Annotated in this window: 56 protein-coding genes (2 of these 56 cut by a window edge); 3 read left to right on the forward strand and 53 right to left on the reverse strand. The window is 29.5% G+C overall.

Going from position 1 to position 57,671, the window contains the following annotated elements; translation table 11 throughout:
- The 19 genes from Q3304_RS03250 to Q3304_RS03340 form a co-directional block, all read right to left on the reverse strand.
- Positions 1-444, reverse strand: partial view of a PTS glucitol/sorbitol transporter subunit IIC gene (locus tag Q3304_RS03250; RefSeq protein WP_054271025.1) — the 5' portion only. 102 nt of this gene lie to the left of the window's left edge; the window shows 444 of its 546 coding nt (coding positions 1-444); it begins with the start codon at positions 442-444; its stop codon lies beyond the left edge, outside the window.
- Between the two features lie 377 nt (positions 445-821).
- Positions 822-1,691, reverse strand: coding sequence for an effector binding domain-containing protein (locus Q3304_RS03255; RefSeq protein WP_407814165.1), 870 nt, complete (start codon positions 1,689-1,691; stop codon positions 822-824).
- Positions 1,692-1,938: 247 nt separating this feature from the next.
- Positions 1,939-2,790, reverse strand: a complete 852-nt coding sequence (locus Q3304_RS03260; protein ID WP_054271027.1) for an aldo/keto reductase — start codon at positions 2,788-2,790, stop codon at positions 1,939-1,941.
- Positions 2,791-2,827: 37 nt separating this feature from the next.
- Positions 2,828-3,946: a C45 family autoproteolytic acyltransferase/hydolase gene (locus Q3304_RS03265; protein ID WP_407814164.1), complete on the reverse strand. Its 1,119-nt coding sequence runs from the start codon at positions 3,944-3,946 to the stop codon at positions 2,828-2,830.
- A gap of 171 nt (positions 3,947-4,117) precedes the next feature.
- Positions 4,118-4,609, reverse strand: coding sequence for a flavodoxin (locus Q3304_RS03270; protein ID WP_407814163.1), 492 nt, complete (start codon positions 4,607-4,609; stop codon positions 4,118-4,120).
- 2 nt (positions 4,610-4,611) lie between these two features.
- Positions 4,612-5,163 (reverse strand): flavin reductase family protein, encoded by a 552-nt coding sequence (locus Q3304_RS03275; protein WP_223152819.1) that lies wholly within the window; start codon positions 5,161-5,163, stop codon positions 4,612-4,614.
- 66 nt (positions 5,164-5,229) lie between these two features.
- Positions 5,230-5,637, reverse strand: a complete 408-nt coding sequence (locus Q3304_RS03280; RefSeq protein ID WP_054277170.1) for a MerR family transcriptional regulator — start codon at positions 5,635-5,637, stop codon at positions 5,230-5,232.
- A 245-nt stretch (positions 5,638-5,882) separates the two neighbouring features.
- Positions 5,883-7,301, reverse strand: a complete 1,419-nt coding sequence (locus Q3304_RS03285; protein ID WP_054271032.1) for a YfcC family protein — start codon at positions 7,299-7,301, stop codon at positions 5,883-5,885.
- A 24-nt stretch (positions 7,302-7,325) separates the two neighbouring features.
- Positions 7,326-8,465 (reverse strand): M20 family metallopeptidase, encoded by a 1,140-nt coding sequence (locus Q3304_RS03290; protein WP_054271033.1) that lies wholly within the window; start codon positions 8,463-8,465, stop codon positions 7,326-7,328.
- A gap of 401 nt (positions 8,466-8,866) precedes the next feature.
- Positions 8,867-10,330: an alanine/glycine:cation symporter family protein gene (locus tag Q3304_RS03295; protein WP_407814162.1), complete on the reverse strand. Its 1,464-nt coding sequence runs from the start codon at positions 10,328-10,330 to the stop codon at positions 8,867-8,869.
- Between the two features lie 575 nt (positions 10,331-10,905).
- Entirely contained in the window at positions 10,906-12,168 is a 1,263-nt protein-coding gene (locus tag Q3304_RS03300; protein WP_054271035.1) for an MFS transporter, read from the reverse strand.
- Positions 12,169-12,191: 23 nt separating this feature from the next.
- Positions 12,192-13,400 carry a PLP-dependent aminotransferase family protein gene (locus tag Q3304_RS03305; RefSeq protein ID WP_407814161.1) on the reverse strand — a complete coding sequence of 403 codons (1,209 nt, stop codon included), beginning with the start codon at positions 13,398-13,400 and terminating at the stop codon, positions 12,192-12,194.
- Between the two features lie 29 nt (positions 13,401-13,429).
- A complete protein-coding gene (locus tag Q3304_RS03310) occupies positions 13,430-14,323 on the reverse strand; it encodes a bifunctional enoyl-CoA hydratase/phosphate acetyltransferase (protein WP_054271037.1) in 894 nt (297 codons plus the stop codon).
- Positions 14,324-14,340: 17 nt separating this feature from the next.
- Positions 14,341-15,399, reverse strand: a complete 1,059-nt coding sequence (gene buk, locus Q3304_RS03315) for a butyrate kinase (protein WP_407814160.1) — start codon at positions 15,397-15,399, stop codon at positions 14,341-14,343.
- A gap of 156 nt (positions 15,400-15,555) precedes the next feature.
- Positions 15,556-16,095 carry a 2-oxoacid:acceptor oxidoreductase family protein gene (locus Q3304_RS03320; protein WP_243192682.1) on the reverse strand — a complete coding sequence of 180 codons (540 nt, stop codon included), beginning with the start codon at positions 16,093-16,095 and terminating at the stop codon, positions 15,556-15,558.
- 12 nt (positions 16,096-16,107) lie between these two features.
- Entirely contained in the window at positions 16,108-16,827 is a 720-nt protein-coding gene (locus Q3304_RS03325) for a thiamine pyrophosphate-dependent enzyme (protein WP_054271040.1), read from the reverse strand.
- Positions 16,828-16,829: 2 nt separating this feature from the next.
- Positions 16,830-17,906, reverse strand: coding sequence for a 3-methyl-2-oxobutanoate dehydrogenase subunit VorB (vorB, locus tag Q3304_RS03330; RefSeq protein ID WP_054271041.1), 1,077 nt, complete (start codon positions 17,904-17,906; stop codon positions 16,830-16,832).
- Between the two features lie 29 nt (positions 17,907-17,935).
- Positions 17,936-18,133: a 4Fe-4S binding protein gene (locus tag Q3304_RS03335; protein WP_003416663.1), complete on the reverse strand. Its 198-nt coding sequence runs from the start codon at positions 18,131-18,133 to the stop codon at positions 17,936-17,938.
- Positions 18,134-18,418: 285 nt separating this feature from the next.
- On the reverse strand, positions 18,419-19,186 hold the full coding sequence (locus Q3304_RS03340) for an IclR family transcriptional regulator (RefSeq protein WP_054271042.1): 768 nt from the start codon (positions 19,184-19,186) through the stop codon (positions 18,419-18,421).
- A gap of 282 nt (positions 19,187-19,468) precedes the next feature.
- Here Q3304_RS03340 and Q3304_RS03345 point away from each other — a divergent pair, with 282 nt between their 5' ends.
- Positions 19,469-21,016 (forward strand): nitrite/sulfite reductase, encoded by a 1,548-nt coding sequence (locus tag Q3304_RS03345; RefSeq protein WP_407815409.1) that lies wholly within the window; start codon positions 19,469-19,471, stop codon positions 21,014-21,016.
- A gap of 72 nt (positions 21,017-21,088) precedes the next feature.
- On the opposite strand, the gene glyS is transcribed toward Q3304_RS03345, so the two are convergent.
- From glyS to prmA, 21 genes are all read right to left on the reverse strand, one after another.
- A complete protein-coding gene (gene glyS / locus Q3304_RS03350) occupies positions 21,089-23,155 on the reverse strand; it encodes a glycine--tRNA ligase subunit beta (RefSeq protein WP_407813768.1) in 2,067 nt (688 codons plus the stop codon).
- Positions 23,155-24,033: a glycine--tRNA ligase subunit alpha gene (gene glyQ / locus Q3304_RS03355; RefSeq protein WP_021385338.1), complete on the reverse strand. Its 879-nt coding sequence runs from the start codon at positions 24,031-24,033 to the stop codon at positions 23,155-23,157. Before glyQ ends, glyS begins: the two co-directional genes overlap by 1 nt.
- Positions 24,034-24,192: 159 nt before the next feature.
- Positions 24,193-24,792, reverse strand: a complete 600-nt coding sequence (locus Q3304_RS03360; RefSeq protein WP_021385335.1) for a DUF4342 domain-containing protein — start codon at positions 24,790-24,792, stop codon at positions 24,193-24,195.
- Complete coding sequence (recO, locus tag Q3304_RS03365; RefSeq protein ID WP_054271045.1) at positions 24,785-25,558, reverse strand: DNA repair protein RecO; 774 nt, start codon at positions 25,556-25,558, stop codon at positions 24,785-24,787. The genes Q3304_RS03360 and recO overlap by 8 nt, the downstream gene beginning before the upstream one ends.
- Positions 25,524-25,679 carry a YqzL family protein gene (locus tag Q3304_RS03370; RefSeq protein ID WP_003416649.1) on the reverse strand — a complete coding sequence of 52 codons (156 nt, stop codon included), beginning with the start codon at positions 25,677-25,679 and terminating at the stop codon, positions 25,524-25,526. Before Q3304_RS03370 ends, recO begins: the two co-directional genes overlap by 35 nt.
- A gap of 72 nt (positions 25,680-25,751) precedes the next feature.
- Positions 25,752-27,131: a magnesium transporter gene (mgtE, locus tag Q3304_RS03375; RefSeq protein WP_054271046.1), complete on the reverse strand. Its 1,380-nt coding sequence runs from the start codon at positions 27,129-27,131 to the stop codon at positions 25,752-25,754.
- An 11-nt stretch (positions 27,132-27,142) separates the two neighbouring features.
- Positions 27,143-28,036, reverse strand: a complete 894-nt coding sequence (gene era, locus Q3304_RS03380) for a GTPase Era (RefSeq protein WP_054271047.1) — start codon at positions 28,034-28,036, stop codon at positions 27,143-27,145.
- 56 nt (positions 28,037-28,092) lie between these two features.
- Positions 28,093-28,494: a cytidine deaminase gene (locus Q3304_RS03385; protein ID WP_054271048.1), complete on the reverse strand. Its 402-nt coding sequence runs from the start codon at positions 28,492-28,494 to the stop codon at positions 28,093-28,095.
- Between the two features lie 118 nt (positions 28,495-28,612).
- On the reverse strand, positions 28,613-29,332 hold the full coding sequence (locus Q3304_RS03390) for a diacylglycerol kinase (RefSeq protein ID WP_021385290.1): 720 nt from the start codon (positions 29,330-29,332) through the stop codon (positions 28,613-28,615).
- Between the two features lie 5 nt (positions 29,333-29,337).
- Positions 29,338-29,799: an rRNA maturation RNase YbeY gene (gene ybeY / locus Q3304_RS03395; RefSeq protein WP_021385287.1), complete on the reverse strand. Its 462-nt coding sequence runs from the start codon at positions 29,797-29,799 to the stop codon at positions 29,338-29,340.
- 56 nt (positions 29,800-29,855) lie between these two features.
- Entirely contained in the window at positions 29,856-30,872 is a 1,017-nt protein-coding gene (locus Q3304_RS03400) for a PhoH family protein (RefSeq protein WP_054271049.1), read from the reverse strand.
- A gap of 37 nt (positions 30,873-30,909) precedes the next feature.
- Complete coding sequence (gene yqfD, locus Q3304_RS03405; RefSeq protein WP_054271050.1) at positions 30,910-32,250, reverse strand: sporulation protein YqfD; 1,341 nt, start codon at positions 32,248-32,250, stop codon at positions 30,910-30,912.
- 12 nt (positions 32,251-32,262) lie between these two features.
- Positions 32,263-32,499: a YabP/YqfC family sporulation protein gene (locus tag Q3304_RS03410; protein WP_021385288.1), complete on the reverse strand. Its 237-nt coding sequence runs from the start codon at positions 32,497-32,499 to the stop codon at positions 32,263-32,265.
- Positions 32,500-32,714: 215 nt separating this feature from the next.
- Positions 32,715-33,278, reverse strand: coding sequence for a ribosome hibernation-promoting factor, HPF/YfiA family (gene hpf, locus Q3304_RS03415; RefSeq protein ID WP_054271051.1), 564 nt, complete (start codon positions 33,276-33,278; stop codon positions 32,715-32,717).
- 192 nt (positions 33,279-33,470) lie between these two features.
- Positions 33,471-33,968: a TspO/MBR family protein gene (locus Q3304_RS03420; RefSeq protein ID WP_054271052.1), complete on the reverse strand. Its 498-nt coding sequence runs from the start codon at positions 33,966-33,968 to the stop codon at positions 33,471-33,473.
- Between the two features lie 110 nt (positions 33,969-34,078).
- Entirely contained in the window at positions 34,079-34,522 is a 444-nt protein-coding gene (locus tag Q3304_RS03425) for a GatB/YqeY domain-containing protein (RefSeq protein WP_054271053.1), read from the reverse strand.
- 29 nt (positions 34,523-34,551) lie between these two features.
- The gene (rpsU, locus tag Q3304_RS03430; protein WP_003416618.1) at positions 34,552-34,731 is read right to left on the reverse strand and encodes a 30S ribosomal protein S21; all 180 of its coding nucleotides are present in this window, start codon (positions 34,729-34,731) and stop codon (positions 34,552-34,554) included.
- 162 nt (positions 34,732-34,893) lie between these two features.
- Complete coding sequence (locus Q3304_RS03435; RefSeq protein WP_054271054.1) at positions 34,894-35,244, reverse strand: histidine triad nucleotide-binding protein; 351 nt, start codon at positions 35,242-35,244, stop codon at positions 34,894-34,896.
- 42 nt (positions 35,245-35,286) lie between these two features.
- Positions 35,287-36,585 (reverse strand): tRNA (N(6)-L-threonylcarbamoyladenosine(37)-C(2))-methylthiotransferase MtaB, encoded by a 1,299-nt coding sequence (gene mtaB / locus Q3304_RS03440; RefSeq protein ID WP_054271055.1) that lies wholly within the window; start codon positions 36,583-36,585, stop codon positions 35,287-35,289.
- Position 36,586: 1 nt separating this feature from the next.
- The gene (locus Q3304_RS03445) at positions 36,587-37,345 is read right to left on the reverse strand and encodes an RsmE family RNA methyltransferase (protein ID WP_243192686.1); all 759 of its coding nucleotides are present in this window, start codon (positions 37,343-37,345) and stop codon (positions 36,587-36,589) included.
- An 18-nt stretch (positions 37,346-37,363) separates the two neighbouring features.
- A complete protein-coding gene (prmA, locus tag Q3304_RS03450; protein WP_054277181.1) occupies positions 37,364-38,311 on the reverse strand; it encodes a 50S ribosomal protein L11 methyltransferase in 948 nt (315 codons plus the stop codon).
- A gap of 362 nt (positions 38,312-38,673) precedes the next feature.
- Between prmA and Q3304_RS03455 the strand changes: the two genes are divergently transcribed.
- Both Q3304_RS03455 and Q3304_RS03460 read left to right on the forward strand, forming a co-directional pair.
- On the forward strand, positions 38,674-39,783 hold the full coding sequence (locus Q3304_RS03455) for a sn-glycerol-3-phosphate ABC transporter ATP-binding protein UgpC (protein WP_167640401.1): 1,110 nt from the start codon (positions 38,674-38,676) through the stop codon (positions 39,781-39,783).
- A gap of 29 nt (positions 39,784-39,812) precedes the next feature.
- Entirely contained in the window at positions 39,813-40,580 is a 768-nt protein-coding gene (locus Q3304_RS03460; protein ID WP_407813769.1) for a PucR family transcriptional regulator, read from the forward strand.
- A 186-nt stretch (positions 40,581-40,766) separates the two neighbouring features.
- Here Q3304_RS03460 and Q3304_RS03465 read toward each other — a convergent pair whose 3' ends face one another.
- From Q3304_RS03465 to gpr, 13 genes are all read right to left on the reverse strand, one after another.
- A complete protein-coding gene (locus Q3304_RS03465; protein WP_219673006.1) occupies positions 40,767-42,140 on the reverse strand; it encodes an MFS transporter in 1,374 nt (457 codons plus the stop codon).
- Positions 42,141-42,172: 32 nt separating this feature from the next.
- A complete protein-coding gene (locus Q3304_RS03470; protein ID WP_054271061.1) occupies positions 42,173-43,108 on the reverse strand; it encodes an ROK family protein in 936 nt (311 codons plus the stop codon).
- A gap of 814 nt (positions 43,109-43,922) precedes the next feature.
- Positions 43,923-45,077, reverse strand: coding sequence for a molecular chaperone DnaJ (gene dnaJ / locus Q3304_RS03475; RefSeq protein WP_054271063.1), 1,155 nt, complete (start codon positions 45,075-45,077; stop codon positions 43,923-43,925).
- A gap of 210 nt (positions 45,078-45,287) precedes the next feature.
- Positions 45,288-47,120 (reverse strand): molecular chaperone DnaK, encoded by a 1,833-nt coding sequence (gene dnaK / locus Q3304_RS03480; protein WP_054271064.1) that lies wholly within the window; start codon positions 47,118-47,120, stop codon positions 45,288-45,290.
- 90 nt (positions 47,121-47,210) lie between these two features.
- Entirely contained in the window at positions 47,211-47,831 is a 621-nt protein-coding gene (gene grpE / locus Q3304_RS03485; RefSeq protein WP_054277192.1) for a nucleotide exchange factor GrpE, read from the reverse strand.
- A 29-nt stretch (positions 47,832-47,860) separates the two neighbouring features.
- Positions 47,861-48,880: a heat-inducible transcriptional repressor HrcA gene (hrcA, locus tag Q3304_RS03490; RefSeq protein WP_004454754.1), complete on the reverse strand. Its 1,020-nt coding sequence runs from the start codon at positions 48,878-48,880 to the stop codon at positions 47,861-47,863.
- A gap of 102 nt (positions 48,881-48,982) precedes the next feature.
- Positions 48,983-50,158 (reverse strand): radical SAM family heme chaperone HemW, encoded by a 1,176-nt coding sequence (gene hemW, locus Q3304_RS03495; RefSeq protein ID WP_407813770.1) that lies wholly within the window; start codon positions 50,156-50,158, stop codon positions 48,983-48,985.
- A gap of 173 nt (positions 50,159-50,331) precedes the next feature.
- Positions 50,332-51,645 (reverse strand): APC family permease, encoded by a 1,314-nt coding sequence (locus Q3304_RS03500; protein WP_054271067.1) that lies wholly within the window; start codon positions 51,643-51,645, stop codon positions 50,332-50,334.
- Between the two features lie 236 nt (positions 51,646-51,881).
- A complete protein-coding gene (locus Q3304_RS03505) occupies positions 51,882-53,219 on the reverse strand; it encodes a CCA tRNA nucleotidyltransferase (RefSeq protein WP_407813771.1) in 1,338 nt (445 codons plus the stop codon).
- A 150-nt stretch (positions 53,220-53,369) separates the two neighbouring features.
- Entirely contained in the window at positions 53,370-55,175 is a 1,806-nt protein-coding gene (gene lepA / locus Q3304_RS03510; RefSeq protein WP_054271068.1) for a translation elongation factor 4, read from the reverse strand.
- 277 nt (positions 55,176-55,452) lie between these two features.
- Positions 55,453-55,704: a hypothetical protein gene (locus Q3304_RS03515; protein WP_054271075.1), complete on the reverse strand. Its 252-nt coding sequence runs from the start codon at positions 55,702-55,704 to the stop codon at positions 55,453-55,455.
- 29 nt (positions 55,705-55,733) lie between these two features.
- Positions 55,734-56,741 carry a stage II sporulation protein P gene (gene spoIIP / locus Q3304_RS03520; protein ID WP_407813772.1) on the reverse strand — a complete coding sequence of 336 codons (1,008 nt, stop codon included), beginning with the start codon at positions 56,739-56,741 and terminating at the stop codon, positions 55,734-55,736.
- A gap of 17 nt (positions 56,742-56,758) precedes the next feature.
- Positions 56,759-57,671, reverse strand: the 3' portion of a protein-coding gene (gene gpr / locus Q3304_RS03525) for a GPR endopeptidase (RefSeq protein WP_407813773.1). The gene runs 41 nt beyond the window's last position; 913 of the gene's 954 nt are visible here — the last part of the coding sequence; the start codon falls outside the window, past its right edge — the gene reads right to left on this strand; its stop codon occupies positions 56,759-56,761.

Raw genomic sequence — 57,671 nt, forward strand, 5'->3', positions numbered from 1 at the left:
CCATAATGCTAATGTAGTAGTTTCTTTACCTAAAGTAGTCAAACCAGCTGATATTCCTAACCATACAAAAAGTTCTCCTGCATTTGCATGTGGAAAAAGACCTGTAATTGGATGTACAAATGAAACTGCTGCATCATAAAATCCTGCTTTATGTTCTTCTTTTAAAAATCTACCAAATGTATAACACATAGGATTTCCTAAGAAAAACACTGATACTAATGGAAGTAAAATATATCTTGTAAAAGAATTCCTTCCAAGCTTAGAAGCCCAATTATTAACTCTTTCCTCACCAATTATTTTAATCAAAGAGTTAATAGCTACCATTAACACGATTAGCGTTGGAAGAGTTCCTGAAACAAGACCTACAAATTGTTCTCCTCCCTTCTGAAACAAACCAATAAACCACTCTGCACCTTTACTTAGACCTGTAATAACGTTTTCCATAAAATTATAACCTCCCTATAATATCTTTAAATTTTTAATTTTATTACTCGCTATTAATTTTACAAATTACTTCTTTTTTCTGTACTATATGCTATTATTATAAATGTTTTTTATATTAATATCATTTTAATATAATACTTTTGATAAATAAATACATCTTTTTTCAATTTTATGAAGGAAAAAATTGTACTAATTAGAATTTTCAGAAATATACAAATCTTATTTCGACTATATTTTAAATTCTTCTTAAAAATTTAAGAACTTATTTTCATTTATTTTATTATTAATACTATCTAAATCTTATAGAAATAAAAAAATAGATGCTTTATGATAAGCATCTATCCTTTAATTAAATTATTTTTTAGTTTTTTTATAGATTATTTTATAGGTATATAAATATCAATTTGTGAATCCATATTATCAGGACCTAAAAATCGTTCATCATATACTTCAAAATCCTCTCTTATATCAATTTCGTCTTTTGAACTCAAAAACCAAGTGCCCCATATATATTCATAAGTTTTATCTAAACTTTCCAAGCTACCAATATGAGTAAATACAGCATACTTTCCTCCTGTAATAGTTTTTGCAACAAATGAATTTGGAATATACTCATAACTGCTAACTTCAAACCCTATTATCTCATTAAATTCCATATTCTCACTAACTAGATGTATTTTAGATGTTGCATCACAAATTCCAAAAGCTCTCCTTGATGGTAAAGTATTTGGAACAATATGATGCACTTTCTTAAACTTTTCCCACAAATTAGGTAATGAGTTATTTTCTAGTATCACATTATCTCTTATACCAATTACCATTATTTCATCTATTTCTTTTATAACTGGTTTAATCGTTATATTCTCCATAAGATGCTTCATAAAATCTAATTCTAATTTTTTCTTTTTACCAACAAATACATCTATTCTATTTTTTCTATATTCCATAGGGCTAACTTTATATATAGACTTAAATGCTCTGCTAAATGCTTCTGAGGATTCAAAACCACTATCAATAGCTATATCTATTATCTTTTTTTCACTGTATAAAAGTTCTTTTGTGCTATTGACCAAACGTCTTTTTTTTATGTAGCTTCCTACACTTTCACCAAACATAGACTTGAATAAGCGTGTCAAATGATAATAAGAATATCCTGATTCTTTTGCCACATCATTTACAGTTATATTTTCTTTTAGATTATTCTCAATATATACTACAGCTTTTTCAAAATACTTTAAGTAATCCAATATGACACCTCCTCAAATCAGATATTCTTATAAATTGTAAATATACATATATATATTAATACTACTTTGTTAATATAATAAACAATTCAATACATTTCTATATACTCTTTATTTATTTTACAATTTTTAAATTGTTTATAAAGTTAAATAAAAAGGAACTAAACATTTGATTATTACTTAAAATAAAGTATCTATAGGATAGCATAATACTTACTCATACAAAATATCTTTTTCTCTCACGAAAATATTATTGTTCAAATCGTATTCCATGCAAACGATAGACTTCATTTAAATCAGAAATATCAAGAATAAGTCTATCTTCCAAATCCATATTAGAAATTTTCTTCATATCTACATTAGAAAGGTAAAAGTCATCAATATTATAATTTTCCTGTATCCTTTCTAAATGAACAGATTTTGGAATTGCTATGATACTACTCTGATTAAGCCATTTTAGAATAACTTGAGCAGGTGTCTTGCTATAAGATACCCCAATCTCTGTCAACATACTATTTTGAAAAATATTTTTTTGTCCTTCTGCAAATGGTGCCCATGCCATAGGCTTAATATCATAATTTTCCATAATATTGCGTAATTTTTTCTGCTGACAGAATGGATGCAATTCAATCTGATTGACTGATGGAATAACATCATGACTTAAAATCAAATCTACCAAACGATCAGATCGGAAATTGCATACACCTATTGATTTGATTTTTCCCATATGGTAAAGTTCCTCCATTGCCTTCCAGCTTCCATGGTAATCCCCATAAGGCATATGAATAAGATATAAATCTAAATAATCTATTTGTAAATTAGATAGTGTCTTTTCAAAAGATATTCTAGTTGTTTCGTAACCAGCATCCTGAATCCATACTTTAGAACAAATAAACACCTCTTCTCTTGGAATACCACTTTCACGAATTGCATCACCCACTGCTTTCTCATTTCCATAACAAGCTGCTGTATCAATTAGGCGATACCCTGTACGCAACGCATTTAAAACACTTTCTTTACATTCTTCATAATCAGTTATCTGAAATACACCAAAACCTAACAATGGTATTTCTAAATTATTATTCAATTTAATTTTCTTCATATTATTTGCCCTCTCTTTGGTATATTAAAGGTATTTTTTACTCAATCAATTCAAAAAAATCAGAAGGTGCTTTTTCAATATCTATATTTATTAACTGTGTTGTAGATTTAATATTGTCATTCAGATAGTATTTATTCCATATATTACTTTCTAATCCACCCCATAATATGTTAAACGTTCCTGTATTTAAGTCCATAACTATACTTTTTAAAGTTCCAAAAAAATCGTTGTAATAATTACAAGATAATCCATATGGATATTTTAAGGATAAGAAATTCATTAAATCCTTCTCACTAATTTTTTTAGAATTATCTATGTATTCTTTAATTAAATTATATCTATGAATAGAATTATTCATAGACTGTGGTTCTAATTTATGAAGTTTATTAATATGAATATGATTTGTAGAGTGAAGAAAATATTCTCTCTTATTTCCAAATTCATTTATTTTCTTTATCTCTTTTTTTCCATCTAGAGTTTCTACAAGTACCATATTTCCAGACTTATCTGCAAGTAATAGATTAATGTTATATGCAATAGGCATATCTTCTATATATCCTAATGCCTCCTCTACATCTTTGCAATTTTCTAATAAATATCTAATAACAGCCCAAAACTGTAAACCTACAATTTTAGGTTTTCTCATACCCTCTTGAGCTCCTACTGGATAACCACAAGATGTTTGACTTACACCCAAACCACATTCATTCATACCTTCAGTTCTTCCAAACTGCATTACTGTAGTTCCAATGTGTGCATATTTACCAACCACCTTAGTTTTACATAAAGCAAAATCTTCCATATGGTGTGAGAAATCAAAATTACGAGCAAAGAGAACATGCCCATTTTCAGTTAATTCTGGTGTTAAAGCAACTTGACTGCAACCTGGTCTAAGATAGGTCATAGTATAGTATAAAAGTTGACTACTATCTACTTGAATGGCATCAGCAAAACCTTGTAATTCTTCATTAAGTCCTGGGCAATATTTGTCAAATAACTCTACCATATAGTTTTCTTCTTCTTTAGTTACAACATTAGATTTATTAGTTTGTTCACATATCAACTCTGGTATATTTACAATTGATTTTCCTAACTCATATCCTATTTCATAGTTTGTGCCACATAATTCGTAAGTTCTTACTTTTAAAGTCTCCATATTATTTCCTCCTATATATCTCTTGTACTTGATTTTATCATTAGGGCTACAACCTTTCATGATATTTTTTGCTATAATAAGTTTGTAAATCTAAAAAATCTAATATGTACTAGATTTATATAGGATTATTTAAGTGCCTATTATATAAATTAAGTGTCCAAACTTAAAATATTACTTTTGTTCATGCATATTTATTCTTTTAAGCCATGAAATAATTTTTTCTTCTGCGCCATTTCCTCCATTTCCATAAATATCAAATATATCTAAAACTTTTGAATTAGGACATAATTTTTTTATGTCTTTATCAGCATGACCTTTTCCACCACCTCCATGAGTAATAAAAGGTATAATATTTTTTCCACTTAAATTATTCTGGTTAAGTAAAGTTGCTATAGGTGGTGCAATTGTACTCCACCAATTAGGTGTCCCTAAAAAAATAGTATCATAATCACTTAAATCATATGATATTTTTTTAATACTAGGCATAATCCCCTTCTGTATCTCTTGTTGAGCTTGTTTCACTAGTGCATTATAATCCTTTGTGTATGGTGTTTCTGTAAGTATCTCTTGTATATCAGCAAATGTATACTTTTGAATAATTTCTGCAATTCTTTTAGTGTTTGACGAACTTGAAAAGTATAATACAATATTTTTTTTACTCATATCTATTCCCCCTTATTTTTCAATGTCATACATTTAGCAACTGTATTTCCTGTTTTTAAATATGTATAACCAGGCATTTCAAATAAAATTGGTTTTAGTTTTTCATAATCAATTTTGTTTTCTTCATTTAAAATTTCTTCATCTGCATATGTATGGCTTATTTTTAATATAAAACTTTCAAATCCCTTTGTTTCATAAATATCATCCACATAACATTCCATGTTTAGTTTTGATTCTTTTATTAGTGGAGCTCCTTCATCACCTATTTCGTATTCAAATACTTTTGATTTATCAATTTTACTTCCACTTACACAACCAACATAATCTGCTTTTGACAACATAGACTCATCTACAACATTTACAGAGAGTACTTTACTTTCTCTAATTCCTTTATTTGTATAATGTGATTTTGCTAAACTTATCATAATATGGTCATGCCCAATAATACCTAAATGTCCTACTAACATCCAGTTAGGGCTTTCATCAATTACTACTCCAACAACTACCAATGGTGTAGGATATAATCCTATTATAGAACCTAAGTCCTTTTTCATATATAATTACCTCTTTTCTTTTATTTTCTTATATTGTATTCCCTTAACCAAACTTAAGGTCAAATATTATTTTTTATATTCGTGCTTTTCTTTCCATTCCTTAACCATTTTTTGTGTTACAGGGTCACATAGGTTATAGTAATTTTCAATTTTATACTCAACAACATCTAAACATTCTCGAAGTTTATTAATCTGTGTAGTCAAATCTTCTTTTACTTCTACCAATATTTCTCTACGTACTTCTTTTGTATCATCATCAGAACATGCAAGTCGTACATATTCAATAATAGCTTCTAAAGAAGCTCCTGCTTTCTTAAACTTCATAACAAACTCAATCCAGTGAATAGCACGTTCATCATAATCACGAATTCCAGACTTATTTTTAGGAATAGGTGGTATTAATCCTATCCTTTCATAATAACGTAAATTATCTACTGATATTCCAGTACGTTTTGAAGCTTCTTTAATTGTCATAAGCATCACACTCCTTATAAGTATCTTTTTTTAATATACAACCTTAAGTTAACTTCAAGTCAAGCCTTTTTTAAAACTTTTTTACAAATTGGAAAATTAAATTAAAAAGGTGAACTACACAGAGTTCACCTTTTGTTTTAGAAACTATATTTAAATGTAATTTGCTATATTATAAATAATTTAATTTAATACGTTTAATCATAATATATATTAGTTTAAAACTATATAAATATATTTTTAACTTTTTAAAAAGGACCTAAATTAATCTGCACTGCAATCATCAAAAATATAAACCCTAAAGCTAACTCCATAAGTATTATCTTTGATGCAAATTTAAACCATCTTGTATAAGGTACATGAGCAATAGATATTCCAGCCATAAGAACTCCAAGTGTTGGAACTATTCCATTTGCAAATCCATCACCCATTTGGTAAGCTAACACTGCAACCTGTCTAGGTATACCTATAACATCTGCAAGTGGAGCCATAAGGGGCATTGTTACCATAGCTTGACCAGTGCCTGAAGGTATAAAGAAATTGATTACAGACTGCATAATCATCATTACTCCACCGCTAAAAATTCTAGGAACATAATTCAACACCAATGACAATCCATGAACTATTGAATCTAAAATTACTCCCTGTTCTAATATAACTACTATACTAGATGCAAATCCTATCAAAATAGCTGGATAGACCATTTCTTGCATACCTTTCACGAATCCAGAAGCAATTTTATTTGGACTCATTCCATAGACTACTCCACATAAGATTCCTAAAGCAAAGAAATAAGCTGATAAGTCTGACATACTCAAAGAAAATTTTACAATCAATATCATCAAAGCAAGTATACCACCAAAGAATGTAACTAATACTCTTATATTTCCAGCAGACAATTTTTCTTTAATGGAAGACTTATCTAATTGCCAATGACTATAATCAATATCTGCTACTAAACTTTTGCTTGGGTCTTTTTTTATTTTTTTACAATAAAAAATTATGTATGTTGAAAGTAAAATCATGGTGCAAATCCAAAATATCCATCTAAACCACATTCCTGAAAAAAGTGGCAATCCAGAAATACCTTGCGCCAATCCTACAGTAAAAGGATTAATAGTAGCCGAACCATAACCCGATGCAAGCCCTAGAAGTAAAATACCTGCAGCAACTAAAGCATCATACCCTAAAGCAATACACAGAGTCATTAATATAGGCAAGAATGCAATACATTCTTCATACATACCTACCACTCCACCAGCTAAACCAAAAGTCAATACTAAGCAGGTAATTATAATCTCGCCTTTTTTGCTTCCTTGACTTTTAGAAATAACTCTTCCAATTAAAGCATCTAGTGAGCCAGTAGAATTTACTATACCAAATGCACCTCCAATAATAAGCACAAAGAAAACTGTTACAGAATTTTTCCCAAGCCCACTTGGTATAGCTCTAAATACATCCATTATACTGACTGGATGTTGTTCTCCATATTTAAAACTTCCTGCTTGCACAAGCATATTTCCAGTAGTTAAATCTTCAACTCTATTATATGTTCCAGAAGGAACAATATAGGTCATTATAGCTGCAAATATTATGAGACCTATCATCAAAACATATGCATCTGGGAATGATAATTTTCTCTTTTTGCCTTCAGTTTTATTAGTCATAGCAAAATCCCCTTTATCTAAAGTCTACTCTTCTTTCATCTTTTTAATTAAGTCTGGGTTTTCAAATAAACTAAAGCCTGTTAAAGCTAATATCTTTATACCATCAATCACTCTGTTTTTTGCATATGGATTCATAGAAGCTTTCAAAAATTCCTTTGTATGTAGCTCTTCACAATTTTCTGAGAATTTCATTAAAGGGTGTATACATGGTATCATTTGACTTAGATTTCCCATATCTGTTGAACCTAATAATACTTGTTCATCGTCATCATATATACCAAACTCCTCCATAATATTTGTAAAGATACCTGTTAAAACCTTGTTTGCATTTAAGCCTTGGCAAGTTGGCTCAAAATGGTAAAACTCAAGTTCACAGCCAGTAGCTATTGCAGCTCCTCTAGCACAATTTTTTACTTTTTCAACTACCTCATCAAAGTAGTCTTGCTCTTTTGCTCGTATTTCTAGTCTTACTTTTCCCATGTCAGGTATTACATTTGCAGCAGTTCCTGCTTCTAGTATGATACCATGTATTCTAGTTCCATCTACCAATTGTTGTCTCAATGCATTCACATTATTATATAATAATACTACTGCATCCAAAGCATTTATTCCATTATATGGCTTAGCTCCTGCATGAGATGCTTTTCCAGTAAATATGAAATCTAATCCCCCTATTGCTATAATTTCTGGCGTTACACATGTTTTTGAATTTGGATGTATCATCATTGCTGCATCATATCCATCAAATACTCCATGTTCTATTAAGTAAGGTTTTCCATCTCCAGTTTCTTCAGCTGGTGTCCCAATTATACTTACCTCTCCTTTGTAAGTATCTAGTATACTTGCAAGAGCTATTCCAGCTCCAACTCCCATGGAAGCTATCAAATGATGGCCACATGCATGACCATTGCCTGGAAGAGCATCGTATTCTGCTATAAATGCTATTCTTGGACCATCGCCATTTTTCTTAGTTGCTTTGAAAGCTGTTGCCATACCTGCCAAGTTTTCCTCAACCTCAAAACCTTCTTCTCTTAGAAATTCTGCTATTTTTTTAGCAGACTTGTATTCTTGTAAGGCAATCTCTGGCTCATCATATAAAGATTGACATAGACCTAAAATTTTTTCTTTCTTTAAATCCGCCACTTGTGTTATTTTTTCTTTCATATCAATCTTACCTCCCACTAAATTTATTTATTAATTCTTGTATCCTATTATAAACTTTGATTTACTATATTGAACTTATAATCTATCTGCAGTAACAATATTATTAGATTTCTTATAAAATTTAATGATAATGTTACTGTAAAATCTAATCACACAATGAATATCCAAATATCTTTCTATCTATTAAAATAAATAATCTTACTATATACTACTATTCAAAATAACAGTTTTAAATATAAATACTCTATATTTCAAATTCATAAAGTAATCTTCAATAATTTAAAGGTTTAAATAGATTTACTTTAAATTTCAGTTTTTCTCGCATACATAATATTAAGTTCATATTTAATTTTTATTATAAATAATTAAATAGAGCATGTATATGACTCTGCAAAATATCTTTAATTTAACTCATGTTTATTTTCTTTTATGTATTTATTTTCCCAAAATTCAGCATTTTTTATATCTAATTCTATAGGATTAAAAGTTCTATCGCTCCTTTTTACTCCCATCTTTTTCTGCCTTTGATAATCGTAATATGCTTTTATAGCTGGTTTTTTTAGTGTAAATATACCAACTAAGTTTATATATGTTAATACACCTATACATATATCACCAAGTGCCCAACTTGTAAGTGGTTCTATAAAGCAACACATTGCTGCACATATTATAAGCATAAATCTACAGACATTAATTATGTGCTTTTCATGTTTTTCTGCCTTAATTCTAGTCACTAAGTAAGATACGTTGGTCTCCATCATGTATGAGAAGGCTAATAATGTTGTAAATGTAAATAGTAGTAAAACTATTGCTATAAAAATATCACCTAATTGAGGATGTAATGTATTTATTGCACTCTGTACATATTGTGGACCTGGTTCTACACCTGGTAATGTTGTGTAAACATCTGTAACATTATACATTCCTGTTATTATAATCATAATACCTGTAGCCATACATATTAATAGTGTGTCTACATAAACAGAAAAAGCTTGGACTAATCCTTGTTTGGCTGGATGACTCACTTCTGCTGCTGCTGCACCATAAGTTCCAGAACCTTCTCCCGCTTCATTTGAGTATATACCTCTTTTTACTCCCCAAGATATTGCTGAACCTAACATCCCTCCAAAAACCGAACCAAATCCAAATGCAGATTTAAACATTGTCATAATAGCTCCTGGAACTAGATTTATATTTGCTATGATTATTACCAATGTCATAATAAGATATGCTCCACCCATTATAGGTACTACTTTCTCAGCAAATAAACCAATTCTTTTAATTCCTCCAAAAATTATTATACCTAGTGCAATAGAAGATGTAACTGCTATTGTCATTTTTGAAAATCCAAATGCTTGATTCATTGCTAGATATAGAGTATTTGATTGTGTGCCAGGCATAAAAAATGTATAACTTATGATTGCAACCACTGAAAATAAAATTGAACATTTTTTCCAACCAAGACCTTTTTCAAAGTAATATGGAGGACCTCCTCTGTACTGTCCATCATGCTCATCTTTATATATCTGAGCTAAAGTAGATTCTACAAATGCAGTTGCCGACCCTAATGTAGCCATTATGCACATCCACACTAATGCTCCTGGTCCTCCCATTGCTATCGCTACAGCTACACCAGCTATATTTCCAGTTCCTATCCTTCCTGCCATAGATGTAGCAAAACCTTGGAAAGAAGATATTCCAACATGAGAACTATCTCCTTCAAGCAAAAGAGTAAACATTTCTTTTACATCTTTTATTTGAAAAAATCTTAATTTCATTGAAAAATATAATCCTATACACAAACACATTGCAACTAATACAGGTGACCAAACAATTCCATTAATGGTGTTAACTAAATCGGTCACTTAACTCACCACCATTCATTTTATATTTATAGACAATAATTTAAATAGCTATGTTTCAACATTCTATATAATCTTCAACTAAATATATCTAAAAAATCTATCTTCTATTTATATTATTTTTAATCCAAAAACTATAAGTATCTATTTCTAAAACAAAGAATATTAATCGATATATAAACGTAAATTTATAAACTTTTTAACGATATGTATTTGACAAATAATCAAACAATATAAATTGGAATACATGTAATGAAAAGCCTGAAACTGTTACTATATAAATAGTACCATATACAATTATTAATATATAATTGAATAGTATATAGTTAGATTTTAAATTTTCGTATTTATTATGAGGTGTAAAATTGAGTACAATTACCACCTATTTTTGAAATTCTTTTAATTTAAATTAAATAGGTTTATGTAAATATATAAATAGATGATAATTGCTACTCAATTCCAGACCTTTAGGGGTAACTTTATACTAAAACCTAGAAAACTTGATAACATTTTGGTGTGTTGCACTTTAAATTTTAAGTATTGCTATAAAACTTAATAATTTGGTATTTTTACAATATTTATGCTTCTAACTTACTTTCTCTTTTCTTCTTAACTTTTAATATATATAAACAAGATAGTATACCAATTATTAGAATTGCTATCTGGAATATAAATGTATATGTGTAACCTTTATTACCATAAGTATCTATCCAGTGTCCTATTAATGCAAATTGGAATACATCTGGTGAAAATCCTAAAGCTGCAGCTATACCTATAGTAGTTGCTGAATATTTAACTGGAACTTTTACTTCATCTTGAACTGCATAGTATATACCTTTTCCCATGTAACCTAATATGCCTACTACAAATGTCAAAGCTATAAATATAGTCATTGGAGTAGATGCAGGTAATACTAGGAATAAAACTATTACTGCTATACCAAATACATATATTGGTAGTAGTACTTTTGTAGGTGATTTTACTTTATCTGCACAATATCCTCCAAATGGTGCTCCAAACAATTTTAGACCATGTTGTCTTATTATTGCTAATGCCCCAGACAATGCCACAGAACCTCCAAGTACTGATGTTATATATGGTGTAAAATAAGACATTGTAACTGTGAATGAATATACACAGAATATGCTTATTCCTACTAGCCAAGTGTTTGGTGATTTTAGTACTGTCATAAAATCACCAGCAGACATTTTTTCACTTGCTTCTTCTTCTTTGTCTTCTCTGATATCTACATCTTTAATTACAAACCATAATACTGGACACATTACTATTGATAATATTCCTAAAGATATCATTACCCATCTCATACCCAATACAGGAGTTGAAAAGCATGTATAAATATATAAGAATATTGCTCCCATTACTACGCCAGAAACTCCAACCATAGCTTCATTGAATCCATAAACTTTACCTTGATTATCTTTTCCTATAACTCTAAGTATTTTTACCATAGAAGGATAGTTCATAACTAATGATGTGATTGCACAACCTACCCAAGTTGCAACTGCAAACGGATAGTTCATGTTAAATGCAAATGCAAATGATACTAATCCATTAAGAAATATAGAACCTAAAATTATCTTTCTATAATCAAATCTATCTGCTAACCAACCCCCTATAGGAGCTCCAAATATATTCCCTAATCCATAAATCGTAAGTAGAAAACCTAGTTGAGTATTTGTACACTCTAATGCTTTTAAGATTGGATCATATAATGTATATTGGATAAATGGTATAATATAAACTAATTCCCAAGATATTGCTATAATAACAAGTTGAAACATTAACTTTCCAAACTTTATACCGTTCCCTTTTTCTCCCATATTTAAGCCCTCACTTTTTATATTTATTCACAAGCATAATTGAGTTCTTTTTTTATAACATCTGCAAGTATTTGAATTCCATTAACTATTTGTTCTTCTGACATAGTTGTATAGTTAAGTCTCATAGTGTTCTTTGGTCCATTATTTGCAAAGAATGACTCTCCAGAAACGTATGCAACTCCAGCATCAATAGCTTTGTCTAGTAAATCATCTACATTTATGTTTTCAGGAAGCTCAGCCCATATAAACATTCCTCCATCTGGCTCTGTATATTTAGCTTCTTCTGGAAAATGTTTTTTCATAGCATCTAACATCAATAAACATCTTTTTTTGTACTCAGCTCTTATTTTTTCTATATGTTCATTTAAATTATATTTCTTTAAGAATTCTATTACTTGTACTTGAGAAAATTGATTTGATTGTAAATCTATACCTTGTTTTAAAAGTTCTGCTTTATCTATGATGTCTACATTACCACACATCCAAGCAACTCTAAACCCTGGACATAATACTTTTGAAAATGAACCTAAGTATAATACTTTATCTTTAGTATCAAGAGATTTAAGTGTAGGTAGAGGCTCTGGTGTAAATCTTATTTCTCCATAAGGATTATCTTCTATTACTATGACATCATACTTATTCACGACTTCCATAAAATCTTTTCTTCTTTGTAAAGACCATGTTTTTCCTGTAGGATTTTGAAATGTTGGTATTACATAGATTACCTTTATGTTAGAATTTTCAGATAATAATTTATCCAAATCATCTGTTACCATTCCTTCATCATCAGTATCTACTCCTAAAAAATCACATTCATAAGGTCTAAATGCATTTATTGCACCTAAGTAACTTGGATTTTCTGTAACTACTATGTCTCCTTTTTCTAATAAAATCATAGCACTAAGAGATATACCTTGTTGTGAGCCAGTAGTTATTATGATATTTTCTGCTTTTGTATCAATATTTTCTTCTTCCTTCATTCTTTTTACTAATAACTCCAATAACTCATCTTCACCTTTAGTAGGTCCATATGCTAAAGCAAATTTGCCTCTTTCACTAAGTACTTTTTGAGTTACTTCACTTATCTCTTCTATTGGAAATAAGTTTGGGTCAGGAAGTCCTGCTGCAAAAGATATAACCGTACCACCACTTGCCACCTTCTGAGCTATTTTCTTTTGAGAAGCTCTTATAGCTGAAGCTTTTACCATATCCATTCTTTTTGCATATTTCATAATACTTTCTCCTCCTTAATAATAATTTCTTATTGTGACGCTAAGCATGCTAATGCTATTGAATTTATTTTAATTTCAGCTGTATCAGAACGTGAACCTAAAATTATTGGATTTGTTGCTCCTAAAACTATACCAGCCCACTTAGCTTGATTAAATCTAAGCCATGATTTTCCTAATATATTCCCTGCTTCTATATTTGGAAATACTAGCAAATCAACATCACCAGCTATATTACTTTTAATACCTTTATGTTCTGCTGCATGTGCATCAAATGCCACATCAAATGCTATCGGACCTTCTGCTATACACTTTGGTATTTCTCCTGATTTTTCCATTTCTACAAGTAGGTTTGCATCTACTGTAGATTGTATTTTATGATCTACCATTTCATTTGCAGTAAGTATAGCAGTTTTAGGATTTTCCATGCCTATACTCTTCATAGTAAGAAGTGCATTTATCATTATGTCTTTTTTTTGATTTAAATTTGGTGATACATTTATACCACTATCAGTGCAATAAAGAAGTTTGTGATATTGAGGTAATTCATATACTGCAAGTAAACTCAATAATCTCCCTGTTCTAAGACCTGTTTCTTTATTTAATATAGCTCTCATATAGACACTCGTATTAACTAATCCCTTCATAAGAACTTTAGCCTCTTTATTCTTAACTATCTCTACAGCTTTTTTAACTGATTCATCAGGATTTTGACATCCTATTATCTCGTGACCTTTTAATCCAATTTCTTTTGATATATTTTCTATTTTATCCTTGTCTCCTACAAGAATTGGCTTTATAATATTTAAATCTGTTGCTGATTTTACAGCCTTTAATACTTCTTTATCTTCTGCAACAGCAACACTTACAATAACAGGTTCAAGCTTTTTAGCCTCTTCTAATAAATTATTAAAATCTTTTAACATACTCTCTCTCCTAAATATTAATAAGTTTTTGCTATTTCTTCGCCTTTAAGTACTCTAAGTGCTCCAAGAGCAAGTGCTTCCATTTCCATTTCTCCTGGAACTGTTTCTACTGGTGCCAAATATGAAACTTTTTCTATTACTCCTTTAACTACCATTTCCGAATGTGATATCCCCCCAGTTAAAATAATTCTATCTACATTCCCTGAAAGCGAAGCTCCATACATAGATATTTCTTTTGCTATTTGATAAATAAATGCATCCATTATAAGTTTTGCCTTTTTATCACCATTATTAATTCTATTCTCAATTTCTATCATATCCTTAGTTCCTAAGTAATCGTACATTCCTCCAATTGAACTTACTTTTGCGACCATTTCATCATGAGTATATTTTCCAGAGTAACACAATTCTACAAGAGGATATGCAAGTAATCCACCACTTCTTTCTGGAGAAAATGGACCATCAGACCTTCCACCACTTCCATCAATCATTTTCCCTTGTTTATGTGCTACAATTGATATCCCTGAACCTAGATGGGCTACAATAAAGTTATAATCCTCGTATTTTCCACCTAGTTTTTGTGCAATTTTTCTTGAAACAGCTTTATGGTTTAATGCATGTAACCAACTAGCTTTTTCTATGTCTGAAATTCCTGTAATCCTTGATACATCATCAAACTCATCTACAGAAACTGGATCTACTACAAATGATTGTACTCCTATTTCATCTGCTATAGTCTTAGCCAATAATGCACCTAGATTAGAGGCATGTTCTCCATTTATCTCATTTCTCATATCCTCAATCATTTCTTCACTCACAGTATAAGTGCCGCCTTTTATAGCTTTCATAAGTCCACCACGTCCAACTACTGCATCAAAAGAATTTATACTATGATTCTCGCTACTTAAGATATCCACTATTAATTGTTTTCTATAGTCATATTCATCAAATACTTTAGAAAATTTTTTTAAATCCTCTCTTGTATGAGTTATATTTTTTTTCAAAACTTCATTTTCATCTTGGAAAACAGAAATCTTTGTAGATGTACCACCAGGATTTATTACTAAAACTTTCAATTTAACACCCCCAGTTTCACTATATAGAACACCGTTCTGATATTTCGTTTTGAAAAGTTATGTCCTACTACTCAGAACGACGTTCTATATTTTATTAATTAAATACTAACATATAAAAATAAGTATTTCAATAATTATTTTAAATATTTAAAATATTCACTTATAATCATACCCAGCTTCAAATGCTTCTATGTTTTTGGCATTAAACTTGCCTTTTCCTTGATTTTCAAAGTATTCGCACATACCCTTTTCAAATTCTTCTTTTGTAAATAAATCTAAATTTTTTACCATAACACCTAACATACAAATATTAGCAGCTTTTTCATTACCTAAATTTTGTGCGATTTCAGTAACAGGTGCTTTTATAACATTTATATCTTCTCTATATTTTCTATCCTTACTTATTAGTGATTCATTGACAAACATATAACCATTTTCTTTCATTAAACTTTCATACTTATCTACTGATACACTATTCATTCCTAATAATATATCTGGATTTTTTACACAAGGATTTGCAATTTTCTCATCACTTACAACAACATTACAATTTGCACTTCCTCCCCTCATCTCATTTCCGTAAGATGGGAACCATGTAATTTTCTTATCTGCTTTATATGCAACATACATTATAATTTTTCCTGCTGTAAGAACTCCCTGTCCTCCAAAACCAGCACATATGATTTCATTTAACATATCATTTCCTCCCTAATCAATAAATTCTCCAAGTGGATACTTTGGAACAAGTTCATTTTCGATTCTCTTCATAGCATCTACTGGCTTTAACCCCCAGTTTGTTGGGCATGGTACAAGTACTTCTATTAAACAAAAACCTTTATTTTCTTTTTGTTTTTCTAGTGCTTTTTTGATGTATCTTTTTGTTGTATTTATTTCTTTAGGGTTAGTTATTGTTCCTCTTGCTAGATACGCTATATCTAAATTACCCATAACTTTTACAACATCAAATGTTGAACCATGATCTGCGTAATTTCTACCATTTGGAGTAGAAGCTGTATATTGACCTTCTATAGTAGTTGGAGCCATTTGACCACCTGTCATTGCAAACATATTATTGTTCATAACAAGGAATATAACATTATCATTTCTAGTAGCAGCTGACATAGTTTCCCCAAGCCCTATCGCATAAGCTCCACCATCTCCAGCTATTGTAAATATATATTTATCTGGTCTAACTCTTTTCATAGCTGCCATTGCTGCACCCATTTTACCATGTGGTGGAACGACAACATCTACATTCATACTAAATTGAAACATATGATTACAACCTATATCTGAACATATAATTGTATCTTGACATATATCCATTTCTGTTAATACTTCTCCAATAATTCTATCGACTATAGAGTGTCCACAGCCTCCACAGAACATATTTTCACACATCATTATTGCTGGTGCTTTCTTAGCCATAATTAAAATACCTCCTCTTGCTTAGCTTTTCCATCTATAATCTGTTGAGCAAAATCTATCAATTGATTTACTTCTGCCATATATTGAGCTGTTGCTACTGAATATACTGGGAATCTATTATCACATGCTATAATTACATCTTCCTTCATTTGTGCCATCATGTTCATTTCAACTGTTACAAGACCTTTTAGTGAATCATTCAATTTTTTAAATGCTTTTCTTGGGTAAGGCCACAATGTTTTTGGTCTTATTAATCCTAATTTTATTCCTTTTGCTCTAGCATCTCTAACTGCACCTTCTGCTATTCTTGATGAAATCCCATATGCTACAAATACTACATCAGCATCTTCTATCTCTATTTCTTCCCATCTTTGTTCATTTTCTTGAACTTTTCTCATTTTTTCTATATAACCTTTTTGCCATGTATCTTGGTCTTCAAAATATGTTATATCAGTTATAACTTTATTTTTTTCTCCTACAGGTGTTCCTTTTGCTGCCCATGGAGCTTTATCTTTATCATACTCTTTCATTGGTGGTGCTATACAAGGCTCTACCATTTGACCTATTGTAGCATCAGAAAGTATAAGCACTGGATGCATATATTTCTCAGCTAATTCAAAAGACTCATATGCCATATCCATATTTTCTTGAACACTATTAGGTGCCAATACAATTAAATGATAATCTCCATTTCCTCCACCTTTTACAGCTTGCCAATAGTTATCTTGACCTGCTCCTATAAATCCATCACCTATACCATATCTTTGTACACATGCTACAACTGCTGGCAAACCAGCTGATACCCAGTATGCGATGCCTTCTTGTTTTAATGAAAATCCTGGCCCAGATGAAGAAGTCATAGCTCTTGCTCCAAGTGCACTCGCTCCCATAACCATATTTACACTGGCTATTTCTGATTCACCTTGAATAAATACTCCTCCTACTTCTTTTTGTCTCCATGCCATCATTTCTAATATTTCTGATTGTGGTGTTATTGGATAACCTGCATAAAATCTACAGCCACCACGTATAGCACCTTCTGCTAAAGCTTCATTTCCCTTAATTAATAAACTCTGCATACTTTTTCTCCCCTCCAATAAAATATATTTTATAATATCTCAAATACTAAATCAGGACACATTGTATAACAAGCGCCACATTGAATGCATTTTTCTTCATCAACTTTGATAGTTACAAAGCCTTTTTTATTTGTGTAATCAGAAAGACTTATTGCATCTTTTTTACAAGCTTCAATACAAAGATAACACCCCTTACATCTTTCAACACTCAACTTGACTTTTTCCATTTCTTAAATCTCCCCTTTATGTAATATTTTTTACTTAATTTTAAATATATAATATTTATATTTTATATAGACATTATATATGCTTCAGCATTGTTCCATACTTTAGAACATCGTTCTATTTTGTATTGCTTAATTAAAAGATAACACATTCGCTTATATATTTCAACAACATTTTAAATTTTAAGAATATTTAATTTTTGATTAAATAAAAAGAGGTCACATTTAAACTGATATTCACAAATAACAATTTAAATATAACCTCTTTTTATTGTTTCGATTAAAAAATTATCTAAAAAGCTCAGATATACTTTTTGCAGTTTCCATAACTCTTTTAATTTTATACTCAAAATCTCCTTCTCTCATTCTTATAGTTGGACCAGATAAACTTATTGCTGCAATAGCTTTATTATCTTTATCTAAAATAGGTGCTCCAATACAAGTTAGCCCATGTTCTAATTCTTCATCATCTATGGCATATCCTTGTTCTTTTATTTTTGCTAAAAAAAGCATCATATCATCCCAATTATCAATTGTATGCTCTGTGTATTTGTGTATTGGTGTCTTTCTATATTTTTCAAAGTCTATAGAATCATTAAATGCCATAAGACATTTTCCAACTGCTGAACAATAACATTCGCTACTGGAGCCAACTGATGGATTTACTGAGAGTAGTTGATTTGAGCCATATTCTTTATGTATTATTATACTTCTTGGAGAATCTTGAGCTCTTTCTTCTAATATAGATACATTAACCACTTCGTTAAATTCTTGATTTAATTTTTTCGTATATGGTTTTACTATTTCATTCAATGACATTTTTTCTCCCACAACCATACCTATTGCATATAAATTTATTCCTAGCCAATACTTACCATTTTCTGTGTTTTGTATAACAAAACCCTTGTTTTCAAGAGTGACTAAAGTTCTATGTACAGTACTTTTATATACTCCCATAGCTTTACTTATTTCAGTTATTCCCATTTCTCTCTTTTCATGATACAATAGCAAAATTATGTCTAGGGCTCTATCTAATGCATTTATTATTTCTCCCATATACAAATACTCCTCCTGCGAATATTAAGTGCTACTTCAACACTCTACTAAATATTATATATTAAAATTACAAAATTATCTATTTATCTTAATTATATTTTATAAAACAAAAATATTATACTTATTTTATAAAATAAAAACAAAATACTTTCTATGTCTTCCTTATTTTTTCTCTTAATGATATTGTACTGTTATATTTTCATCCTATCTAGATAATAATAATATATATCTCTATTATACAATAGATTCAGTTTTATACAAGACTAATAACGAGGTGTGACAATGGATAATTTTAAGAAAAGATTGTTAAATGAACTACCCAACTTTAAAGAATATTCTTTGAAGTTCTTACATGAAGAGATAAATAAAATGCAATACAAAGGCTTTTCTGGTGGATATGGAGTTTATGCTCAAAGGGACAAAAAGTCTTTTATGATAAGGCTTAGAGTATCTGCTGGAGTTTTATCCAAACATCAACTTAATAGAATTTACGAAATGGCTGTTAAGAATGACTTAAATAAAATACACTTAACAACTAGACAAGCTATACAACTACATGATTTGTCTATAGACTCCATTGTTGATGTTATGGAAGAAGGAATAAAAAACGACATCTTTACTAGAGGTGGTGGTGGTAATTATCCTAGAAATGTCGGATTATCTCCACTATCGGGAGTTGACCCTGATGAAGCCTTTGATGTTACTCCATATGCAGTTGCTACTGATAAATATTTTATCAAAAATGCTACTACATATAATTTACCTAGAAAATTAAAGGTTTCTTATTCTAGTTGCTATACAGATGCTGCTCATTGTAGCATACAAGATTTAGGATTTGTGGCTACTTTAAAAGATGGTAAACCATATTTTAGAGTTTTCTTAGGTGGAGGTTTAGGTAAACAACCTAAGGTCGCTTTAGAGCTTGGTGAACTTATAAAACCTACAGATGCACTATACTGTGTTGAAGGTATGATTAAGTTTTTTATGGCTTATGGTAATTATGAAAATAAAAATAAAGCTAGGGTTAGATATATGGTCGAAACACTTGGTGAGAAGTTATTTTTAGAGAAGTTTAAAGAATATTATAAAGCAGAAAAAGAAAAAGGTAACCTTGAACTCAATGTTGAAGAAATAGATTACTCAAAGCCTGGTGTTAAAATAGATGTTCAGGATTCTAGATTGATACGTCAAAAACAAGATGGTTTATACACTGTATATATACATCCTGTTGGAGGTATCTTATCGACAAAGGATTTAAGTATTTTACTTCAAGAATTAGACATTATTGAATCTCCTATGATTAGACTAGGAATGACAGAGGGATTATACATCTTAAATTTAAATGGAAATGAAGCAAAAAAAATATTGGAAATAAGTAAGACTATTAGTTGTAATTCTCAACTAGAACAAAGTATCTCCTGTATAGGTGTTCCAATATGTCAAATGGGTATACAAAACAGTCAGAAAATGTTACATGAAATCATAGATTACTTTAGATTGCAAAATAATGAAGAAATTTTAAATAAAGCTCCTAAATTATATATATCAGGATGCTTAAATTCATGTGGTGTTCATCAAGTTGGTAGTATCGGTTTATGTGGTAAAAAGAAGAGTGTTGATGGTGTATCTACAGATGCATTTGAATTGTTTGTTGGAGGCAGTTTTGAGATAGGCAAAACTAAATTAGGAAAATCTATAGGTGATTTTAAAGCTAGTGATATTCCTGAAATGCTTTATAAAATATCTGAAGTTTCTTCAGGAGATTTTTATGAGTGGATAAATTCTAATAGTGATATTTTAAATAAAATAACTGATAAGTATAAGATATAATTTATTATGTTTGCTTATAAAAAATGAGATAGCTATAAGCTATCTCATTTTTTATAAGTAATTTAAGTTTTCTTATTTATAAACTATTTTAGATAAATCACAAATCTCTAACATAGTATCATATATTTGTTTAAGTAAACCAAGTCTATTATTCTTAATAGCTTCATCATTATCCATAACCATAACTGAATCAAATAAGTTATCAACTACTGGTCTTAAAGATGCAAATTCATCCAAAGCAACACCATATTTCTTATCTTTCAATAATTCCTTAACTTTTACTTTTACTTGTTCAAACTCATTGTAAAGTTTGATTTCTGCATCTTCTTTTAATAACATTTCGTCAACTTTATCACAATCTGCTTTTTGAGCTAAAGTAGAAACTCTATTAAATGCAGTAAGCATTTCCACTAACTCATCTTTTTCTAACCAATTATTAAGCTCTAAAGCTCTCATATGCATATCAGAAACATCATTTATATCAGAACTTAATACAGCATCAACAACATCATATCTTATACCTAAATCTTTAAACAGATTTTTCACTCTCTCATTGAAGAAATTCATTATTTGTTCAACAACTTCTTCTTTATTAAAATCTAAATCAGAATAATTATCTAAAGCATGTTCAATAAGCACTTTTATATCTACAGCAACTTTTCTATCCATTAGTATGCTAAGTATACCTAAAGCTTGTCTTCTTAAAGCATATGGGTCTTGAGAACCTGTTGGTTGTATCCCTATAGCAAAGAAACCTGCTATTGAATCCAACTTATCAGCTATTGATAATGCAACCCCAGCATTAGTTTTAGGAAGTATATCTCCTGCAAATCTTGGAAGATAATGTTCAAAAATAGCTTCGCTTACAACATCATTCTCTCCTCCAACTTTTGCATATTCTTTTCCCATAAAACCTTGTAATTCGTCAAATTCTCCTACCATTCCAGTAACTAAATCTGCCTTACATAACTTAGCAGCTCTTATAGCGTCTGTCTTTTCATCTACTAAACCTAAACTATCAAGTATATCAGCACTTAATTTTTCAAGTCTTAAAGTTTTATCATAAATAGTTCCTAGTTTTACTTGGAATACAACAGTTTTTAATTTTTCTATGTAGCTTTCTAAGTTTCTCTTAGTATCTTCTCTATAGAAAAATAAAGCATCTGCAAGTCTTGCTTCTAAAACCTTTTCGTTTCCAGCTTTAACATTATCTATTCTGTAAGAATCACCATTTCTAACAGCTATAAAGTTAGGTAGCAGTTTTCCATCTTTAAGCACTGGGAAATATCTTTGATGTTGTTTCATAGGAGTTATAACAACTTCTTTTGGTAATTTTATATAATCTGTATCAAATTCTCCATAAAAAGCAGTTGGATACTCAACTAAGTAAGTTACTTCTTCAAGTAAATCTTCATCAAATTCAACTTCTCCACCTAAAGAATTTGCAACTTCTATACATTGTTTTCTTATAATTTCTTTTCTCTTATTTTGGTCTAAAACTATATAATTTTTTTCTAATTTTTCAAGATAGTCTTCTATAGAATTTACTTCTATTGTACTTTTTCCTAAGAATCTATGACCTTTTGTTATATTAGAAGATATTATTCCTTCTAAGTCAAACTCTAATACCTTGTCATTCAACAATGTAACTATCCATCTTATAGGTCTTGCAAATTTAAGATTTTTACCTCCCCAACGCATAGCTTTTGGGAATACTACAGATTTTATAGTCTCTGGTAATATATCTTTTAATACTTCTGAAGTCTCTTTTCCATCTTGTTTTATAGTTGCAAATATATATTCATCTTTACCAACTTGTTTAAAGTATATATCAGACTCACTTAATCCTTTGCTTTTTATAAATCCTAATGCTGGCTTTGTTAAATTATTTTCTGCATCAATAGCAATTTTTTTAGCAGGACCTTTTATTTCTTCTTCTAAGTCACTCTGTTTATCACTCAATCCTTCAACTACCAAAGTCAGTCTTCTTGGTGTACCGTATGCACTTATTTTGTCAAAAGATATTCTATTTTCATCAAATAATTTGTTAAGATTGTTTTTTAATTGTTCTAGTGTGCTGCCTACAAATCTAGATGGCATTTCTTCAACACCGATTTCAAATAAAAGATAATTTTTCATTATTTGTCACCGTCCTTTAAAAGAGGGAATCCCATTTCTTCTCTTTGTTTTACAAAAGTTTCTGCAACAGTCTTTGCCATATTTCTAACTCTACCTATAAATGATGCTCTTTGACTAACACCTATTGCGCCTCTTGCATCCAATGTATTAAATGCATGAGAGCATTTTAATACATAATCATATGAAGGTATTACAAGTCCTTTTTCCATAAGTCTTAATGCTTCTTTTTCATATATATCAAACAGATTAAACAGCATATCTGCATCACATAATTCAAACGCATACATTGAGTTTTCATACTCAGCTTTATTAAATACTTCACCATAAGTTATTTTATCATTCCATTTTAAATCATAAACACTATCAACTTCTTGAATGTACATAGCTAATCTTTCTAATCCATATGTAATTTCTCCTGTCTCAAGCTCACATTCAATATTACCTACTTGTTGGAAATACGTAAATTGTGTTATTTCCATACCATCTAGCCAAACTTCCCATCCAAGTCCCCATGCACCAACTGTAGCAGCTTCCCAGTTGTCTTCAACAAATCTTATATCATGCTCACTCGGGTCAATTCCAATTTCTTTTAAACTTTCCAAATACAACTCTTGTATATTATCTGGAGATGGCTTTAATATAACTTGGAACTGATGATGTTGATATAGTCTGTTTGGGTTTTCACCATATCTTCCATCTGCTGGTCTTCTTGAAGGTTCTACATAACATACTTGCCAAGGCTCAGGTCCTAGTGATCTTAAAAAAGTATTTGGATTCATAGTTCCTGCACCTTTTTCAATATCATAAGGTTGCATCATGATACAACCTTGCTTTGACCAGTATTTTTGCAACGCTAGTATCATCTCTTGAAAATTCATAAAAATCCCTCCTATAACAATAAAGCCTCTCGTCTACACGAAAGGCTATTTTAATAGTTCTTCTACAACTTTTAGAATATCAAATTCTATAAAATTTGTCAATGTTAGTGATAATTCTTATAATTATCTTCTCTTCATTTTTTAAAAGTCACTTTATATCTATTTATTTTCGTCTTCGTCTTCTTTATTCTTTTCAAATTCTTCTTTCATAAGGTCAGCAGTTACATCTTTATCATCTTCTTTTTTGTCAACCACTACATCCTTAACATCTTTAGCAGCATTAGTTATCATATTCTTCAAAACATGAAGTTTTTCTTCATTCAACTCACCTAAGTCTACGATTTCTCCATCTTCTTCATTTTGAACTTTTATACGATATTTACTTATAACAGCAGCTGATAAGCCTACTAAAGTAGCTAATGGAACAAAAGCTAATCCAACAACTCCAACTGTTAAAGGAATGTTCATCATAGTTTTTCCATCTTTCTCAACTATTACTCTTACTACACTACTTTTTCTAAGAAGCTCTTTTAGTTGAAGTTTTATATTTTCTCCATCTTTACCAAACACTTCTTCCATAGTTTCTTTAGCAGATTTTGCTTTACAATTACAAGTATTTTTTTTATTTTCTAAATATATTACTGCCTCAATTACGTCTCCATTGCATACTACTAATGCTTCTTTTGCTTCTGCATAAGTTGCTCCTGGAACTCTTTCAAAGACTGAATCAACCATTTCAATAGTTATATTACTACTCATCATTATCCACTCCCTTATTGTTTTTTACACTTTGTAATACGTGTAATGATTTAAAATTAATATTATCAACATAAACTTTCAAATACTTGTCTAGAATATTTTCAAGCTCATGTGTTATATATTTTGATACTTTAGCTTTACTACATGTTAAAATATCATTCTTTAATACATATTCCATAAGACTTATAGTTGTTAAGTCTAATTTTATGTTATTATCAAAAAGTTTACTACACTTACTACATAGTATACCACCTTCATAGATATTAAACACAGAATTTTGTAAAATTTTACATTCACAATTAATGCATTTATTTACTATAGGTTTAAATCCTATATAGTCTAAAAATTTCAACTCGAATGCTGCTGTTATAAACCTATTATCTGTATTCTCCTGTGTATACAAGTACAATGTCTGTGCAAGTAATATAAATAGCCTATTATTAGTCTGATTTTCAAGTATAGAATTCTCAACTAATTTTGTAATATATGTAGCATAAGAAAATGCTTCTATATCATAGGATATATTATAAAAACTTTTTATTATTTCACTTTGAGTAACCTTGTACATATTACCTTGTTTTTTTAAGGTAAAATTGCTATAAGAAAATAACTGTGATGATGAAAGTAAAGAGCTCTTATTTTTTTTAGCTCCTTTTGCTATTGCAGATACTTTTCCAAGCTTTCTTGTAAATAGTGTAAGTATTACGTCACTTTCCTTGTACCTTATAGCTTTAAGTACTATCCCCTGGGTGTTCAGGATTATCATCGTCTTCTTTTTTCTCCCTTACTTCTTCAATTTCTTCATGTATGTTTTTGCAATCACAGAAATATAGATATGCATCTATACTACCTGTTTTTTTAAAAACTTCCCAACTTATATTGTTCATTTTTAAAAAACCCCCTTCTTACATTTATACTTATATTTTTAGTAAGAAGAGGATAAATCATACATAAAGTTATTAAACAATTTTTGACAATAATGCCGTTGTTATTATAAAGTAAACTGCTATACCAGTTATATCAAGAGCTGTAGATATAATTGGTGATGAAACTGTAGATGGGTCTGCATCCATTTTTTTTAATAGAACAGGCATAAATGCACCTATTGTTGCACCTAAAACCATATTTATAAATAATGATATTGAAACAATTAGTACAATGTCTAATTTTCTCATAACAAAGTAAATCACAATACCAGTTATTATACTACATAAAAGACCTGTAATAATTCCTACAATACCTTCTCTTACCACATTACTAAAATTTAAATCTTTATTAGATAGTGTTATTACTGTAACAGATGATGATTGAGTTCCAATATTTCCACCCATACCTATTACTACAGGTATAAAGAACACTAATGGAGCATATACAGGATTCATTATATAATCTAAGTTAGAAAGTATTAAGGAAGCTAATAATCCTCCTATTAATGTAATAATTAACCAAGGTAATCTGCCTCTAAGTGCTGATATTGTTTGCTCTTTCAATGTAGGATTTTCTTTTTCAGCAACTTCTCTTTCATGTTCTGAACTTCCTGCAAACTTATACATATCTTCTGTTGCTTCTTCTTCCATTACATCGATTATATCATCTACTGTTATTATTCCTTTTAATTTTTCTTGTCTATCAACTACTGGAATTGCTATTAAGTTGTATTTAGATACTAATCTTACTGCTTCTTCTCTATCTTCATCTACATAAACAGAGATTATATTTTCACTCATTAATTCTTCTACTATATTTGCATCTCTTGCTATTATTAATTCTCTTAATGATAATACTCCAACTAGTTTTTCTTCATCATCAACCACATATATATAATAAATAGTTTCAGCTTCTTCAGCTTCTTCCCTCATATGGTCTATAGCTTCAAGAGCTGTCATGTCTTTGTTTATAGATATATATCCAGTCGTCATTGTTCCACCAGCAGAATCTTCATCATAGAATAACAGTTCTTTTACATACTCAGCATTTTCTTGATTCAAAAGATTTATTATATGTTCTCTCTCTTCTTCTTCAAGCTCACTTAATTTATCTGCCATATCTCCAAGAGACATAAGTTCAAGTATATTTTTTGAGTGTTCTACATCAAGCTTAGATAAAATACTAACAAAAAACTCTACACTACCTTCTTCTAATATAGAAGATGCCATATCTAAAGGAAGTACTTCAAATAATTGAATTTTCATGTCTTCCTCTAAATTTTCCATTATATCGAATATATCAATTATATGATATTCCTCTATTAATTCTCTTAACTCCAATACTTTATTATTAGCAATTAATGATTTTACTTCATATAATAAATCTTGGGAAGCATCCAGTTTCCTATCCATATAACCCACCTTTATTTATCATTATATCCAAAATTATTTATATAATTTTGTAAATTTCTCCAATTTTCTTTAACCTTAACCCATAATTGAAGATTTATTTGTGACCCTAAAAGTAATTCTATATCTTGTCTTGCTGATTTTCCTATTCCTTTTAGTTTCCTACCATTCTTTCCTATTATTATTCCTTTATGTGAATCTCTTTCACAATATATCACAGCAGATACATCCACTATTTCTTTATCATTTCTTGCTTTCATTTTTTCAATTTCAACAGCTACACCATGAGGTATTTCATCATTAAGATAGTGAAGAACTTTTTCTCTTATAAGTTCTGCTATTAATACTCTCTCTGGTTGGTCTGTAATCATATAATCTGGAAAATACTTTGGACCCTCTTCTAAATACTTTTGTATAACTTTTATTAAGGTATTCGTGTTTTTTCCTTTTAATGCTGATATTGGTACTATTTCTTTAAAAATACCTTCATTATCATACATTTTGATTATATCAAATAACTCATCTTTTTGGTCTAGTTGATCTATTTTATTTACAACTAGAATTATTGGTGTTTTAACACTTCTTAAGTCCTCCATTATCTTTCTATCTCCAGGACCTATTTTTTTAGAATCATCAACTACAAATAATATTAAATCTACATTTTTGAAGGCATCTGTTGCTGCCTTCACCATAAATTCACCTAACTTATTTTTTGGTTTGTGAATGCCTGGTGTATCTAAAAATACTATCTGCATCTCTTCATCTGTATATACTGCTTGTATTGTATTTCTTGTAGTTTGAGGCTTATCACTCATTATAGCTATTTTTTCTCCAACTACATTATTCATTAAAGTAGATTTCCCTACATTTGGTCTCCCTACTATACTGACAAAACCTGATTTGAACATTAACTGTCTCCTAACTTTATTTATCTTCTTGTTTTAATTATTTATATTTTTTAAATCTATTTTAAATCATTTCCAGAGAAATAGTTTGGCAACAAATCCTTTATATCTTGCTCAAAAACCTCTCCTTTAGTATATCCTGTTATTATTTTTATATCAGAACCAAACTCTATAATTACCTGTCTGCATATTCCACAAGGATATGTTTGCTCATTATTTTCTGAGTTATCACTTGCTATAGCTATTTTATATATATCTTTGTCTCCTTCTGATATTGCTTTAAAAATAGCTGTTCTTTCTGCGCAATTTGTTCCACCTAATGATGCACATTCAATATTACACCCAGTATAAACTTTACCACTCTTAGTTAAAAGAGCTGCACCTACTCTAAAACCAGAGTAAGGAGCATAAGAATGTTGCCTGGCATTTTCTGCCAACTTTAACAATTCTATGTTATCCACAACATCTCCTCCTGTATACAATAATTAAAAGTTATTTTTATTTAATACTCTACATTATATCATAAAAATTTAATTAGCACAGATTTGTTTTATTTTAAACATTTTATGTACATTTATTTTAATTGTAGAACATTCCAAGCTGAAACACTAGTATAGCTATTAATACACCTAACAAAGCTCCAGCTATAGTTTCCCAAAATGTATGTATTTTTCCTTCAATCCTACTTTGGGCAACTAATACAGCCATTATATATGCAAGAGTAGACGCAACTACTCTTTCAGTCATAAGTGTAATTGCAGTTGCTATAGCAAATGCTAATGCAGCATGACCACTTGGCATACCTCCTTTTAGAGGTGTTCCTGTAGAAGTCAATGCTTTTACAACCACTACAGCTATAAGAACCAATAATATACATATCAAGGTTATATGTAATTCTGATTCTCTTATCTTATAAATTAATATCCCAGATATATCTGTCAATTTATCATAAAATAAAATATATCCAACCACTACTGAATTTAGTGCTGCCACTAGAACACCACCTGCTGCAACATCTTTTGCTATCTTAGCAAGTACATGGTATTCATCAGTCACTAAATCAACAGCCTTTTCTATAGCTGTATTAAACATCTCAGCAACTACAACTAAACATATAGACATTAATAACATTATCATTTCTAATTTTGAGAAATTAAAAAACAAACTTATTATAAGCACAGCAACTGAGCCTAAATAGTGTATTTTCATATTTCTTTCAAATTTAAATGTATACAATATCCCTTCTATAGCTGCATTAAAAGCTTTAATTATACCTTGACGAGTTTTTCCTGGTTTCATAAAAACTACTCCCTTGTTATGTTTAACTTATTCAATATATGTTCTTCTTTTTCTCTCATTTCCTTTGTATTCTCATCTGTATCATGGTCATAACCTAAAAGATGAAACATACTATGACATATTAAAAAACACACTTCTCTTTCAAAACTATGGTTATACTCTATACTCTGTTCTAAAGCTCTTTCAAGAGACACTACTATATCACCTAGAGATTCTTCTTCTAACTCAACATCCTCAAAATCATCACTTAAAAGAGGAAATGATAAAACATCAGTTGCTCTATCAACACCTCTATATTCTCTATTTAACTCATGAATCTCTTTATTATCTACAAAAGAAAGACTCACCTCATAATTATCATCATATCCTTCATAATCCAAACATTCTATGATTATATCCTTTATCTTTTCAATTAGCTCTTCATTTACTTCTAATTTATCTTGTCTATCATCTAATATCAAATCCATTAATTACACCTACTTTTTATTCATTAATAATGCTATACATCTATATTACTACACTTTTACTTTCTTTTGAAAGTCTTTTCCTGTATTTTCATTTTTTTGCGTTCTTCTTTTTTAAATTCTTCTCTTTTATCATGTTTCTCATAAGCTCTTATTATCCTCTGTACTAACTCATGTCTTACAACATCTCTATCTGTTAACATTATAGACCCAATCCCTGGAACTCCTTTAAGAATCTCTGTAGCTTGTATTAGACCACTTTTCTTATTTTGTGGTAAATCTGTTTGTGTTATATCACCCGTAACTACAGCCTTAGAGCCAAATCCTAATCTAGTTAAAAACATTTTCATTTGCTCTGAAGTAGTATTTTGAGCTTCATCCAATATTATAAAAGAATTATCAAGTGTTCTACCTCTCATAAAAGCAAGTGGTGCAACTTCAATAGTGCCTCTTTCCAAATATTTATTAAATTTATCAGCACCTAACATTTCAAATAATGCATCATATAATGGTCTTAAATATGGGTCAACTTTATCCTTTAAATCCCCTGGTAAAAAACCTAGACTCTCCCCAGCTTCCACAGCTGGTCTTGTAAGTATAATTCTACTAACCTCATCTCTTTTAAAGGCTTTTACTGCCATAGCTACTGCAAGGTAAGTCTTTCCTGTTCCAGCAGGTCCAACGCCAAAAGTTATATCATTATTTTCTATAAGCTTTATATATTCTTTTTGACCTAGTGTTTTAGGTTGAACAGCTTTCCCTCTTTGTGTTATAACAATGGTTCCCTCAAGTTCTTTTATTTTTTGTTCACTACCTTCAAGTAAAAGGGATAACGAATAAGAAATACTCTGTTTATCTAAATGTTTACCATTTGATACAGTTTGATGCAATTCATTCATAAGCTTTAGTGCAGAATCTACATTTTTTTCTTCTCCAATTAAAATTATATTGCCTTCTCTAAGTATCACATCTATATTTAAAGTTTTCTCTATTAATTTTACATTTTCATCAAAATTTCCAAATAATTCTCTTTCAAAATTCCCATCTGCTATTGTAAATTTTTTTTGTATTATCAATTGAATTGTTCCTCCTCAAGTTTTAAGTTTAATTTTATTAGTTATTGTTACTATTATTATTTTGACTGTTGTTACTATTTTGATTACTATTATTTTCATTAGAGTTATTTTTATTATTATCTTTAGTATCTTCATCAAAGTCATTTCTTATATCATTTAATGGTCTTTTTTCTGGATTAGAAGGAACTTCCTCTTCTCCTTCTTTTGGTTTACTTTCTTCCTTTATAAATCTTTCTGCTTCTGATTTACTAAGAGGATAAATTTTAGCAATATTTTCACTAGTTTGAACTGTTATTAAATATTCTAACATGTTTTTATTAACCTTAAAGTTATGTTTTACATCTATTATTCTAGCCGAAGCTGGGATTATGTATTCTAACTCTTTTAAAGCTTTTTCAGATAATTCTTTTTTCAACTCTTCTTTATTTCTTTTTACCTCAACTTTTTTTGTTTCATAGAAGGTACTCGTCTTTATCTTTATTGGAAAAGTATAATCTCCTATTGCTAATTTTTTTTCTTTATTTTCAACAACATAATTTTTATATTTTATATTTTTCCTCATTGTAAATTCTTTATCATAAAAGCTTATTGTGTATATGTTTTTCTTTTCTCCTGTCTTTTTATTTACAGTGTCCACATAACTTGCCTTCTTGGCAGATTCATAAAAAGTACTTGCCCATACTTCTGGTATTGATTTTGTATTAGCTCCATTTAGCAATACATCTCCCTTTTGTACTATATCTCCAGATTTAATAACGGATTTACCACTTCTAGGGATTACCTTTTCTATTATACCATTTTTTAAAGCAATTACATTACAATAATTTGATTGGTCTGTAGATTTTAGGGATTCTGCTTTTTTCGTAACAGTAACAAATATATTTGTTCCTTTTACATTAATAGATAAATACGCCACATCATTAAATTTCGACATCATATGGTCTCTAACTTCTTTTCTATCAATACTCTTCTTATAAACTCCTGGCCTTACTCCAACCTTGTAAAGTTCACTTCTGAGAGCTTCTTTTTTTATACCTTCAGGAGATTGTATATATACATCTGTCACAAACTGCGATGTAGACATCAATAAAAATAAAGAGAGAATAGCACAAATCCACATACCTTTGTGCTTATAAATTCTTTTAATAATAAAAGGAACCCCTGTTTTTTGTTTTACCTTTATCTCAAACTTACTACCTCTATAAATATTCTTAAATTCTTTTATATCTTGTCTATCTATATGAAACTCAATTTTAGTATTTTTTATTCTAGTTACATTGTAAACACTTATCCCATTTCTTATAAGATGATTTAAAAATTGTTCAAGTCCTACTCCTTCCACAACTATAACATAGTATCCCCTTATAAAGCTTATCAAGTGTATCTCCTCCTAATCAACATACTCCATATTGTAGATAATTCCTTTTATACCTATCTCACTATCAGTAATATACTTAAGCGAAAGTTTATCACCAGATATTTTAATCGTTTTAACTTTGGTCTTTATTCTTATTAAATCAACTTCATACTCAAGTATTGATAGATAATTTTCTATACTAATAAACGTATTACCTGTAACAGTAACAACTGGTTGATTTACCTGTAAATCAGTGGATATTTCTAACATAAGCATTACCCCCTTAATTAATTTTATGCTTGAAATAGGTATTTATGCACTTTATTGATGTTATAACAGATTAGTTCTAAAATTTTTATACAATAAATACCCTAATAATTAATATATTATTTAAACAATAAAAAGGTAATCATATTGATAAAAAATCAACATGATTACCTTTTTATTTTTCTTATATAGAATCTACAATGTATACAATTTTTTTATTAGTCTTGTTCTATTAAACCATATCCACCAGCTTTACGCTTATACACTATGTTTATTTCAAAATTATCTTGATTTCTAAACATATAGAAATTGTGTCCTACCAATTCCATTTGAAGTATTGCCTCTTCTGAACTCATAGGTTTTACATTAAATTTCTTTCTTCTTTCTATAACTATATTTTCATCTTCTTCATCATCATAATCATAATCATTAAATTCACTGCTGTTATCTATAAAGTCAACATTTTCAAATCTTATGCTCTTATTATTTTGACCTTTGTCTTTAACTTTAGTTTTATACTTGACAACTTGTCTACTTAATTTGTCACAAACAATGTCAATTGCTGCATATAAATCATCTTCTACATCTTCTGCTCTTATTATTTGCCCACTAATAGGAATTATTGTGACCTCAACTTTTTGTCTATCCTTTTTCGCACTTACTGTTACTTTCACTTCTGATTCAGGATCAAGGTATTTTTCTAACCTACTTAATTTTCCATCTACGTATCCTTTTATTCCGTCAGTTAATTTCATTTGTCTCCCAGATACTATTATTTGCATAAAAACCTCTCCCTTCAAGCCTTTCCAATTCTAATACTTTAATATGTTAATCTTTAAATACAATTTTGATAAATTTATTATATTTAAATTAATATTATTGTATATGAAAATGATTCTTTTTAATAGTCTATTCATTTTTTATTTGATATGATATTATTAAAAGTACAGGGTAATTTACAGAATCTTTACATTCTATTTATTAATAAACCATATAAAATAATTCAAGAATCCAGCATAAACAAGCCACATCAAATAAACCAAATTTATGTATCCAGCTCTCTTATCTATTTTAGAAAACTTTGAAATCATTATTACAGAAACCAAAATCATTATTATTATGTCTACTAAAGCTGTAAATCTAAGTCCAAATCCAAAAAATAATATAGTCCAAACAAAATTTAATGCAAGTTGTAACCCATAATAAAAGATTGCATCTCTTACCTTAGGTAAATTGTAACCCTTTCTTAATATTAAGTATGAAGATATACCCATCAATATGTACAATATAGTCCAAACTATCGGAAAGATAAATGCTGGTGGTGCAAAGCTTGGCTTTGTGAGCTGTAAATAGTAGGTTGAGATATCTGTCCCACTAATAATCATTGTTAAAACACTACTTAAATAACCTATTATTAATGGTATCAATATGTTTATCAAAAAATTTCTAATTTCCTTTACTGATATAATCAAATTCTTCCCCTTCTTTCAAAATTTTCTTTGATTATAGATATGCTCAAATATGACTTGTTATTCTCAAAAAATATAAAAAGCCTAGAGATTTCTCTCTAGGCTATATCAATCTATTGTAAGTTTTGTTTTACCAACTTATTTATAAGTTTTCCATCAGCTCTTCCTTTAACCTTTGGTTGGATAACTGACATTATTTTTCCCATATCCTTCATAGAAGTTGCTCCTACTTCAGATATAGTAGATTTTACAATTTCTTCTAACTCTTCTTCGCTTAATTGTTGAGGTAGGTACTCTTTTAAAACTTCAATTTCAGCTTCTGTTTCTTTTATTAAGTCTTCTCTTCCAGCTTTTTCAAATTCAACTAATGCATCTCTACGTTGCTTTAATTGCTTTGCTATTACATCGATAATTCCATCTTCATCAAGTTCGACTCTATTATCAACCTCATACTGTTTAATGGAAGCTCTTATTAAAGTTACTACAGATTTTCTCACTGTATCTTTGTTTTTCATAGAAGATTTCAAATCCTCTTGTAACTTTTGCTTAAGGGACATCCCCTTCACCTCTTTATTCTTATTTACTACTATTTCTTAGCGTTTTTTCTTCTTGCTGCTTCAGCTTTTTTCTTACGCTTAACGCTTGGCTTATCATAGTGCTCTCTTTTTCTCACTTCTGACATGATGCCAGACATTGCACATTGACGCTTGAATCTTCTTAAAGCGCTGTCTAATGTTTCATTCTCTCTAACTCTTACTTCTGACATTTCTTTTTCCCTCCCTCCAATAGCGCAATTATGCTGGGACTGTAACTATGTTCTTTTTGCATAATATGCATTACAACCTAACACTTTGTTTATTATAAACTAAATTTTTACTTTTATCAAGTATTTTTATCAAGAAGGAACTCAATTTTTCAATAATTTAGTTTAGTTTTGTCCCGCTTCGTAATTAGGAAGCTTTTTACCAGCTAAAATATGATAGTGCAAATGTTTAACTTCTTGCCCTCCATCACTTCCACAATTATTTATGATTCTGAATCCAGTTTGGTCAAAACCTTTCTCCTTAGCTATTTTATTAATAACAACATGAATATGTGACACAATATCCATCTCTTTATCAGGAATATCAATTACACTATCGTAATGTTTTTTAGGTACTACCAATATATGGTATGGAGCAACTGGGTTTAAGTCGTTAAATGCTAAGACTCTATCATCTTCATAAACTTTAGTTGAAGGTATTTCTCCGTTCGCTATTTTACAAAAAATACAATCCATTTTTTCCACCTCCTATCTTATAAATATTATAATTTCTACATGTTATATCAAAATTCCTTCTACATATTCATCTTTTACGTCATTTATTTTCACTTTTAATATCTGACCTTGTATATTTTTGTCACTTTCAACAACAACTCTTATATAATTTGATGTTAGCCCCTCAAATTTATTGCCTTCTATATTTTGTTCAAATAAAACATCTAACTCACTTCCAATAAATTTATTTGCAAATTTATTAAAATTTACTTTGCTTAAATTTAAAAGTTGCTCACTTCTAAAATGTTTCATTTGAGGGTCAACCTGATTTTCCATAGTCGCAGCTGGAGTCCCTTTTCTTGGTGAGTATTTAAAAATATGCATTTGTGAAAGCTCTATTTCTTTTAAAAACTCATATGTTTCTTTAAACTCATCGTTTGTCTCTCCTGGAAATCCTACTATCACATCTGTAGTTATTGCGACATTTGGCATTTTACTTCTCAATCTATCTACAATAGTTTTGTACTCTGAAGTTGTGTATCTTCTATTCATTCTTTTTAAAGTTTCATCACATCCACTTTGAAGTGATAAATGGTAATGAGGACAAACTTTATCCATCTTTAAAACTTCATTCACAAATTCATCTGTAAATAAGATTGGTTCAACAGAACTAAGTCTAATTCTCTCTATTTTATCTATTTCATTTATTTGTTTTATTACATCAAGAAGTTTAATATCCTTATCTTTTAAATCTTTTCCATAAGAGGCAACATGTATTCCTGTTAATACGACCTCTTTATAGCCATTATTAGCCAATTTTTTCACTTCATCGACTATACTATCAATATCTCTACTTCTAACGCGTCCTCGTGCATAAGGAATTATACAGTAGGTACAAAATCTGTCACATCCATCTTGTATTTTCATAAATGCTCTAGTCTTTCCGTTAGTTTGACTGATTTCTATTTCTTCAAATGCTTTAACCTTCATTATATCATCAACTGTACTAACTTTCTTACTTGCATCTATCTTTTTAATTTCTTCAACAATCTTTCTTCTGTCATTTGTACCCATAACTAAATTTACTTCTTCTATATCCAAAATTTCCTCTGGAGATACCTGAGAATAGCATCCCACCACGGCTATTATTGCATCTGGATTCTTCTTTTTAACTCGTCTTATATATTGACGAGATTTTCTATCACTCATATGAGTAACTGTACATGTATTTATAACATAAACATCAGCATATTCTTCACTATTAACTTGTTCATAACCATCTTTTTCAAATAGCTCTAACATAGCCTCAGTTTCATATTGATTGACTTTACACCCAAGTGTATAAAAAGCTACTTTTTTCAATTTATTTTTCTCCTCCTAAATCACTTAGCTCATACAAAGTTATTGTTGATGCTACAACAGAAGCTGTCTCAGTTCTCAATATTCTAGGCCCTAATGATACAACACTACAATTATCTTGTTGTACTTGCTCTATCTCTTCTTCAGAAAATCCACCTTCAGGACCTACAAAAATTCCAACACTATCTATATTAGAATCACACTTTTTAAGTGCATCTTTTATTGAAACTGTTCTTTCATTTTCATAAGGGCAAATATTTATATTATTTTTCTTCATATCTTCTAAAGCTTCTCTAAAACTTAAAATACCTCTTAGTTTTGGTATTTTACCTCTTTTACTTTGCTTTGCTGCTTCATAAATTATTCTTTCCCAACGTTCAAATTTTTTGTCTTCTTTTTTGTCATCAACTTTAGTAACACTTCTCTTAGTTTGAACTAATATTATTTCTTCTACACCTACTTCAGTTAACTTTTGAAGTATCATCTCCATTTTTGGGGCTTTGGGAAGCCCTTGATATAATCTTATTTTAAGTACTGATTCTCTATTTATATCAACTTTTTCTAAAATATTTAAATTAACCACACTTTTATCTATATTCGTTATCTCACAAATATACTCATTATTATTCTTGTCACATACCTCAAGCTTCTCGCCTAACTTACATCTTAAAACTTTTGAAATATGTTTTACATCTTCACCTTCTATAGTGCAAGTTTTATCTTGTAGATTTATATTATTTTTTTCAACAAAAAATCTGTCCATTATACTCCACCATACCCTCTATTTTTTAAGCTTAGAAACTATTGCTGACCATTCACCTAATTTTTGAACTTCAACTATTTCAAATCCATTTTCAATTAAACTTTCTTTAACTTCTTCTACTTTGTCCAGAATTATACCTGAAGATATGAATATAGCATCTTCTTTCATAAAGTTTTGAACATCTTTTGCAAGTATTTTTATTATATCAGCTATTATATTTGCAACTATTACATCAGCTTTATCTTTTATTACATCTGTTAAATTACCATGCATTACAGATACATTTTCCTCTACCTTATTTTCAATCACATTTTCTTTTGCAACTTTTACTGCCACTTCATCTAAATCTACAGCTATAACTTCTTTTGCCCCTAATTTGGCTGCTGCTATTGCAAGTATTCCACTACCACAACCAATATCAAATACTTTAGAATCTTTGTTCACATATTTTTCTAATTCTCTTATACACATACTAGTAGTCTCATGTGTCCCTGTACCAAATGCCATACCAGGGTCAAGCTCTATTATTAGGTCCCCTTCTTGCACAGTATAATCTTCCCATGTAGGTTTTACTACTACTCTTTGTCCTACTTTTGTTGGTTTGTAATATGCCTTCCATGCATTTGCCCAATCAGCTTCATTTACTTGGTCTAATGATACACTTCCTTCACCTATATCTATACCAAAATCTTTTAGACCTAAAACTTTTTGCTTTATTATTTCGACAAATTCCATCACATTTTTTTCTTCTGAAACGTAAGTTTTTATAAGTACATCATCTTCTTCATTCTTTTTAAATACTTCTTCTTCAACATAGTCCCAATCTAATTCATTTTTCTTCTGAAATAAAAAGTCTTTTGGGTCTTCTATTACAGCCCCACCAGCTCCTTGTTCATATAGTATATTTGTTATAGGTTCAACTGCTTCTGTTGTTGTTTTTATAGTTACTTCTATCCAATTATTCATAAGTTTACCTCTCTTCTTTATAGTAATCTTCCTGTTTTTCCATAACTTTTATTATATCATAAATATCATACTTTTTTGTTTTATAAATTTTTAATAGTAATATCTTAATTACATATACTTTTCAATTTTTACCAAGCTAAGTATATAAACAGTAATTTAGAAACCATATATTATTAAATTTTATTAAAAAAATAATAAATATCACTTTTAATCTCTTTTACAGATTACATAATAATCTACATTATATGTAAAAATAATAGTAATTAAACTATTAAACAAAAAAGTTTGGCTATTTTACACATTTAATAGAATAAAAAAATTTGATACTATATAATTAAAATTTAAATATTAAGGAGAACACAATGTCTGAAGTAATCTTAAAAAATATATCAAAACTTTACTCTAATGGATTTAATGCAGTAAAAAATATAAATATAGATATCAATGATAAAGAATTTATCGTTTTAGTAGGTCCATCTGGTTGTGGTAAATCAACCACACTTAGAATGATTGCTGGTCTTGAAGAAATCTCTGAAGGAGAATTATACATTGGAGATAAACTAGTCAATGATATAGAACCAAAAGATAGAGATATAGCTATGGTTTTTCAAAACTATGCTTTATATCCTCACTTATCAGTTTATGAAAATATGGCATTTGCACTTAAACTTAGAAAATTATCCAAAGATGAGATAGACAAAAAAGTTAAAGAAGCTGCTAAAATATTAGATTTAACGCCTCTTTTAAATAAAAAACCTAAAACATTATCTGGAGGACAGAGACAAAGGGTTGCATTAGGGCGTGCAATAGTTAGAAATCCTAAGGTATTCTTAATGGATGAACCCCTATCCAACTTAGATGCAAAACTTAGAACTGCCATGAGAACAGAGATAACTAAACTTCACCAACAGCTTGGAACTACATTTATCTATGTAACACATGACCAAGTTGAGGCTATGACTATGGCCGATAGAATCGTTGTAATGAAAGATGGAGTAGTTCAACAAATTGCAACTCCACAAGATGTATATGATTATCCAGCTAATATATTTGTTGCAGGATTTATTGGAGCACCACAGATGAATTTTATTGATGTAATATTAATAGAGGAGAACAATGAAATCTATGCACAAAATGAAAATATTAAACTTAAATTGAATAAGGAAAAACACTACAATTTAATAAAAGACAATTATATTAATAATGAAGTCGTTATAGGTATCAGACCAGAAGATATTCATGTAGAAGATGCTTTTATTAAATCCAACCCAGATACTTGTTTTAAATCAAAGATTGAAATAAAAGAACTTATGGGAGCAGAAACTTATGCTCACTTAAAATTAGGTGAAAATACGATAACAATTAGATTTGATAGTAAAAACAGAATTAATGTTGGTGATGACTTAACACTTTCAGTTGATAGCAGTAGAATACACATATTTGACAAAGAAACTACTTTAGCTATAAGATAAGAATATAATCTTATTTTTAAGGAGACTTTATGGAAGATTTAAAAAGTTTTTTAGAAAGACAACTTAATAAAAAAATAAATATCTATCCGTATGAAAATCAAAGTTTAAGTTCTAATAGCAATTTAATCACTTTCAACAATACTATTTATGTTGTTGATTTTCTAGTTGAAAATAATCTCGACAATCTAAAAGGTAACTTTTATTTAATTTATCAGTCTCATATAGATTTTGAATATCTAAAAAATATTTTTTATAACTTATATGATAATATAAATATAATACAACACAATGGTTTTTTTATTATAAATTCTAAATACAACTTAGATATTAATATAACTACACAAAATATAATTGAAACTGAAACTTATCAAAGTACCTATATTTTTTATCTTGGTGAGTTAGATAATAAATCCGATTTTAATTTTAGATTACAATTATGTTCTGACTTACTACCTTATATTGTAAAAGATAACGCTGAAAATAAATTTTTAAATTTATTTGACCTCATTAGATATAAAACTTTTGATTTGATTAATAAAGATAATACACTCAATAAATTAATAGACTTTAATAAGATTAAATCTATTGATGAAGAACTTCTATATACAGGAATAAAGTTTATAAGTAATGATTTAAATATCTCTAGGACATCTACTAGTATGTTTTTACATAGAAACACACTGGTATATAGGTTGGAAAAAATCAATGAGATACTTGGATTTGATTTGAAAAATTTTGAAAATGCAATGATTTTTTATCTGAGTGTCAAATCTTATTTTCTATATAAAAAAATTTAAGTACTAAATTAAGCAGAACTCCAAAACATTAGTTCAAAGTTCTGCTTAATTTTAATTTATAATATTGTATACTTATTAAGTATTCTTTATTTAAAAGCTTGAAGTTTATAAATATCAATCACTCATGTTTTACAAACAATATTTTCAAGTGTGTAAAATACTAGACTTATTAAATCCATAAATCTACTATTTTACTGTTCTTAATTCTTTCTTTAAAACAAAATTCAATAAAAAACTTATTGTACCTAAAACCACCATAACATAACCTAATATTTGAAATTGAGCTGATGTTATACTTGCTTCAAATACCATTCCAAGTAAAACTGTTGCTAAAATAGAACCTAAATAACGACTAGTTTGAAATAGACCTGAAGCTGTCCCTATACTGTCAGAAGGGCTTTCTTTAAACATAGAGGATTGTAATGCCACATTCCCAACTCCATAGCTAATACCCGCCAATGATAAAATAATGCCCTTTCCTATTACTGGTATATGAACAAAAACTATTGAAAGAAGTACTGCACTAATCAACATAAAAATTGATGACATCATCAGAGGCAATCTAGTACCAGATTTGTCTATCCATCTCCCAGTTAATGGAGATATAAATATACCTATACCAGACATAAATAACATAAATAGCCCAGTCGATTTTGCACTATAATGTAGTGCATCTTGAAAGTAACTAGGAAGACCAAAAAACAAAATATAATTAAAGAAATTTAATATAATAAACTGTAAATAGACCTTTGACAGCTTAGGATTATTTATAAATAACTTAATATCTATAAATGGTAATTTTGTTCTAAGCTCATGCCAAATAAAAATACACATCAATATTACACCCAATACAAGTTGTTCTAAATTAAGAGACTCCTTCATAGATAACAAGAATAGTAATAGAAAAATCATTGCAATTGAAAATATAAGTATACCAATAATATCTAATCTCGATAATACATTTTTTAAAGTCTCTTTTATACAGTTCTTCTCTTTTGTTTCTTTTGGAAATAAAAAATATCCTAGACATATAGAAACCATAACAATAGGTATGTTGACAAGAAATATAGCATGCCATCCACCTAAATCCAATAATAAACCTCCTAATGTTGGTCCTAACCCTGCTGTAGTTGAAGCAAAGATAGTTAAAACGGCTAATGCAGAAGATTGTCTTTCCTTTATATTATTTTGTATAAGAGCAACCCCAGATGGATATAGGGTACTTGTTCCAATAGCCTGAATTACTCTTATAAAAATCAATATAAAAAATGATTGAACAAATGGTACTATAGATGCTGACAAAATCACAAGTATCAAACCACTCAAAAACAAGACTTTCCTACCTATTAAATCTCCTATCTTCCCTGAAACTGGTTGTGCAATGGCACTAGCCAAATAAAACGCTGAAACAATCCACGATACAGTTGTAAAACTAATATGAAAATCATTTTGTATACTATGTAAAGCAAGTGAAATCATAGACGAATTAAGAGGATTAAGCATAGTTCCTGAACCTATTGCTATCAAAAAAAGTGTTCTTCTAGCATTTATCTTACTCATATATCATGCCTCCAGTAAGCAACTCCTTTACCTTATAAAAAAGCAGCTCCTATAATTCCTGCGTCTGATCCTAAAGTTGCACATGTAATTGTAGCTATATCTTCTTTTTTGTACAATACAAATTTTCTTACTAAGTCCTCTATTCCATCGAGTATTATATCACTAGCTTTAGAAATACCTCCACCGATAGATATAATTTCTGGGTCTAAAGAATTTATTGTATTTGCAAAAGTTTTAGCTAAATACTCCTTAAATCGATTTATTACTTCAATTGCAACTTCATCATTTTCCCTATATGAATCAAACACCATCTTTGCATTTATATTTTCTAAATGTCCTTCTGCTAAATTTAAAATCATACTTTCTCGTCCTTCTTGTATCAACTTCTGAGAATACTTTATAATTGCAGTTGCAGAACAAAAAGTTTCTACACAACCATTATTTCCACAATTACAATCAAAATAGTTTTCTCCTATAATTTGATGACCTATTTCTGAGCCTAATCCATGTGCTCCAGAAAAAACTTTTTGATTAATTACTATTCCTCCACCTACACCAGTTCCTAAAGTATATAAAACACCAACATCAGCACCTTTCATGCTTCCAAATTTAGCTTCTCCAAGTGCTGCTACTGTTGCATCATTTTCTCCATGAATTTCAACCTCTGGAAAGATTCTTTTTAGTTCATTATTAAAATCTTTTCCATCCCATTTTAAATTTACACATGTTACTAAACCATCTTTATTTATAAAGCCAGGTACTCCAAATCCAATAGATTTTATATTGCTAATAGTAAGCTCATTCTCTTCTAGCAACTTATCAATCATTACTTTTATGTCATTAAGTATTCCTTCAAAACCTTTTTCAATAACAGTTTTACATTCTGACCTAAAAAGTATCTTTCCATTATTATCAACTACACCTGCTTGTATACCTGTTCCACCTATATCTACACCTATATAATACATCCTTTTCACCTTTCTCTTTTGAATCATTTAATTTTGCTCTATATTTTATTATATATATAGTATATTAAAATGTGACACTATGCAAATTTTTCATAACAACTTATACACAAAGTAAAAACATCTTCCCATAGTATATTTTTACTATGAGAAGATGCCTATTTTATTAATTATTTTAATTTGTTAAGCGTTCAAAACAAACTATATCTAAAACAAGTATTTTAAGTCTTTATATCTACTTATTTTTTATCTACAACATTATTTATAACTAAATATCAAACAAATCTTAAGTATGCCTTTTAGTAGGTAGAATTTGACTTTCTACACAACATATACATATTAAAATCAATTTACAACTAACTTTTCATAACTGAATTATAATCAGATAAATCTTTTGTAAAAATATTAATTTATACTATACAAAAGATTTAAAAATTAGATACCTTGTCTATAGAATATTACTATTTTACTATTAAAGGTTTAAGTCTAGGTAATTACAATAATTATCCCAGCTCGTGAGTTTTTCCAGTACTTAATATAGCACTAAAAGTATCTAATTTTATCTTACATATTATAATTGAGTTTTCTTCATCATTTGGCAGTGCCACATCCGTTCCCACTGGAATCACCCCTTTCTGTTGTTTGATTATATTATAGCATATTATATATTTGGGGACAAGTATTTTTCAGAAAATTATTTATATTCAGTTTTTATTTTTTCTATAAAAATAGCCAATATAAAAATCATACTATTTCCATTGGAAATCTCTTAAATAGATAAGATTTCAGAAATACGATTATATATTGGCCATTTTAATTACTTTTTCTTAAACATATCTTCTATTTTCTGTCCGAATGTTTTTTTCTTTTCGTGGACGTTCGACCCACACTCCTTCGCAAATTCCTTTAACAGGTCTTTTTGCTTGTCATTTAATTTTTTAGGAATTTCAACTACAACTTTAACATACTGGTCTCCTCTTGAATTACCTCTAATTCTAGGGATTCCTTTTTCTTTAAGTCTAAATACAGTTCCAGTTTGTGTTCCTTCTGGCACGCTATATTTAACTTTTCCATCCAAAGTAGGTACTTCTATCTCATCACCTAAAGTTGCTTGAACAAATGTAATTGGCATCTCAAAGTAAATATCATTTCCATCCCTAGTAAATAGTGGATGTGACTTAACATTAACTACGATATATAAGTCTCCTCTTGGAGCACCTTTTTCTCCTACTTCACCTTGACCAGAAAGTTTTATCATTTGACCATCATCTATACCTGCAGGTATGTCTACTTCTATAGTCTTAACTTTTCTTGTATTTCCAGTTCCATGACATTTACTACATGGAGATTCAATAACTTCTCCAGTTCCATTACAAGCACTACAAGGTCTTGAGCTTGCTATATTACCAAATGGAGTTCTTTGAACAGTTCTAACTTGACCAGTTCCATTACAAGTTGAACAAGTTTTCTTTGATGTACCTGGTTTTGCTCCAGTTCCACTACATTCTTCACACTCTTCACTTCTGTTTACTTTTATAGACATCTTTTTACCAAATGCAGCTTCTTCAAAAGATATAGTGACACTTTGTCTTATATCCGCACCACGTTGAGGACCTCTTCTTCTCTGTCTTCCACCTCCGAAGCCTCCTCCAAACATGTCTCCAAATATGTCTCCAAACATATCTTCAAAACCACCAAAGCCTTGACCGCCAAATCCTCCTTGACCGCCAAAACCGCCTTGACCATTTAGCCCATCATGCCCAAACTGGTCGTAAGTTTTTCTCTTTGTATCATCTGATAGTACTTCATAAGCTTCATTTATCTCTTTAAACTTTTCTTCTGCTTCTTTATCGCCAGGATTTCTATCTGGATGGTACTTCATTGCTAATTTTCTATAAGCTTTTTTTATCTCTTGAGCTTCTGCACCTTTACTGATGCCTAAGACTTCATAATAATCCCTTTTTGTACTCAAAAATTGACACCACCTTCATTTTACAAAACGATAGCTTGTAGAATAATAAACTACAAGCTATCATTAATTCTTATATTCTACTTTAAGTTATATAATCTATGATATATTATATTCTTTATGATGTATATTGTCCATATATCTTTAACATCTATATGATTTTCATAAATCATATATTATCCAGCTATCATTTAGTGTTACATATTATATATCTTATTTGTCTTCATCTACCTCTTTAAAGTCAGCATCTACTACATTGTCATCTTTAGGTCCATTGTCTTGAGCTTGTTGTTCTGCTCCTTGAGCTGCTTGTTGGTACATTTCTTGAGATACTTTTTGGAACTTAGTCATTACTTCATCTGTAGCTTTCTTAAGTTCTTCTGCTGTAGCATCTTGTTTGTCTTTTACAGATTTTAAGTTTTCTATAGCTTTTTCTATATCTTCTTTATCACTTGAGCTTATTTTATCTCCAAGTTCATTTAAAGTCTTTTCAGTTTGATATATAGTAGATTCAGCTTGGTTAAATGCTTCTATTTTTTCTTTCTTTTGTTTGTCAGCTTCTGCATTCATTTCTGCTTCTTTTATCTTTTGCTCTATCTCTGATTCTGATAGATTAGTGTTTGATGTTATAGTTATTTTTTGTTCTTTTCCTGTACCTAAGTCTTTAGCTGAAACATTAACTATACCATTTGCATCTATATCAAATGTAACTTCTATTTGAGGTATTCCTCTTTGTGCTGGTGGTATATCTGTTAATTGGAATCTTCCTAAAGTTGTATTGTCATAAGCCATACTTCTTTCACCTTGAAGAACATGTATATCAACAGCTGTTTGATTATCAGCAGCAGTTGAGAATACTTGAGATTTCTTAGTTGGTATTGTAGTGTTTCTTTCTATTATTTTAGTCATTACATTACCCATAGTTTCTATACCAAGAGATAATGGAGTAACGTCTAGTAATAATAAATCTTTAACATCTCCTGCTAAAACTCCTGCTTGTATAGAAGCTCCTGCTGCAACACACTCATCTGGGTTTATACCTTTATGAGGGTCTTTTCCTATAAATTTCTTAACCGCTTCTTGTACTGCTGGTATTCTTGTAGAACCACCTACTAATAATACATCATCTATATCACCTGTAGAAAGTCCAGCATCTTGTAAAGCTCTCTTAGTTGGTTCCATAGTTTTTTCAACTAAACCTCTAGTTAATTCTTCAAATTTAGCTCTTGATAAGTCTATATTTAAGTGTTTTGGTCCTTCTGCTGTAGCAGTTATGAAAGGTAAGTTTATGTTTGAATTCATTGTTGATGATAATTCTTTCTTAGCCTTTTCTGCTGCTTCTTTTAATCTTTGAAGAGCCATATTATCATTTCTTAAGTCTACACCTTCAGCTTTTTTGAATTCATCCGCTAAATAGTCTATTACTATTTGGTCAAAATCATCTCCACCTAATCTATTGTTACCAGCTGTAGCTAAAACTTCGAAAGTTCCATCTCCTATTTCAAGTATAGATACGTCAAAAGTTCCTCCACCTAAGTCAAATACTAATATTTTCTTTTCTTGGTCTAATTTATCCATACCATAAGCAAGAGCAGCTGCTGTTGGTTCGTTTATTATTCTCTTAACATCAAGTCCTGCTATTCTACCAGCATCTTTAGTAGCTTGTCTTTGAGCATCTGTAAAGTAAGCTGGTACTGTTATAACTGCCTCTGTTACTGTTTGTCCTAAGTAACTTTCTGCATCTGATTTTAATTTTTGTAATATTATTGCTGATATTTCTTGTGGAGTATATGATTTTCCATCTATATTTACTTTGTAATCAGTTCCCATATGAGTTTTTATAGAAGTTATTGTTTTATCTGCATTTGTAACTGCTTGTCTTTTTGCAGGCTCTCCAACTATTCTTTCACCATCTTTTGTAAATGCTACTACTGATGGAGTAGTTCTCATACCTTCACTATTTGCTATTATTTGTGCTTCTCCACCTTCTAATACTGCAACACATGAATTTGTTGTTCCTAAATCTATTCCTATTATTTTTCCCATGACTAAAATCCTCCTCGAGTAATTATATAATTAAGTTTTACTTATTTGAATATTTTATATTAGGTTAAATAATCAACCTTTAATTTATACTTAGCAAGAAACTTTAACCATTGAAGGTCTTATAACTTTAGTTCCTAGCTTATATCCTTTTTGAAGTACCATTACTATTTGATTTGCTTCAACTCCATCTACACTTTCTTGCATAACTGCTAGGTGTAAATTAGGGTCAAATTCCTTAGATTCTGCTTCTATTTCTTCTACTCCAAATTTTACTAGAGTGTCCATTAACTGTTTATGTACAAGGCTTATACCCTTATACATAGTATCTTCCTTATCTTCACATGCATCTAAGGCTCTTTCCATACTATCTATAACTGGTATCAACTCAGTTATTATCTTTTCATTTGCAAACACACCTATCGTCTCTTTTTCTTGTTGAGTTCTTCTTCTGTAGTTTGCATATTCGGCTTGAAGTCTTTGATATTTATCATTTGATTCATCTAATTCGTCTTGCAATTTTTTTTCTGCTAATTTAGAATTTATATCTGTTACATTTTCATCATCAACTTCTTTTTCATCACTTGTTTCACTTGATTCCTTACATTCTTCATTAACAATTTCCTCTTCTAACTCTACTTGAGTTTCAGATTCTTGGTTAATAGAAGTATCATTTTCTTCTTTTACTTCCTGTTGCTCATTTTTTTTATCCAAGACTTTACACCTCTCAATTTAAAATTTCTTTACTTTCTATTAATTAATAAACTCATATAATTTATTATAGAGTAAATTCTAGCATAATCCATTCTTGTAGGGCCTATAAAACTTATTCGCCCAACCAAGTCTCTATCTACATTATAAGTTGCTGTAACTATACTACAATCCTGTGCCAATTCACAATCATTATCACTACCAATTATTATATTTAGATTGTCTTTTTGTATTCCCTTTGATTTAATTATGTCAGCTATTGTCTCTTTTTTCTCCAACATATTTAAAAATGACTTTGCTTTTAGTACATCATTAAATTCTGGATAGCTAAATATGTTAGTAGCTCCATTTAATGATAGAGAAAAATCTTCTTCTTTCATATTTGAATTCAAAGCATTTAAAAGCTCATCTATAAGCCCAGAATACTCACTTATTTCGTATTTAATAAAAGCAATTAGATTATCATCCAAATCTGTTATACTTTTACCTAAGAGCTTCCTTGTAAGATTATCAGAAATCAAGTTTAACTTAGATTGATCTAAATATACATTAGTTGTAAGGTTAGCTTTTTTTAAATCTCCTTTATCTGTTACAACTATAAGTAAAATATTATTGTCATTCATAGCAACCAATTGTATGTGCTTTATAACACTTTGATTTATTAAACTCTTAGTAACTGCTACAGTTGTATAGTTTGTTAGTTGAGATAATAGCTTTGAAGTTTCATGAATCAATTCTTTTATATGATTTATATTATGATTCATACATTGTTCAATAAGAATTTTATCATTATCATCCAATTCGCTTTTACTCATAAGAGAGTTTACATATAACTTATAGCCTTTTTCAGACGGAACTCTACCCGCAGAAGTATGAGGCTGAATCAAGTACCCTAATTCTTCAAGGTCAGCCATTTCGTTTCTTATGGTAGCAGCACTAACACCTAAATCATGTCTTTTAGATATTGTTCTAGAACCTATAGCTTCAGCTGTTTCTATATAATCTTTAACTATAGCTTTGAGGATATTTAATTTTCTTTCATTTAATTCCATCTTATTATGCCTCCTAGCTGTTAGCACTCACCAAGTTCGAGTGCTAAAAAGATTATATATATTATATACCATTATAAATTTATTTTGTCAACACCTTAAAAATTATTCCATAAATTCTATAAAGATACTATTAGATATTTTTCTTCCTTTTTGAGTTAGTTGTATTCCCTCAAAGCTTTGATTTATAAGCTTTCTATCTAATAACATTTCTATTTGCTTATTATATTTTTCTCTAAAATCTAGCCCAAATTTTTTTTTAAAATCTTCAAATTCTATACCTTTATTCATTCTAAGCCCCATAAATATCTTCTCTTCTATCATATCTTTTTCAGAAAGAATCTCATTTTCTTGTATTGGTTTCTCTCTTTTTGTTAAACTCAAATGATAGTCATCTAAAGATTCTAAATTATTATATCTATTCTTATTAATATAACCAGAAGCTCCTGCTCCTAGACCTATGTAATGTTCACATTCCCAATATAAGATATTATGCTCACAATTATAACCATCTTTTGAGTAATTTGATATTTCGTATTGATTATACCCTTTTGATTTTAGATAGTTTATTGTATACTCATACATTTCTATATCCATATTTTCATCTATGAGCTCAAACTTATTATTCTCATACATATTATATAACTCTGTTCCTTCTTCTAATATAAGAGAATAGGCTGATATATGTGTTGGATTTAGGTCTGAAACTTTTTGAAGGGTTTCCTTCCAATCACATAGAGTTTGATTTGGAAGACTGTACATTAAATCTATATTAATATTTTTAAAGCCTACACTTAATGCATCTTTATAGTTTTTCTCAAATTCTTCATAAGTATGTATTCTTCCTATAAAGTTCAAATGTTGTTCTTGAACAGCTTGTAAACCAATACTAAGTCTATTTATACCAATATCTTTCATAGTTTTTAATTTTTCTAGTGTCAGTGTACCAGGATTACACTCTATAGTTATTTCTGCATTCTTATCTATATTAAACATTGCTCTTACACTTGTAAATATTTCTCTTATTTCATCAGATGTCAATATACTAGGTGTACCTCCTCCTACAAATATACTCGTTATTGTATCATCACTATTTAGATGGTAATCTTCTTTCTTCTTGTATTTGTTATCCTTATATAATTTATTACTGTACAATTCCATTTCAATTTTTAAATCTTCTATATATCTTTTTTTTGCATCTATGTCCATTTTGTAAGAGTTAAAATCACAATACTTACATTTTTTTACACAAAATGGAATATGTATATAAAGTCCCAACATTTTTTATTCCTCGTTTCTTTAATTATCTTAAAACATCAATTACTAAATTATAAATCAAACAAGATAGCACATCAAGTAACATATAAAATACTTATATTATGTAATATTATAAAAAATTTGGATAAAAGTTAATTTTTACTCTTATCCAAATTCATCTAACTTAAATTAAGTACTTATCTTTTCTTCATATAATAATAAACTGGCAAACCTAATAGTGTTATAAATATTCCACCTAAAGATATTACTGTTGAAGTCAACAATTGATTTATTATTACAAACATACCTCCCAGTATAGCTATGATTGGTATTATTGGATATAAAGGAACTCTATATGGTCTGTGTAAATCAGGTTTTTCTCTTCTAAGCCTCATAACTCCTATAAAAGTCAGTACATAAAATACCCATATTGAAAATATAGTTAAATCTGTAAGAAGATTAAATTGGCCAGATAAAGCATATACACAGGCTAATACAGTTATAAGTAATATTGAATTTACAGGAGAACCTCCAGAATTTACTTTTAAAAGAGCTTTAGATGCTGGTAAAGTTCCCATTTCAGCTAATGTATATGGTATTCTTGAACCTGTCAATAAGTACCCATTCAATGTACCAAATACTGATATTAATATACCAACAGTTATTACTTTTCCACCTAAGTTTCCAAATAATCTTGTTGCTACTAATGTAGCTGGGGAAGTAACTGTTGCTAATTCACTTGCTGGCACTACCCAAAGGTAAGCTATATTTATTATAATATAAACTGCCATAACTAACGATAAGCCACCAACTATTGCTCTTGGCAAATCTTTCTCTGGAGACTTCATTTCTCCTGATATAGCCCCAACATTTATCCATCCATCATATGCAAATAACGTTGCTATTAGGACTTGTCCAAGTGCGTTTGATACACTAACACCATCACCTACAAATGGACTTAACACTTCACTACTTTGACCTTTAATAAACCCAAAAATTATTATTAAAATTAAAGGTATCATTTTTCCAACAGTTGCTACTGTCTGAACTTTCCCTCCTAAGGATGAGCCTATTATATTTAGTACTGCTAAAAATAGTATAACTCCAATTGCTATAGGAAGTACATTAGCCATATTATTTGGACTCATGCCCAAAAGTTCAGATGCTTGTTGAGCAAAGATTACTCCTAGCGCCGCTGATGTTCCTGGGAAAAATAATACAGTTTGCATCCATCCAGTTAAAAAACCTAACTTTTCTCCATATATCTCTTCAATATAAATCATCATACCACCAGTTTTTGGTATAGCAGCTGAGATTTCTGTAGCTGTAAGACCTGCAGTTATTGTTATAAAGCCACCTAAAAGCCATGCTATAATACCTAGGCCTGGAGCTCCATTAGTTGTAGTGTATATTGCTTGTGGCTTAAAAAAAACTCCCGAACCTATAACCATACCTACAACAGTAGAAAGAGCTGCTGAAAGACCAATAGTCTTTTGTAGTTGAGTACGCATACTGTCCCTCCTCACTGTTTTATAGTGCATAAAATATTAATTTTATAAATTATGGTTTTAGTATTCCCAAAGTTTTTTTTTATATTAATCTGCTAATTTTAGATTAAGTTTCTATACATTTAAAAAAGATACAATCTCAATGTTTAAAACAATCTCTAAAAATCATTTATTTTTCTAAAAAAGTACCATATTTTCAGCTTTTTAAATTAATTAAACTAAAATTTTTATACTCTATTCTAAAATGTATATATATTTAATACTTCTTCTTTCAGTATTTCTTTTTTATTTAGTTCTGGATTATTTATAACTATTTCAAGCATCTTATTTAATATATGTCCCATATCTTTACCTGGTTTTACACCTATAGATATCAAATCTCTTCCATTAATAGCTAAATCCTTAATATTGAAGCATTCATTTTGATTTATTATATGTCTAAATTCTTTTTCACACTCAATAAGGTTTAATATCTTTCTTTTTGCATATTTTGGATTTTTAGCAAGTGTATCTGCCCAATTAACCTTTATTAAATCTTCAAATAGTTCAACATCTTCAAGTTTATTTAATAACTTTTTAATTATTTTCCGTTTTGGCTCTATTCTATAATCATGATATTGTATTAATAACAAAACTTTATTAATAGTATAATTATCGTACTTGAGTCTCTTTAAAATCCTCTTTGCAATCTTCACAGATTCTCTACTATGATTATAAAAATGGTCAATTCCATTTTTATCAGTCGTTTTAGTTACTTTTTTTCCTAAATCATGAAACAACATTGTAAGTTTTAAATATAATTCATCCTCAATTACTTCTGTGGCCATTAAAGTATGTTTTTGTACATCATAAATATGATATGGATTATGTTGTGTAACCTCTTCTAGTTCACATATTTCAGGGATTATAAATTTCAACAAACCTGTTGAATTTAATAATTCTAATTTAGATGAATCAGATACTAGTATTTTGTTTAATTCTGTTTGGATTCTTTCTATAGAAACATTTTTAATCAAGTCTGATTTTTTGTAGATACTTTGCTTAGTCCCCTCAGCTATTTTAAAACTTAGTTGTGCTGAAAACCTAACTGCTCTAAGCATTCTAAGTGCATCTTCTTCAAATCTATCTACTGGATTTCCAACACAACGTATATACTTATTTCGTATATCTTCATACCCATTAAATGGGTCAACCAATCCATTCTTTGCATTGTATGCAATTGCATTGATAGTAAAATCCCTTCTCGATAGGTCCTTAATTATGTTATTTGTAAATTCTATTGAATCTGGATGTCTACCATCACTATAATTTCCATCTATTCTGTAAGTTGTCACTTCAAATGGTTCATGCTCAATCATAACTGTTACAGTGCCATGTTGTATACCAGTTGGAATTGTTTTTTTAAATAGCTCTACTACTTCTTCTGGTCTAGCACTAGTTGTTATGTCCCAGTCATTTGGAATCCTTTCTAACAAACAATCTCTGACACATCCTCCAACTACATATGCTTCATGACCATGTTTTTCTAATTCTTTAATTATACAATCTACTTTTTTAGGAATTTCTATATTAATCATAAATATCACCTTTTTATTTTTCTTTAATATACTCTTGTTTATATTTTCTATGAGTTTACTTAAAATATACCACAAAAAAGCTAGATTAATTTAGAAATAATTCTAAAATCACTCTAGCTTTTAAATATCCTTATCTAAATTTATAAAAATTTACTCATCTAATTTAAGTACAGACATAAATGCTTTTTGAGGAACTTCAACAGAACCAATTTGTCTCATACGCTTCTTACCTTCTTTTTGTTTTTCAAGAAGTTTCTTCTTACGAGATATATCCCCACCATAACATTTAGCAAGTACATCTTTTCTTAACGCACTTATTGTCTCTCTTGCTATAACCTTATTACCAACAGCAGCTTGTATAGGTATAGCAAATTGATGTCTTGGAATTTCACCTTTTAGTTTCTCACACATTGCCTTTCCTCTAGGGAATGCTCGAGTTTCATGAACAATAAAACTAAGTGCGTCAACTTGCTCTTTATTAATTAATACATCAAGTTTTACAAGTGTAGATGCCACATAACCTTTAACTTCATAATCAAGAGAACCATAACCTCTAGTTCTTGATTTCAAAGCATCAAAGAAATCGTAAACAACCTCATTAAGAGGAAGGTCATAGTGAAGCATTACTCTTCTCTCATCTATATATTCCATATTTAACATGTTTCCACGTCTCTCTTGACAAAGTTCCATAACTACACCTACATAGTCTTTAGGAACTATTATATCTCCTTTTACTATAGGTTCTTCTATCATCTTTATCTCAGATGGCTCTGGAAGGTTTGCAGGATTTTGTATCATTACAACTTCTCCATCAATTTTTGTAACTCTGTATATAACTGATGGTGCTGTCGTAATTATATCAAGATTAAATTCTCTCTCAAGTCTTTCTTGCATTATCTCCATATGTAAAAGACCTAAGAAACCACATCTAAAACCAAATCCTAATGCTGCTGAAGTCTCAGCTTCATACTCAAGTGCAGCATCATTTACTTGAAGCTTTTCAAGAGCATCTCTTACATTTTCATATTTTTCTCCTTCTCCTGGATATATACCACAGTATACCATTGGAGTAGCTTTTTTATATCCTGGTAAAGGTTCATCTGTAGGATTGTTTGAATCTGTTATTGTATCTCCCACACGACAACTTCTTATATCTTTTATACTGGCTGCAATATAACCAACATCACCTGCTGATAATTCACTAAGCTCAGTTTGACCTGGAGCCATAACACCAACTTCAGTTACTTCAAACTTTTTATTAGTGTTCATCATTTTTATTGTCATGCCTTTTTTTGCAGTTCCTTCAAATACCCTAACATAAGCTACAACACCTTTATAAGCATCATAGTAAGAATCGAATATCAATGCCTTTAATGGTGCTTCATTATCTCCTTTAGGTGGCGGAACATTTTTTACAATATCTTCTAAGACATCTTCTATGTTTAAACCAGTCTTAGCAGAAATAAGAGGTGCTTCACTTGAGTCAAGTCCTATTAAATCTTCTATTTCATGTTTTACTTCCTCTGGTCTTGCACTTGGTAAATCTATTTTATTTATTATTGGTAATATTTCTAAATCTTGGTCTATAGCAAGATAAACATTAGCTAAGGTTTGTGCCTCAACACCTTGAGCTGCATCAACTACCAGTAATGCCCCTTCGCATGCAGCCAAACTTCTTGATACCTCATAGTTAAAGTCTACATGTCCAGGAGTATCTATAAGATTTAAATAATATTCATTTCCATCCTTCGCTTTATACATTAATCTTATGTTTTGAAGCTTTATAGTAATTCCTCTTTCTCTTTCAAGATCCATATTGTCAAGCAATTGACTTTTCATGTCCCTTTCACTAACAAGCCCCGTTTGTTGTATTAATCTATCAGCTAAGGTAGACTTTCCATGGTCTATATGTGCAATTATACTAAAATTTCTAGTTCTACTTTGTTTATTGTCCACCTTAAAATTCCCTCCTCTTAATTATTCTTATAGTTATTATTTTACATTATATAAAAACTCTTTATATAATGTAAAATTTTTGAATATAAACTAATTGGCATTAAACAAAATTATCCACATTATATGTGGATTATCAAGTCTAACACTAAATATTATATAATATCATAAACTTAAAGTAAATCCTATAAGACACAGTTAATGCATTTTTATTTTCTACACTAGGAACATATAACTAAAATAAGGCTTATTTTAATCAATAAACCTTATTCACTTATTACTACTTATTAAATTTTTTGAGGATTCCATCTATATCAAAGTTTGTTATATCAAAATTCAAATTTGTTATATCAAAATTAATACTTGGAAAATCATATTGTTTCATTCCTAACATGCTTTTTGCATTACTATCTACTATAAAGACACAAACTGATGTCCCTATAATCATAGTAATCAAAAACACAATTCTCATAATATACTTATATTTTCTTAATTTACTTTTACTTTCTATATTTTTTTCTAATCGGCTCATTTAACATGCTCCTAATTATACCTGACAATCTAATTTTTTTGTTTAAAATATTCATCTAAAATCTCAGCTAGATACTTTGTAGTAGCTTTCGATTCTTCTATACTTGTTGCATTATTTCCTATTTCTACTAGCATATGTTTCTTAACTGCAAATTGATTAAATCTAGCATAGTCTTTTTCTACTATTGGAGACACCAAACCAGGGTATTTCTTTTCAGCAAAAGCAGTTATATCATCTGCTAAAGCTCTAAGTTGTGCTCTATTTGTATTTTTACCTCCTACAACAAAGAAAAACTTTGCTACTCTCTCTCCATTTATCATAGTTGTATATTTTAAATGGTCTTTTTCTTTAGTGGCTGGATTAGTTAAATCCCTAGCATCTCTATGTAAATCTATTGCTATGTCCACTGAATTATATTTAGGGAGTATACTTTTTATTGTTTTTAAGCTACTTGCATAAGAATTATTATAAGATGGATAGTCATGGTACTTAGTTGTATGCACTACACCCCACCCCTTACTATCTAAAGCATTAGTCAATGCACTTCCTACTTCCATTACTGAATTTTTCTTATCTCTTGAATGATAATTTCCATCAGGTGAATTTGAATAAGTTTCACATCCATGAGTATGATATATTAAAATCCTTGGATTTTCTTTAGTTACTCTTAAATCATCCTTGTATTCTGAACTAGATGTAGTGTTAGTTTCAGTTGTATCAGAATTTTTTGATTCAATATCTGGTACATTCTCTTTACCAACATAAAGTTTTATATATTCTTTTTCACTTTCTTTTTTATTATCAACTTTACTTACATCTTCAGATTTTTCATTTTCGTTTTTGCTTTCTTTATTTACTTCTTTATTTTTATTATTCTTTTTATCTTCTGTATTATTTCCTTCGACTTTAGCTTCTGGATAAGATGAATTTACTAGAAACTTTAAAAAATCATCTTGATTCAAAGCCAATGATTTTCCTGGTAAAATGCATGCTAATATAAAAGTCAAGGTTACTACTTTAATGCATTTTTTAAACATAATTGTTCCTCCTTATTTTATACCAATCTACCTGGATGTAAAGACCTATTTAAGCCTTCGCTTATTATTATAGATAGATTTTCGATTGTATCATCTATATCCTTTGGTGTTACTATTAAATTTTTGTCATATGGGTCTAATGAATCTTTTATTAGATGATATTTTTCTTCTTCTTTAAGTTTTTTTAACATTTCATAAAAACTTTCTGTTTCTTCTGATTGAGCTATTAAATTGTCTATTGCCATATCTAAAACATCTATAGTAAGAGTTGCTGCATCAACCACAGTTGGTACACCTATTGCAATAACTTCTACTCCTAAAGTTTCCTTAGTTAGAGATTTTCTAGTATTTCCAACACCTCCACCAGGTGATATTCCTGCTGTTGATATTTGTATAGTAGAATTTACTCTTTCCATTTTTCTTGAAGCCAATGCATCTATTGCTACTACTCTATCTGGCTTAACCTTCTCAACCAATGACTTTACTACTTCACTAGTCTCTATTCCAGTAACGCCCATAACTCCTGGGCTTAAAGCTGATACCTCAGTGAAATCATCATCATAGTCTTTATTATAATTTTTAAAAAGATGTCTAGTGACAAGTGTTTTTGATACACTCTTCGGTCCTAACGCATCAGAAGTAATATTTCTATTTCCAAGACCAATTACCAATGTTTTTTTATTTTTGTCTTGTCCAAATATATCTACTAACTCTTCTTTTAAATAATTTATCATTTCTTCTCTTGACTCATCATCATCAAACTTCATAAGATTACTTTCCAGAGTTATATACTTTCCTATATCTTTATTCATTATCTCTACGCCTTGCCTGTCTATTACTTCAACTTTTGTTACAATACAATTTTCTAATTCTTTCGTTTCTATTTTTACACCAGGAATACTACTTCCTTCTTGAGACTTTTCACACATT

The sequence above is a fragment of the Clostridioides sp. GD02377 genome (assembly GCF_045899875.1).
Lineage (GTDB): Bacteria > Bacillota > Clostridia > Peptostreptococcales > Peptostreptococcaceae > Clostridioides > Clostridioides difficile_A.

Excerpts from the sequence above, each read along its gene's own strand:
- Q3304_RS03260 (WP_054271027.1), bottom strand. The coding sequence starts at position 2,790 with ATGAAGAAAATTAAATTGAATAATAATTTAGAAATACCATTGTTAGGT.
- Q3304_RS03265 (WP_407814164.1), bottom strand. The coding sequence starts at position 3,946 with ATGGAGACTTTAAAAGTAAGAACTTACGAATTATGTGGCACAAACTAT.
- Q3304_RS03270 (WP_407814163.1), bottom strand. The coding sequence starts at position 4,609 with ATGAGTAAAAAAAATATTGTATTATACTTTTCAAGTTCGTCAAACACT.
- Q3304_RS03275 (WP_223152819.1), bottom strand. The coding sequence starts at position 5,163 with ATGAAAAAGGACTTAGGTTCTATAATAGGATTATATCCTACACCATTG.
- Q3304_RS03280 (WP_054277170.1), bottom strand. The coding sequence starts at position 5,637 with ATGACAATTAAAGAAGCTTCAAAACGTACTGGAATATCAGTAGATAAT.
- Q3304_RS03285 (WP_054271032.1), bottom strand. The coding sequence starts at position 7,301 with ATGACTAATAAAACTGAAGGCAAAAAGAGAAAATTATCATTCCCAGAT.
- Q3304_RS03290 (WP_054271033.1), bottom strand. The coding sequence starts at position 8,465 with ATGAAAGAAAAAATAACACAAGTGGCGGATTTAAAGAAAGAAAAAATT.
- Q3304_RS03300 (WP_054271035.1), bottom strand. The coding sequence starts at position 12,168 with ATGGGAGAAAAAGGGAACGGTATAAAGTTTGGAAAGTTAATGTTTCAA.
- Q3304_RS03305 (WP_407814161.1), bottom strand. The coding sequence starts at position 13,400 with ATGAAATATGCAAAAAGAATGGATATGGTAAAAGCTTCAGCTATAAGA.
- Q3304_RS03310 (WP_054271037.1), bottom strand. The coding sequence starts at position 14,323 with ATGTTAAAAGATTTTAATAATTTATTAGAAGAGGCTAAAAAGCTTGAA.
- Q3304_RS03320 (WP_243192682.1), bottom strand. The coding sequence starts at position 16,095 with ATGTTAAATGAAATCATATGTGCTGGTTTTGGAGGACAGGGAGTTCTT.
- Q3304_RS03325 (WP_054271040.1), bottom strand. The coding sequence starts at position 16,827 with ATGGCTAAGAAAGCACCAGCAATAATGATGTGTGAAAATATGTTCTGT.
- vorB (WP_054271041.1), bottom strand. The coding sequence starts at position 17,906 with ATGCAGAGTTTATTAATTAAGGGAAATGAAGCTTTAGCAGAAGGTGCT.
- Q3304_RS03335 (WP_003416663.1), bottom strand. The coding sequence starts at position 18,133 with ATGGAAAAAGTCAAGTTGAGTGTTGAAAGATGTAAGGGGTGTTATCTT.
- Q3304_RS03340 (WP_054271042.1), bottom strand. The coding sequence starts at position 19,186 with ATGGGAGAAATAATAAATGCATTAGATAGAGCCCTAGACATAATTTTG.
- Q3304_RS03345 (WP_407815409.1), top strand. The coding sequence starts at position 19,469 with ATGGATAATTTTAAGAAAAGATTGTTAAATGAACTACCCAACTTTAAA.
- glyS (WP_407813768.1), bottom strand. The coding sequence starts at position 23,155 with ATGAAAAATTATCTTTTATTTGAAATCGGTGTTGAAGAAATGCCATCT.
- glyQ (WP_021385338.1), bottom strand. The coding sequence starts at position 24,033 with ATGAATTTTCAAGAGATGATACTAGCGTTGCAAAAATACTGGTCAAAG.
- Q3304_RS03360 (WP_021385335.1), bottom strand. The coding sequence starts at position 24,792 with ATGAGTAGTAATATAACTATTGAAATGGTTGATTCAGTCTTTGAAAGA.
- recO (WP_054271045.1), bottom strand. The coding sequence starts at position 25,558 with ATGATAATCCTGAACACCCAGGGGATAGTACTTAAAGCTATAAGGTAC.
- Q3304_RS03370 (WP_003416649.1), bottom strand. The coding sequence starts at position 25,679 with ATGAACAATATAAGTTGGGAAGTTTTTAAAAAAACAGGTAGTATAGAT.
- mgtE (WP_054271046.1), bottom strand. The coding sequence starts at position 27,131 with ATGGATAGGAAACTGGATGCTTCCCAAGATTTATTATATGAAGTAAAA.
- era (WP_054271047.1), bottom strand. The coding sequence starts at position 28,036 with ATGTTCAAATCAGGTTTTGTCAGTATAGTAGGGAGACCAAATGTAGGG.
- Q3304_RS03390 (WP_021385290.1), bottom strand. The coding sequence starts at position 29,332 with ATGAAACCAGGAAAAACTCGTCAAGGTATAATTAAAGCTTTTAATGCA.
- ybeY (WP_021385287.1), bottom strand. The coding sequence starts at position 29,799 with ATGGATTTGATATTAGATGATAGACAAGATAAATTAGAAGTAAATGAA.
- Q3304_RS03410 (WP_021385288.1), bottom strand. The coding sequence starts at position 32,499 with ATGTTAGAAATATCCACTGATTTACAGGTAAATCAACCAGTTGTTACT.
- hpf (WP_054271051.1), bottom strand. The coding sequence starts at position 33,278 with ATGCAAATAATAGTATCTGGGAGACAAATGAAATTAACTGACGGAATA.
- Q3304_RS03425 (WP_054271053.1), bottom strand. The coding sequence starts at position 34,522 with ATGTCCCTTAAGCAAAAGTTACAAGAGGATTTGAAATCTTCTATGAAA.
- rpsU (WP_003416618.1), bottom strand. The coding sequence starts at position 34,731 with ATGTCAGAAGTAAGAGTTAGAGAGAATGAAACATTAGACAGCGCTTTA.
- Q3304_RS03435 (WP_054271054.1), bottom strand. The coding sequence starts at position 35,244 with ATGGATTGTATTTTTTGTAAAATAGCGAACGGAGAAATACCTTCAACT.
- Q3304_RS03445 (WP_243192686.1), bottom strand. The coding sequence starts at position 37,345 with ATGGACAGATTTTTTGTTGAAAAAAATAATATAAATCTACAAGATAAA.
- prmA (WP_054277181.1), bottom strand. The coding sequence starts at position 38,311 with ATGAATAATTGGATAGAAGTAACTATAAAAACAACAACAGAAGCAGTT.
- Q3304_RS03455 (WP_167640401.1), top strand. The coding sequence starts at position 38,674 with ATGTCTGAAGTAATCTTAAAAAATATATCAAAACTTTACTCTAATGGA.
- Q3304_RS03460 (WP_407813769.1), top strand. The coding sequence starts at position 39,813 with ATGGAAGATTTAAAAAGTTTTTTAGAAAGACAACTTAATAAAAAAATA.
- Q3304_RS03465 (WP_219673006.1), bottom strand. The coding sequence starts at position 42,140 with ATGAGTAAGATAAATGCTAGAAGAACACTTTTTTTGATAGCAATAGGT.
- Q3304_RS03470 (WP_054271061.1), bottom strand. The coding sequence starts at position 43,108 with ATGTATTATATAGGTGTAGATATAGGTGGAACAGGTATACAAGCAGGT.
- dnaK (WP_054271064.1), bottom strand. The coding sequence starts at position 47,120 with ATGGGAAAAATAATAGGAATAGATTTAGGAACAACAAATTCATGTGTT.
- hrcA (WP_004454754.1), bottom strand. The coding sequence starts at position 48,880 with ATGGAATTAAATGAAAGAAAATTAAATATCCTCAAAGCTATAGTTAAA.
- hemW (WP_407813770.1), bottom strand. The coding sequence starts at position 50,158 with ATGTTGGGACTTTATATACATATTCCATTTTGTGTAAAAAAATGTAAG.
- Q3304_RS03500 (WP_054271067.1), bottom strand. The coding sequence starts at position 51,645 with ATGCGTACTCAACTACAAAAGACTATTGGTCTTTCAGCAGCTCTTTCT.
- Q3304_RS03505 (WP_407813771.1), bottom strand. The coding sequence starts at position 53,219 with ATGATTAATATAGAAATTCCTAAAAAAGTAGATTGTATAATTAAAGAA.
- Q3304_RS03515 (WP_054271075.1), bottom strand. The coding sequence starts at position 55,704 with ATGAGCCGATTAGAAAAAAATATAGAAAGTAAAAGTAAATTAAGAAAA.
- spoIIP (WP_407813772.1), bottom strand. The coding sequence starts at position 56,741 with ATGTTTAAAAAATGCATTAAAGTAGTAACCTTGACTTTTATATTAGCA.